Source organism: Microcoleus sp. PH2017_09_SFU_O_A (assembly GCF_020738625.1).
Taxonomy (GTDB): Bacteria; Cyanobacteriota; Cyanobacteriia; order Cyanobacteriales; family Microcoleaceae; genus Microcoleus.
This window is the reverse complement of record NZ_JAEQCF010000057.1, coordinates 1-57,671: the sequence shown is the minus strand read 5'-3', so window position 1 is coordinate 57,671 and position 57,671 is coordinate 1. Positions and strand designations below refer to the sequence as shown.

Here is a 57,671-nt window from a genome sequence, read left to right as displayed (position 1 = left end):
CTAGAAACAGCGATAGATTTGATTCCAGCCGATTAGACAAAAAAATTATGAGAACCAACCGCACCCGCAGTCAGGAGCGTATTTTACACTTGCTCAAGCACTTGAATCGATCGCTCTCAGCGCAAGATATCTACCTAGAACTGCGTAACAGCGACCACAGCATGGGCTTAGCAACAGTTTACCGCTCCCTCGACGGTTTAAAGCGGGAGGGCTTCGTGCAAGTCAGAACGCTTGCTAGTGGCGAATCTCTCTACGGTGCCGCCCACCAAGACCAACATCACCTTACTTGTCTCGAATGCGGTGCGTCTATTACGATCGACGAATGCCCCGTACACCACCTAGAAAGCCAATTACAACAATCTCATTCTTTCAAAATTTATTATCATACTTTGGAATTTTTTGGATTGTGCGATCGATGTACTCTCGCTCAAGAATCTTAGGGAAGAAGGAAGAAGGAAGAAGGAAGAAGGAAGAAGGAAGAAGATACTTACTCGGCGATTGAAATCGCTGCTATAAAGACGAAACCCGCCTCCGCGGGTTGAATTAATTCTTAGTCCGCGGAGGCGGACATCGTTTGTGTAGAAGCGATTTCAATCGCCGTCTCTTTCTTTCTATTTTTTCACCTCATTACTATTACCTTCCCCAACAATCGATCGCAATCCTTCCATCGTAGCCGGGATACTGCGCGGATCCATAAACATCACCTTGCTGCTATCGCTGCTGCCAATTTTTAATCCCATATCCAGATAGTTTTGAGCTAACAAAAACTGTAAAGCTTCGCGGGACTTGGGGTCATTTTGTAGAGTTTTACCGATAATTTGTAAAGCCTCAGAAGTAGCTTGAGCTTTCAAAACCTGACTTTGGCGTTCTGCTTGCGCTCTCAGCACGATCGCCTTTTGTTGAGCTTCCGCCTCCAAAATAGTCGCTTTTTGCCGCGCTTCCGCATCCAAAACCTGCGCTTCGGCTTTACCTTTGGCGCTGTTAACTGCTGACTCGCGTTCGCCCTCGGATGTCAGAATTGCCGCTCGTTTTCGGCGATCGGCTGCCATCTGCAATTCCATCGATTCCTGTACAGTTTTAGAAGGGATAATATCGCGCAATTCCACCCGCGTTACTTTCACTCCCCAAGGATCGGTCACAATATCTAAATCTCTGAGCAAGATTTCATTAATTTGAGAACGGGCTGTAAACGTTTGTTCGAGGTCGAGTTGACCCATTTCGGCGCGAATTTGAGTCAGCACCATATTCACCATTGCTGACTGAAGATTTTCGACTTTGTAACAGGCTTTTTCCAAGTCCACAATCCGCCAGTAAACTACAGCATCCACGGTGAAAGAAACATTATCGCGCGTGATACAAGCTTGCGGGGGAATGTCTAAGACTTTTTCCCTAATTGTTTGTTCGTAAACGACGCGATCGAGAAACGGTGTGACAAAATTCAAACCAGGTTCGAGTTTCTTGCCGCTGTATTTTCCTAAAGTTTCCACCAGCGCTTCATTTCCCTGATTGATAATCTTGACGGAACCTGCGATCGCTGAGCCGCCCAGTGCTAAAAATACGAGTAAAAACAATTGTTCCACGGTCGCCTCCTATAAATCTTGACTGTTAAATATTGACTGTTGGTTATTTGTTATTGGTTATTTGTTATTGGTTATTTGTTAGTGCCAATTCCCAATGCCCAATGCCCAATTCCCAATTCCCAATTCCCAATGCCCAATGCCCAATGCCCAATGCCCAATGCCCTATGCCCTATGCCCAACTACCAATTTCTAATTCCCAATTCCACATCTTTTTTAAGAATGCAGCAAATGTTCTGGTAAAACTATCAGAGTAGTGCCTTTCCTGCCGACGACTATCACGTTTTGGTTGGGGGGGATAGCGGTAGAAGTGTCTTCGCAGCGAGCTTGCCAAGAATTCCCCTCATAAATCACTCGCCCCGATTCTCCTGGGAGAATTTCTGTTAAAGTTTTAGCTTCGTCAGAATCTGCGATCGCCCATGCCTTGCCTTTTGGTATCAATCGCCGGGACAGCAGCACAAAAACTGTCGAAAATACCATCCACAGGAATATTTGTAAATTAACGTAAGGTAAAACTAGAGAGCATCCAGCGACGGCGAAGGCACTCAGTCCCAGGATAAAAGCAACAAAAGCAGTGGGGAGAAATAGCTCTGCCAAACAGAGCAAAGCCCCAACTAGCAACCAAAGGAGCGTGGGAGTCCAGAACATAAAAAGAATTGGTGATACTATGAAATATCTTAGATTTGAAATTTGAGATTTAAGAATTGCCAACGACTGACTCTGCAAGGCTTTATGACTTGCTAGCCCGATCGCGATTGTTCACATCGCGGTACCAGGTTGAGGCTTCCATTGTACTCAAAGTCAGATTTTAGTAACTTAAATTACAATTTTAGCCGGTGTCCACCGGCAGCAACTACAATTTCTCGTGCCCCAAAGGCAGTTAAGAAATTGATAGGGGCTAAAATCAGTTTATTCTCAAGTTCCTGAATTTGAGCGTGGCAATCATATATCTTCAGAATGTTTTTACACAAACTATTTCGATATGATCAGTAGTTTCTCCGAACCGATTTATTGCCCGAATCTGAGCTGTTCCGATCCCGGCAATAGCTTTGGCAGCCAGAAGTGTGCAGCTTGCGAAACCGATTTAATTTATCGCTATTTGTGGGCGGTGGGCCCCACAGTCGAGGAAGTGCCGGCGGGTAAGATAATCGCCGATCGATATTTTGTCATTGCACCCCAAATCTGGCTCGACAGCCGTCCGTCTATTCCTCCTAGCGTCCCCGAACAACTGCCGGATAGAATTATGCCTTACCTGCATTTGTATCCCCAGCGGCTGCATACGCCCGAAGTATACGGCTTTTGTTCGCTCGGGGAAGCAGCAGAAGCCACAGAGGTGCTGTTGTTGGAAAATGTGCCGGTCAATAATTTCGGTAGCCTGTATCCTTCTATTCTACAAGCTTGGGCTCAGACAAGTGCCACGCGCCAAGTTTACTGGCTGTGGCAAATGCTCCAACTGTGGGCGCCGCTTTCCGAACAAGGAGTCGCTGCGAGTTTGCTGGTACCGGAAAATTTGCGCGTGGAAGGTTGGCGGGTGCGTCTGGTGGAACTGCATCGAGGTAATTTTGTACCGACGCTGAAGGATTTGGGAGATGTGTGGTCTGGTTTGGTGGACTCGGCGCAGCCTGAGGTACAGTCGAAACTCGGAGAGATTTGTCTGTTTATGCGCCGCAGCAGCATGAACTTAGATGCGATCGCCCTGGAACTTAACGATTTACTATTAGAACAAGCTGCTAAATTGCCCCTGCATTTAGAAGTAGTCGGCATCACCGATACCGGGCCGCAGCGCTCCCAAAATGAAGATAGTTGCTATCCGACTGCTGCTGATTTTCAATCGATAAAAAGTGCCGGAAATGACAAACTAATTCCTTACTTGACAATGGTTTGCGACGGGGTTGGAGGCCACGAAGGAGGAGAAGTTGCCAGTCAGTTAGCCGTGCAATCGCTGAAAGCTTTAATCCAAAATTTGCTCGCCGAAATCGCCGAACAAGAAGAGTTGATGGCGCCAGCAATGGTCATCAAACAACTCGAAGAAATAGTGAAAGTTGTGAATAATGTGATTTCCGCTCAAAATAACGAGCAAGGAAAAGAGTTGCGGGAGCGCATGGGAACCACTTTGGTGATGGCCCTCCAGTTGCCTCAAAAAGTGAAAGTTTCTCAGGATGTACCCGCGAATAACAGTCACGAACTTTATTTGGTCAATGTTGGAGACAGCCGCGCCTATTGGATTGGCAACAATTACTGTCAGCGGCTAACTGTGGACGACGATGTAGCGTCTAGGGAAGTGCACCTAGGACACAGTTTATACTGGGAGACTCAATTGCGATCGGATGCCGGAGCCCTCACTCAAGCTTTGGGGACGCGGGACGGCGATTTTCTGCGCCCGACGATTCAACGATTTATTGTCGAAGAGGAAGGCTTGCTGCTGCTGTGTTCCGACGGTTTGAGCGATAACGACTGGGTAGAGCAATCTTGGCAGAATTACGGCCCAGAGGTACTTGAGGGCAAAATGTCCTTGGAAGCCGCTGCTCAGTCTTGGGTTCGCCTCGCCAACGAGAAAAATGGTTACGACAACACCTCTGTAGTGGTGACTTACTGTCGGATGTCACCGGAGAGAGTCGTACTGTTCGATACGGCGTCGGCACCGTCGGCGTCGCCGTCGATATCGCTACCCATGTCACCCTCGGTGTCGCTACCCATGTCACCCTCGGTGTCAGGCTCGGTATCCCTCCAAAAAACGGGGAGGATGCCAGAATCTCAACTTTCTGAATCGTCGAAACAGTTGCTGTACCCCGAAACGGCCTCCGCCTCGGAACCAGTTGAAAAACAGAAGCCGAAGCGTTTGGGGCCGCTGCTGGGACTGTTGGTGCTGATGCTAGTCTTCGCGGGCTTAGGTTTGTGGGTGCGGAGCCTCCAAAACCAGAACCCCGATCCCGAACAACTGCCGCCACCGCCGGAAACTACCGCCCCAACTCCTGCGGATATTCCCTCGCCCGGTGCCGAGAGTCCCTCGCCCGGTGCCGAGAGTCCCTCGCCCGGTGCCGAGAGTCCCTCGCCCTCCCCAGAATCGAGTCCTGCGGAGATTCCCGCGCCGTCGCCAGAATCAACAACTCCTCCGGAAATTCCGGTGCCTTCCCCCTCGCCGGAAATTCCCCCACCTTAAAAGTTGGCTAGTTTGGGAATTTGTTGTGCATAACTACAAGAGTTTTTCTCTTGTTTTTACCTTCGGGCTAAAAGCGCGGAGGCTTTCAACTCCGATTCACTAAATCGACATCTTCGATGGATGATTTTTTGACTCTTGTTAATCGGAACTTCCCCCATAGGGAGAAGTTCCATTTAGCCTGCGAGTAACGCACCTCTGAAATAGAATGGCAATCCAATTAGTAAGGTTTTGATGGATTTGCGATCGCCAGCGTAGAAGATGTTATTGCCTGTAGTGGTGAAGTACACGGGTTCCAGTCCAATGCCCTATGCCCTATGCCCTATGCCCATAAGAGCACCGCACTGTTACTGAGAATATACGTGCATTCGTGTGCAAATCTGTGTCGTGTCTTCCTTCTTCCTGTCGCTATAAAATACAGATACTTTCCGGCGGCACGGCGACTCGAACGCTGTCGCCAATTTTGTGCCGCTGCAAGTCATCTCTGTGCAAGTTTTGTCGGCGAAGGGCGATCGAGCTTTTAGCAGTCAGGCGCACCGTATAGCGCGTGTCAGTGCCAATATAAATCGCCTCTTCAACTACTCCCGGCCAGCTATGCTCAGCATCATAATTAGCCGGATAAATAGTGGCTTTTTCCGGCCGCAACACCAGGGTAACAACTTTCCCAGCGGGCAAATCTTCTGATGTTGCAACTAACACGGGCAACTGCTGATCAACCAACACGATTATTTTACCCTGTTGCTTTTCTACTACTCGCCCGGTCAAAAAATTGCTGTCCCCAATAAAATCAGCCACAAACCGCGTTTTAGGATATTCATAAATCTCAACAGGCGTCCCGACTTGTTGCAGTTTTCCTCCCTCCATCACAGCAATTCTGTCCGACATGGTGAGCGCTTCTTCCTGATCGTGAGTTACATAAATAAACGTAATTCCCAATTGTCGCTGCATTTTTTTTAATTCTAATTGCATCTCTTTACGCAACTTCAAATCCAGGGCCCCTAAGGGTTCATCCAACAGCAAAACAGAAGGCTCTTTAACCAACGCCCTCGCCAACGCTACTCGCTGCTGCTGCCCTCCTGAGAGTTGGCGGGGATAGCGTTTTTCTACATCGGTTAACTGTACTAATGCTAAAGCTGCCACCACGCGATCGTGAATTGTTTGGGGAGGCAAATTCTCCATTTCTAAGCCAAATGCAGCATTTTGTGCTACTGTCATGTGCGGAAATAAAGCATAATTTTGAAATACCGTATTCACGGGGCGGTGAAATGGCGGGCGATGCCGCATCGGTTGGCCGTGAATGTAAATTTCGCCCGCTGTGGGCATTTCAAAACCCGCAATCATTCGCAAAGTTGTAGTTTTGCCGCAGCCGGAAGGGCCGAGCAAAGAAAAGAATTCGCGATCTTTAATTTGCAGGTTGATATTGTCTACAGCCAAGAAATCTTGACTGCTGGCACTTTTAAATACTTTGGAAATGTCTAAAATTTCGACGGCGTGCATTCTTATCTATCGTAGTAGTTATTGTAGGGTGCGTCAGGGCTGAATATTGTGACGAGATACTCAATAATTTTTCCCCTGACGCACCCTACAGTTAGTTAGTTACTCGCTTTCTACTCGTTACCATGCTCTTCCTTGGAACCAGTTAAGTTTGACCTTAAGTTGACACCAATGCTTACTTTCCTGCTCCTGCTTTAACTTCCGTCGAAGCTCGATCGTACAATGCGGTTGCTTTCCCGACATCCTGCAAGAATTTCATCTTACCAAAAATTTCAGCCGGTGGATAAATTTGGGGATTTTTCAAATCTTTCGGGTCAATTAAACCTTTGTCTATTGCTGCTTTATTCGGCGAGCCATAGTGGGTAAAATTAGATATTGTCGCACCTACTTCTGGCTGCAAAATAAAGTTAATAAATTTCTCAGCTAACTCTTTGTGCGGTGCACCTTTGGGAATTGCCATGTTGTCAGAAAAGACAATTGTTCCTTCTTTGGGAATAGCGTAGCGGAGATTTGGATTCTCTTTCATCACCTGAAAAATATCGCCGCTCCATTCCATTGTCAGGTTGACTTCTCCTTGATCGAGCAGAGTTTGACCAGTGTCGGGGACAAAAGCGGCAATGATATTTTTATTTTTAATCAGCAAGTCGCGGGCTTTGTTAATTTCTTCGGGATTAGTTGTATTTGGGTCAAATCCTAAATACATTAAAACCACTGCAAAAGTGTATCGGGCATCATCTTGCCATGCTATTTTTCCCGTATATTTAGGATCGAACATCGCCCCCCAACTGTTAATCTCGTCCTTGGTTGCTTTGATGTTGTAGCCAATTCCCATTGTTCCCCACTGATAGGGCAATGAATATTTATTGCCAGGGTCAAATGTTTGGTTTAGCCATTTTGAATCGAGATTATTTTTGTTAACAATTTTTGCAGGATCTAGCGGTTCAAGTATATTCTCGGCTGCCATGATTCTGACCATGTAATCGGCGGGAAATATGACATCATAACCGGGATTTCCCTGTTTGAGTTTGGCGTAGAGTGCGTCGCTGTTCTCGAAAGTGTCGTATTGAATTTTTACATTGTTCTCTTTCTCGAATTGGGCGATCGCTTCGGGAGCGATATAAGTTGCATAATTGTAAATGCTGAGGACTTGCTGGTTGCTGCCTGTGCGGCTGCATCCGAAAACCACCGTTGCACTCATCACAAACAAAAGTAAGAAAGTCAGCAGGCGTTTCATGGGTTTTGTTAGTTGTAGGCAAAATTAATTATGACATACAAAGCAAGTTTTTTAACTTCTTTTAACTCTTAGCGAGGATACAACCAGCAATAAAGAAGCTAGCAACATCAAAGTTGAGATGGCATTAATTGCTGGCGTCACTGCAAATTTTATCATGCCGTAAACCAATAGCGGCAGCGTCATCGAACCGACACCGGTGGTAAAGAATGTCACGACAAAATCGTCCAGCGACAAAGTAAAAGCCAGCAGTGCTGCGCTGAAAATAGCTGGCAAAATTAGAGGGAGAGTAATCCGCCAAAAAGTCCGCCATTCGTTAGCACCCAAGTCAAAGGCTGCTTGTTCTAATTGAGGATCGAGTTCCGCCAAACGCGCCCTGACGGTAATCGTTACGAATGAAATATTAAAGACAACGTGACCGATAATTACTGTAGGTAAGCCGAGATTGAGGCGGATTCCGGTGAGATTTTCTACGATCCGAAATGCTAGGGTAAAGAAAACTAGCAGCGAAATGCCGATCGTAATTTCGGGCATAATAATCGGCAAAAATAGTAAAGCTTCTACTGCTTTGCGTCCCGGAAAATGAAAGCGTTCAAGCGCTAGCGCGAGCATGGTACCGAAAATAGTCGCTAAAGCTGTCGAAATAGCTGCAATTAGCAAGCTATTGCTAAGTGCTGGCAAAATTCCGGCACTGCTGCTGGTAGCAAGAGTCGCGCCTGCATTGCTAAACAAGCTGCCGTACCAATCGAGGGTAAAACCGCGCCAAACTGCGTTAAATTTGGAGCTGTTAAACGAGTAAATAATTAAGATGAGAATTGGCAAGTAGAGAAAGGCAAATGCTAGTGCAGCTTGTACCCAAAGCCACTTTTTGGCGATCGCCCGAACAAATAAATCTAGTTTTATTTTAGTCATTAGTCAATAGTCATTAGTGCGAGCGTCCTCGCGAACAGCAGTCATTGGTCAATAGTCATTGGTCAATAGTCATTGGTCATTAGCTCATCTTAACCTAAATGTAAGGCGCGCAGTACACACCACTTATTCCGTTTCGTCGGAGACGCGGAAGTAAATTAAAACAGGAACTAATATTATTACCGTCAACAGCATAGAAAGCGCCGAACCAAAAGGCCAATCGCGGGATTTCATAAACTGATTTTGAATCAAATTTCCCACCATAATTGTTTTCGACCCGCCCAATATATCGGGTGTAATGAAAGCGCCGACTGCGGGAACAAACACGAGGATAGAACCCGCAACAATGCCGCGAGTTGTCAGCGGTAAAAATACGCGCCAAAAAGTGCGAATATCATTTGCTCCTAAATCTTGAGCTGCTTCAACTAATGAAAAATTGAAGCGTTCTATGCTAGAATATAAAGGCAGAACCATGAAAGGTAAATAGCCGTAAATCAGACCGATCGCCACAGCGAAAGGCGTAAACAGCAAGTTTAACGGTTCGGTAATTATTTGCAGGTTTTGCAGGGCTATGTTCACTACTCCTTCGCTCCGCAGCAGAATGATCCAGGCGTAGGTTCTCACTAGAAAGTTAGTCCAAAATGGAATAATTATCAGCAAAAGCAAGGCATTTCGCCAGCGGGGAGGACGGGTGGCGATGAAAAATGCTAGGGGATACCCGACTAACAAACAAGCCGCGGTTGTCAAAAAAGCCAAAAAGAGCGATCGACCAATTACCCCTAAAAAAACCCAGCTAAACAAACGCTGGTAGTTGCTGAGAGTAAATACCCAAGTAATCCCGCCGTAGGTACCGCGCTCTAAGAAACTGTACAATAGTACAATTAGCACCGGCAGAACGAAGAAAACGCTCAGCCATGCGCTGGCGGGAAATAATAGCAGCAACAGGTTATACAGTTTTCTATGTTCGCTGTTCGATGTTCGATTGGGAAAGAGCGATTTCATCAGGGTGTTTGGCTACCCGTGCGTATAGGACTAATAATTCCACACATTTTATATCAAATCCGCAGGTCAATCGATTTTAGATTTTAGATTTTAGATTTTAGATTAACCCCACGGATAAATTCGGGGGAAGAGAGGATTTTCGATTTTAGATTTGGGATTGATTCCACGGATAAATCACGTGGCGGGTACCACCTGTGAAATTCTTCGTCAAGCCGCAGCATTTATCTAGGGGTAGAATTCGGGCTTTTGCTTTCGGGTGATGGTAACTGGCGGTTTACGTCAACATTCAAGTTTTCGCGGCGGAATTGGAAGCGGAAAACGACTTTGCGATCGCCCGCTGCATTTTGAGTCGGATTCGCATCTAATTCTCCCCGTCCAGAAACTAATACTTTTTGCTGCAATTCGGCTTTTTTAGGAAAATTAACCTCATTGGAAAACATATAATTAGAAACAGCTAAAGCCCTACGCAAACTCAGTTCCAGATTTTTGGAATCGGAACCTGCGGAACTGGTATGTCCTTCGATGACAACGCGAGAAATTTGTTTTTCAAACTGTTTGTTTGCAAAAAGCACTTGGGTATAGATGGGAATGAAGGCTTGCAAAAACTTTTTACCTTCGGGTTTGAGGACGGAACTGTTATTATCAAACAAAATGCGATCGCGAATGCTGACATCTCCGGTTCCGGGGTCAACAGTAAAAATATCTTTGTCTCCAACTTTTCCCTCTAAAGCATTGACAATAATCTGCGGCAGTCCTTCAAAAGCCTTTTGATATTGCTGCAATTCCTGCCGCAGTTTTTCCACCTGAAGGATTTTCTCATCGAGCATTTTCGCCTTTTCGCTAAGTTGAATTTGCACGGTGATGAACAGGAGGGCGAACAACATCAGCAAGCCGGACATTAAATCGCCGATCGATAGCAGTACGCTGGAGTCTTCCTCTTCTTCTATTTCCGGTGCATTGTCTAAATCTGATATATTTCTCATTTTTTTGGTGAGGTATTAATTTTGATTTTTTACTGTCATATTTGACATATAATTATTGGTGTGGAACTTTTGATATATTCTGCTATTTTACATTACACTCTAGAATAAAACAACAAGAAAATATTATGCTCTACAGTCAGTTTAGTATTGACAAGGTGAAGCGAGATTTTCACCTGACGATTGTTGAGGGAAGCAGATTTTTCCCGGACTCTGTTGAGCCGATCGCCCCTAGTTCTAAGTTATTGGCAATTTTAGAGGATGTACCTTGGGCGATCGCTGTAGATACCGAAAAGGCTCGCTCTGAAGTCATTATAAATCCTGTCCTGCTGGAAGTGCGACGCATTCTCAACCGTCAAATTAGTGTGTTTTCTGGCGAAGAATTCAATGTCGATCCGAGTGTTGGACTTAACGGAGTTTGTGATTTCCTAATTAGCCGTTCTCCCGAACAACTGACGGTGGAAGCGCCAGCAATTGTTGTGGTTGAGGCGAAAAAATCTGACCTGAAATCTGGGCTGGGACAGTGCATTGCAGAAATGCTGGCTGTAGAACAATTTAATCGGGCAAAAGAGCAACTGCTTGGGGCTGTCTACGGTTGCGTTACCAGCGGCACGCAATGGCGGTTTTTGAAGCTGGAGGGACAGATAATAACGATCGACCTAACCGACTATCCGCTGCCCCCTGTCGAGCATATTCTCAGCTTGTTAGTTTGGATGGTGAAAGATGCTTGATTGCAGAATATCAAGCGATTGCAACTATGGAGGGCGGGTTTATTATAGGGGTTATCAAAAAAGTGAGGTATGACTGACAGCTTATATAGCCACTAAGTTAAGAGGGCTGAAGCCCAACAACGTACCTTTAAGCGTATAGGGCTGAAGCCCAACAACGTACCTTTTAGATAAGAGGGCTGAAGCCCAACAACGTACCTTTAAACGTATAGGGCTGAAGCCCAACAACGTACCTTTTAGATAAGAGGGCTGAAGCCCAACAACGTACCTTTTAGATAAGAGGGCTGAAGCCCAACAACGTACCTTTTAGATAAGAGGGCTGAAGCCCAACAACTTACCTTATCTTTTTGAACACCTTTATATCTGCGTGTTTCTCGGTTATCGTAAAACCCACCCTAGGGTTTCTTTGTTCCCAAATTATCAGCAGCAGCCACCAAATAATGAGCAACCTGCATCAAACCGTCGGAACTTTCTTGCAACCCACTGCACACTTTCGCCATCGAAGTATCTGCTTCTTCAAAAAACTTGTGCTGCGATGAAGTAGTTCTTTCCAAATAGCCAACTAATTGATTGTTGCCCAACTCCAGCGCGCGATCGAACTGATTTGTCATGTTTTGATAGGCACTTTCTACCCGCCGCACTTGTTCTTGTTCTGCTTGCAAAGCTGCATTTAATTGATTCACCAAATTTGTATAGGTAGTTTGCAATCTTTCTCCTTCTGTATTGAACTGATTTGCCATTTTTTCATAAACGCTTTCTACCCGCAGCACTTCTTGTCCGGTTATCTTTGCTAATTCCTGCAACTGTGCCAAACGCTGGCTGGAATTAAAGCCTACAGAATTAGCAAACTGACTGACTTCTGCGGCTGTTGTCAAAATTTGGCTCATACTTTGGTCAACTTGCTGCGACATCAATTTGCGTTTTTCTGATTCTTCTTGAAAAACTTTCTGCAAGCCGAGTACAACCTGTGCTAAACCTTTTTGCTGTTTGCCTAATGTTCCTTCTAATAAATTGTTTTGTTGGGTAAAAAATTGCTGGAGAGAGGCTTGATACGTTACTCTGAAGTTGTCTAATTCTTCCTGGACTGTGACGCGGGTGTTTTGCAGCATTGAGTCAACATTCTGCAAGCTACCTACCAGATTTTCTCTGGCTTTATCCATCAATCCCGAAGCTTCGTCGCCTACTACTTTGAGCGTGTCAGACTGAGTTTGAAAAGCGGAGTGGGTGGCATTTAAAATATTTGTCATCCGGGTTTCTACGCCTTGCAGCATTTCTCTTTCTTGTTCGGCTTGAGTGTGGAGAGATTCTTGCAAGTTATCTTGGATTCCTCTAAAGGTGTTGGCGGCTTCTTGGGCGCTTTCTTGAAAGGCTGTTCTTTGCGCTTTCATCCCTTCAATGCTTTCTCCAACTCCCGATCGTATTTCGGTGGCCATTTCTTGCAAAACGCTGTGGGTGTCGGTTTGAAACTGTCCTAAAATTTGCTGCAAGTTGTTGGCAAATTCTTGCAACTGTACTAATGTATCTTGCTGGAAAGTTTGAATTGTTAGGATAGATTGTGCTAAACTAGAAGAGATTCCGCCTAATTCGTTCTTCAGTTCTCTGACAGCTTCGGATGCTTCTTGAGTTAACTGAGCACTTTGATCTAATCGCCCAACTACGGGTTCAATTACTTCGGTGCGGAGGCCGGAAAGTAGGTTGTTTAATATCTGTTCCCCTTGGTCTGATTTAATCTGTTGAAGTGCTGATAATTCTTGGCGGATGTCTTGGAAAACTGGGGTCATTGCTACACCGATTTGCTGTCCGATCGCCTGGGAGTTCACATTGCTTTGCGCCTCGACGATTTGAGCAAATCCGGTTCTCATTGTCTCGATCGCCAATTCGATCGCACTTTCAGCATCGCCACCGCTGGAATTGGCGCGGGAAAACAGTTGTTCGGGGGTTTGTAATTTCGCGATTTTATCTAATTTGGCGCGCAAATTGGATTGATTAGCAACGCGCGCGCGATCGCCCCAAGCCAACACGATCGTAAATACGCTAGAAGAACCCAAACCCATTAGAGAAGTGGAAAACGCTGTTTTCATCCCCTCCAGCAACGTGCTAATCGAGGGTAGCAATTGTTTGGTATCTTCCAGCGAACCCAAGTTAACATCCTGCAATCCGGTTTGAATGCCGTAAAATGTACCTAAAACCCCGAGGGCTACTAAGACGCTGGGCACAAACCGCCACTGACTCCGAGGTGCCGATCGCCCTAAAATGGCCGGATACTGAAATAAGAGAAACCGCCCGGATTTTACCTGAGCCCTGTAAGCCTCGCCGTCTGCGATTGTGTCGCCCGCCAAGTGCTCGCTAAACCAGTCGAGGAGAAGTTTCCAAGAGTCTGTTGCTGTTTCCGGTTGCTGTAGATCGATCGCCCCTGACATACCCTTTTCTAACTTCGAGCTCAAATAGTTGACAGCCTCAAAAGTCGATCGGCTTTTCGCGCCCACATAACGCTGGTACTGCTTCACAGAAGTGTACTCGCCCCAAACAGCCGCGCACAGCAAAATTAGCGCCGCCCAGTGAAAAATGCTATTCTGCCAAATCACCCCAAAAACAGCAGTCAAATAATTAATCAATTGCATATTGACAACCCGTTCTGTTTGTGTATTTTACTCTAATCTTAATTCGCCGAAAAAACCAACCTTAACGTTTTAATATAACAGCTATCGCCTTCAACAGTTGACAGTTGACAGTTGATAGTTGACAGTTTGAGAGCGACCTCTATTTAGAAGGAAGAGGATTGGAGTAATCAATAGTCTGATTTTAATTTCTCCCGATCGGCGAGAGCCTTTCAACCAATTCTTTCTGGTAAAAAAACCTCGTCTAACCTTCTGATAATCGAGTTCATATGGCGCTTATAAAATGAGCTTAGTCAAGCGCGACCAATTCCCGATTACCAGACAGACCTCATCTAAATTAGTGAAGCTATATAGCGGTTCTCAAAAAAGTGAGGTATCCCCAATGCCCAATGCCCTGTTTGGCCAATGCCCTGTTTGGCCAATGCCCTGTTTGGCCAATGCCCATGAGTACCTCATCTTTCTGAGAAAGGTTATATCTCGCTTTATTTTATCAATTATGTCATCATAAATAAAGAATCAAGAGGTACGCAATGTCAGCAGAATCGCCAACCCCAAAAATAGTCGTAGTCGGTGCCGGATGGGCCGGTTTAGGCGCCACCTATCACCTAGCCCAACAAGGATATGACGTAACTTTGTTAGAAGCAGGGCCTCAGCCAGGAGGCTTAGTTGCGGGGTGGAAAACCCCAGGCGGGCGTTCCGTAGAAGCAGGCATTCACGGCTTCTGGTATCCCTACAAAAACATCTTTTCATTAGTCAAGGAATTAGGACTCGATCCCTTCACGCCTTGGACTCGTTCTTGTCAGTATTCCCCCGCCGGATTGGAAGTTGAATCTCCCATTTTTCAGGACGAACCCAGACTTCCCACACCGTTAGGAACATTCTTGTACACGCGATTTAAAAGACTGCCATTAGTCGATCGCCTTTCAGCCTTACCCTTACTCTATGCCGTACTAGATTTCGACAATTCCGACGAAGCTTGGCAGCGGTACGATCGCGTTACAGCCCGCGAATTGTTCAAACAGTTTGGCGTATCTGCAAGGCTGTACCGCGATGCTTTTGAGCCGATGTTATTAGTAGGATTATTTGCACCAGGAGAACAGTGTTCAGCCGCCGCAGCTTTGGGAATGCTGTATTATTTCATTTTAGCACACCAAGCAGATTTTGATGTAGTTTGGTGTCGCGGCACTGTCGGAGAAAAAATCTTTCGTCCCTGGGTAGAACGCCTAGAAAAAATCGGCGCCCAAGTATTGACAAAACGGCGAGTTACTGATGTCATAGTTGACAGCAACAATCAAGCCAAGGGAGTTGTCTGCGGCGACGAAACCTTCGATGCAGATGCAGTTATTTTTGCAGTTGGCGTTACCGGAATGCAAAAAATTATCAGCAGCAGCCCCGCTTTGCAAACCCGCCAAGAGTTTCGGGACGTGATGAACTTGGGCGCTGTTGACGTGTTAGCTGTTCGCCTGTGGTTTGACAGAAAAATTGAGATTCCGCTGCCTTCAAATGCCTGTTTTGGATTTAGTTCGACTACGGGATGGACGTTTTTTGATTTGAATGCTTTGCACGACGAATTCCGCTCCGAACCGGGAACAGTTGTGGAAGCTGATTTTTATCATGCCAATCAATTAATTCCCCTGAAAGATGAGGAAATAGTTGCTCTTGTTCAGCGGGATTTGGCGACTTGTATTCCGGCTTTTCGGGAGGCTAAAGTAATCGACAGCAGCGCGATTCGTTTATCGCGCGCGGTGACGCATTTTGCACCGGGAAGTTATCAGTATTTGTTGCCTGCGGTCACAAGTTATGATAATGTATTTATGAGCGGCGATTGGGTTGTGACCCGTCACGGTTCTTGGTCGCAGGAAAAGGCTTATGTTACTGGTTTGGAGGCGGCAAATTTCGTAGTTTCGCGTTTCGGAATCGGCAACAAAGCGACAATTATTCCGGTGGAGGCTGACGAACCGCACATTCAAATCGGCAGACAGATTAATCAGTTTGCTCGCAGTTTGACTAAAGCTGTTATTCCCGATTTTTGGCTGCCCTAATTAGAAGGAAGAGGGAAGAGGAAATGTATTGCTTTAACTAAGTAGGACTTATGCACGGGTGGCGAGAAACCGGGTTTTTCATCAAAATAGTTGATTGAAACTGTCAATGTGGGTGAAAAAGTAACTAATCGTAGGGTGCGTCAGGGCAAAAAATATTAATTTATACTCAAGACATTCAACCCTGAAGCACCCTACAATCACTGTCAACTGTCAACTGTCAACTGTCAACTGTCAACTGACTATTACCAATAAGGCCGACCCTTCCAAAAAACTCCCACGGTAATTCCTATTAGTGCAGCTTCCGATAAACTTGCTAAAAAAGCAGGTATGGGCAGGAATGACTTTAATACCAAACCCAAGATTACGCACAAAACTAAAACCCACAAATTAGTCCGGTTGAGCAAAAATTGCTGCTGCCAATACTCCAAAAAGTACACTGCTAAAGCTCCCATTCCCACGGCTGTAACAAAAGGTATCAATATTCCGAGGGAGGAGCCGTAGAGAAGTGTCAGAATGTTGCGGATTACCCGCGATTGCGTGAAACCCCAGGCTAAAAATAGTTCCAGTCCAATCACGATGGAGTTGACGAGGGCGGCAATTTGCAGCATTTCTCGCCAGGGGAAAAGTTTTAAGCGGCGCAGAAAATTGCTCATAATCGGCAAATTTGGTAGGTTGCTTTGATTTTATAACAGTTTTGCGCTGGCGATCGACATTTGATGCCAGTTTGTAAAGTAAAATGAACATAGAGGGCAGTCTCTTGACAAATTCACCCAGAGCATCTGCCTGCTAGTTGTTGGAACCGTGAAAGGAAAAAAGTTATGGTGGAGAACACTGTCGATTGTGCTGTAGCTTGCGTCAACGGCTGCGTTTTGGGCGACAAGTGTCCGAAGCGGGAATACGCAGAAGCAACTTCAAGCTTTATTGAAAATACTTCTCTCGACAAAATGCTAGAAATGGCAGAGGAAGCGGTGAGAAGGAAACGGACGGAACCTCCCAAATGGATAATCCCTGATTTTCCTGAATAGAATTACCCATTTGAGAAACAGCATCGCCCTTTCAAATGGGCGATGCTTTTTGTTTTTGGGAGTATCTCATTAAATGCCGGATTTATACGTTGATTTTTTACAGTCTTAGACGGATTTTTTCGCTCACAAACCTGCTTTTTTTATGGCTTCTGGGGCGCCCCAAGGGCAATGATTAGCGGTCTACTATTTTGGAACCGGAGGTCGCCATTTCTCGCACTTTTTGTCGAATTGGAAGCTCGATCGCAAATTCGGTTCCTTGGCCTGGTGTCGAACAACAGCGCAAACTGCCACCGTGCTTTTCTGTGACAATGTGCCAGCTAATTGACAGGCCGATTCCCGTACCTTTTCCCACAGGCTTTGTTGTAAAAAATGGGTCAAAAATACGATCGCACAAATCCTCACTGATTCCCGGCCCGCTGTCAGCAATTTTAATAATTGCCGTGTTCGGGTTGTGGACTTTCGTACAAATCCGAATCTGGTAGGGATTTATTTTAATTTCTTCCATAGTTTTTTCAGCGCATGATTCTTCTATCGCATCGATGGCATTAGCTAAAATATTCATAAATACCTGATTGATCTCCCCGCCGCAGCACTCTACATTTTTCAAATCGGTATCGTACTCCTTAATCACCTGAATCGCGGGACGGTTCGCCTTAAATTTCAGCCGATTTTGCAAAATCATCAGCGTGCTGTCAATACCTTGATGAATATCAATCAGCTCCATTTCTCGCCCTTCTTGTCGCGAAAAATACCGTAGAGACAGAATTATATCCCGAATGCGATCGCCACCTAGCCGCATCGAGTCTAGCATTTTCAGCAAATCATCCTTGATGAATTCAATCTCTACCGCTTCTGCTGTTGATGTTATTTCCGCTGCGGGTTCGGGATAGTGCTGCTGGTAAAGATTGAGTACCTTGAGCAAATCTTCAGTATAATCGCGAACGTAATTGAGATTGCCGCAGATAAAATTTACCGGATTGTTAATTTCGTGAGCAATTCCCGCCACCATTTGCCCCAAAGCAGACATTTTTTCGCTCTGAATTAACAACGACTGGGCGTGCTGGAGCTTGTGCAGGGACTGCTGTAAATTCTCCTGTGTTTGCTGTCTCTGGTTCACCTCTTCCTGTAGCCGCTCGTTGGTTTGACAAAGTTCCACAGTGCGCGACTCTACCCGTTTTTCCAACTCGGCAGCCAGTTGTTCCAGGTTAATTTGAGCTTGTTTGCGATCGACAATTTCACGCTGCATCTGGGCATTTTGCTCCTGAAGTTTTTGAGTCAGCTTGCGGATGCTCAAATGCGCTTTAGCCCGAGCTAAGACTTCTTGATTTTGAATCGGCTTAGTAACGTAATCAACAGCTCCCAAATTAAATCCTTTTACCTTATCTTCCGTCTCATCCAGCGCTGTCATGAAAATCACCGGAATCTCCTTTGTCAAATCGCCAGCCTTCAAAAGCCGGCAAGTTTCAAACCCATCAATTCCCGGCATTAATACGTCCAGCAATATCAAATCTGGCAGCGAGTATTCAGCTTTTTTGATAGCGCTCTCTCCCGTCCTTGCCACCAACACTTTAAACCCCGATTCCGTCAAAAAATCAAACAGCACTGCCAAATTATTTTGGTTATCATCGACGATCAAGATAACGCTCTCTTGCCAAGGTAAGATGCTCATGTTTTCAATGCTTCCTATATTGTTCTACGAATTCTAAAATCTTTGCTTCTTCAAAATTTTTAGCTAATTGATTCAGATGGCTGGCAAAAGAGACATATTTTGCATTAATTTTGGCCAATTTTTCTGCTTGTTTTTGAATTCCTCCTAAGTCACCCATCATTGCTAATTCAAAAAGTACAGCTATTTCCTCTGCCGGAGGAGGGATAATTTTTTCATCTGGAATTTTAGATTGGTTGTCGGAATCTTCAGATTCATAATTTTCGTCTTCCAAATTCTCATAAATCCATTCTAACTCTAAATGAACTTGCAAGCAATTTAAAAGTTCCTCAGCCCGGATCGGCTTGGGGAGAAAAGCATTGCATCCTGCTGCTAAACTTCCCTGCTTTTCCACTGCCATAATACTAGCAGAAGTGCCGATCGTGACCACATTTTTAAAGAGCGGCAACTTGCGAATTTGCCGCATCGCTTCAAATCCGTCCATCACCGGCATTACCAAATCAATCAAGATACAATCCGGTTGAAATTCCAGGGCTTTATTCAAACAATCTTGACCGTCTGTAGCCTCAATTATTTCAAAACCCAACGGTTCGAGCAGGTGAATTAAAACCGAGCGATTTTCCCACTGATCGTCAACCACCAGAAGTTTTTTGTTAGTACCATTGAAACCTTTGATAAATTTTTGGGAATACTTTTTATTTATTTCTGGGCTGTCAACTGCTAGCAAATCTAACTCAAACCAGAAAATGCTACCTCTGCCTAAAGTGCTTTCTACTTGTAATTCGCTGCCCATAATCTCGACTAATTCCCGGCTGATTGCTAATCCCAATCCGGTTCCTTCGGTATGGCGGCGGGTATTGCCCACCTGTTCAAAAGGTGTAAATATCTTTGGCAATTCATCAGCAGCGATCCCAATTCCTGTATCTTCAACCTGAAACCGAATCCTCAGGTTCGTAGTAAGGACTTCAGTCCGGGTTCCATCAAGGTTCGTAGTGAGGACTTCAGTCCTATTTTCATCGCTTACACAATCCACTACTGAAACCTTAAATGTTACCCCACCCCTTTCAGTAAACTTAACAGCATTACCAATTAAATTAATCAATATTTGGCGCAACTTCTTTTCATCTGCCGAGATTGCACTGGGGAGATACGAAAGATATTCGCAATTAAAAGCTATGTTTTTTTGACTTGCCCGAATGCTACAAATAGCATTAATGCCTTGAATGAAATCGGGAAAATCAAAGTCTGTGGCCACGAGTTCCATTCTCCTTGCCTCGATTTTAGAAAGGTCTAAAATATCCTCTATCAAAGCGAGCAAGTGTTCGCCACAGCGGTGAATAACGCCAATTCCATTCTGTTGTTGCGAGGTCAAATGTTTGTCGCGCTTAAAGATTTGGGTGTAACCTAAAATGCCGTTGAGGGGTGTTCGCAATTCGTGGCTCATGTTAGCTAAAAATTCGCTTTTGGCGTGGCTGGCATCTCGGGCGGCGGCTTCGGCTTTTTGGCGTTCTTTAATTTCTTGGGAAAGTAGCGAGTTTTTTTGGTGTAATTCTTGGGTGCGTTCTTTTACTTTTGCTTCTAGGGTAAAGTTGTATTCTGCGAGTTGTTTGTTGGCAGTTTCTAAGTTTGTGTAAAGACGGGCATTTTCGAGGGCGATCGCAGCTTGGGACGAAAGCAGCTTCAATACTTCCAAGCGATCGCCTGTAAAAGCGCCGGTTGTCAAATTGTTTTCCAAATACAGGATCGCGGTTAATTTGCCTTGATAGACGATCGCCGCGCATAACACCGATTTTGGCTGGCGATCGACGATGTAGGGGTCATTGTGGAAAATAGCGTCGCTGCTGGCGTCATTCAACACGACATCTTGCTGAGTGCGATCGACAAAATTGATTAGCGATCGCGGATACGCACAATCCAAGCCCGCGCCCGAGAGCACCCGCACATCGCCGCCAACCTCTCCCGCAGCTTCAATGACAAATTCACCATTTTTGGGTGCAATCAAAAACCCAGTTTGGGCCCCCGCATTTTCCAACAAAATCCGCATCAATTTGTCCAGCAAAGCATCGAGGACAATTTCGCCGGAGATAGCCAGAGATGCTTTCATGACGGTAGCGAAATCCAAAGCTTTGTGAGTACCGGTAACGGTTGCAGAAGTTACAGTCACAGTCGGGCGATCGCTAATTGTGAGACTATCACTTTCCGGCATCCGTACAATCAACTGCGGATAGCGTTCCTCCAAATCTGCAACTTTAGCATTCGCACCCCAACGGATGTAACCGTAGTAAGCATCCGTCATGTAAACCTTAGCCACCTTCTGGCGCCCCACAAACAGGTAAAACTCAGCAGCTAATTCATTCGCCAAAGCCTCTTCCTGAATGTATCCCTGTTCGCGGGAATGTTGGATTGCGCGATCGTAATAATCTATTGCTTTATCTTTGTCCCCCAACACCCGCGCTTTCTCAGCCTCAACTAACTCATATTTATGCTGATAATTCATTGGTGCGTGGTGCGCCCATTTTCGCATTTTTTCTTGATTCGCTACTACCTGCATCAAGTGTTTTGCTTGTTCTGCGCTGTCAGCAGTTGGATATACAGCGAGGAGTGCCAGCGAATAATAAAAATTGTGCGTACCAATCATCATGAAGCCAATTGCTGCTTGTGCATATTCGGCTGCCAAAGATGCGTCAGCAACTGCTTTGTCGGGCTGTTTAAATAAGTAATTTAACAGCAATTTAGCGAGATAAACATTAAAAAGAGACATATAATTGTTAGCCTGTTGCAGCCGAGGCAAAATTTCTGCTTCATTAAACTTTTCACCTATTAATTGAGATTTGTTTGCGGATATTCCTCGCAAGTTTAAAATGATTTGCCCCCAGATACCCAGCAATTCCATCGAAAGTTCTTGCTTGAGATTTTGTACTAAAGTGAAGTATTGCACTTGTTTGTGTTCGACATTTTCTAGTTGTTCTCCAATCAAAAAAGGGCAAGAACAACTGTTTAAAGCAGCATAACTACTAAATTCTAAGTCTCCAGTTTCCAGACCGCTTTGAACGCTCTCGATCAAGGGGGCAATCGTCTCTTTAGCGTGTTCTTTCCAGTGGCGCACAAAAGTGTTAAACAGGTGGTAAACTTTGCATTTAAATTGTTTAGCATTGAATTGCTCTAACAGCTTCAAAGCTAGGTGTCCAGAATGATATCCAGCGTCGATCTCTCCTAAGGCACCAGCCAGCAGCAAGCCATACCAAATATAGGCGATCGCCCCAAGTGCTGAATGACCCCGTTTAATCGAAAAATCGACCATTGTAAAGATAACCTGCGGCAATAGTTCTGGTTTTGCCACAAAAACAGGAGAAACAACAGCCGAAAGTATCCGCATTGCCGCCAACTGATAGCTATCAGTCATTACCGGAACATTTTCTAGTTCATCAAGCTGAGGTAACTTAATTGCAGTCAAACCCTGTGGGGGAATTTCCGACAAGGTAAATCCCAAGATTTCCAAAGCTTTTAAACCAGTATCGATGGCTTCAACCATCTGGTTTTGAGACAAATAAGACTGGATTTGCAGTTCGTAAACCTTAACTTTGTCGAGCAGGTTTGTCGCTTGTTGTAACACGATGTCTGCTAATTCTTGCGATCGCCCAAAGTTAGTATTCAGATATTCCGCCTCCGCTGCTTCAACGTGAAGATTCAGCGTCAAATCATAATCAGTCTGCCAACTCGATCCTATACTTACGGGGGACTGAGGGGAATTAATCAGCGCCAAACCGACATTCAAATATCTGATAGTGGCTTCGTAAGCATTGGATGCCTTAGCTTTTTTTCCGGCAATCAGATTCAGTTTTGCCAGTTCATTTTTTGCGGCTTTGTCTGCAATAAATTCAACACCAAAATTCAATTGATTGACAATATCAAAGACATTTTCTTCAATCTCAGAGGGGGGAGTATTGTTGAGCAGCAGTTGACCGATTTTGACGTGCGTTGCTTGTTTTTCGCCATCGGGAATCAAAGAATAAGCTGCTTGCTGCACTTTGTCGTGCAAAAACTTGTAGTCAACCTTCACATCTTGCAGCCCAGCCAGCCCCGTTTCTAAACCTTCAAAAACCAGCGGAATTTTGTAATCGTTGCTCAGTGGCAAAACTAGACCAGCCTGAAGAGCATCCCAGAGGTTTAATGCTGTTTCTTTCTGAGATTTTTCGCTGACAATTGAGAGAACTTCTAACTTAAACTGGTTGCCAATACAGGCAGCTAATTTTAATGCTGACTGCGCCGAGACAGGCAACTTCCGAATATTTCGAGCGATTAACTCTACGACATTGCAGTCAGTAATCCCAATAGCTTGGATGTGTCCGAGATCCCACTGCCACGTACTGGATGGAAAATCGTAAACTAACAGATTTTCTTGATAAAGAGTTCTGAGTAACTGAGTTAGAAAGAAGGGATTGCCTTGGGTTTTGTTGAAAAGTAGCTCTGCTAAAAGTTTTATATTTTCGGATATATTGCTTTTTAAAGTTTCTGAGATTAATTGTTCTACATGACTAAATTCTAAGGGAGCGAGAACAATATTGCTGACTATTTCGGGAGTTATTACCGCAGTCTTTTGAATATTTTCGATTGTGGCAATCAGCGGATGAGTGGCGCTGACTTCGTTGTCTCGATAAGCTCCAATTATTAGCAAATATTTGCTATCTGAGTCTGTCACCAGCAGTTCAATTAATTTCAGCGATGCCGAATCTGCCCACTGCAAATCGTCGAGAAAAACTACTAGCGGGTGTTCTTTTGCAGTAAACACGCTAATGAATTGTTTAAACACCCGATTAAATCGGTTTTGCGATTCTGTCGGCCCCAATTCCGGGACTTCTGGCTGTTTCCCGATAATTAGTTCGACTTCGGGAATCACGTCTGTGACAACTTGCCCGCTGGTTCCCAAAGCCGCTAGCAATTTTTGTTTCCAAGTCTGGATAGATGCTGTGCTTTCTGTTAGCAACTGCCGAATTAATGACTGGAATGCTTGAATCACGGAAGCGTAGGGAATATTGCGTTTGAATTGGTCAAATTTGCCACCAATAAAATATCCGCGCTGTCGGACAATTGGTTTTTGAACTTCATTGACTAAGCAGGATTTGCCGATGCCGGAGTAACCGGAAACGAGGATTAATTCGACTCCCCCTGTTTTGCTTGTTAAGGAGGATGAAGAACTTTCAATAAGCCCTCCCTTAACAAGGGGGGGTTGGGGGGGTTCTCCGGTGCTTTGGGAAAGCTCCGAAAGCCCCCCCTTAGCAAGGGGGGGTTGGGGGGGTTCTACACCGCTAATTCGCTCAAAAGCACTGAGTAAAGCGGCGACTTCGGCTTCTCTACCGTATAGTTTTTGGGGGATGAGGAGTTGACCGGCCCGATCGGCATTTCCGGCAGTAAAATCAGATATATTGCCACCAGCTTGCAGTTGCGCCAGACAAGTTTCGAGATCAAACCTCAGCCCGTCGGCACTTTGATACCTATCTTCCGCCGTCTTCTCCAACAACTTCATCACGATCGCAGAGATTGCTTCGGGAATTTCCGGCTTCAAACTGTGGGGCGCGGGTGCGATTCTAGCGATGTGACAGTGAACTAATTCTAAAGGGTCGATCGCACTAAACGGCAATTCACCAGTCAGCATCTCGTAAAAAGTGACACCTAACGAGTAAAAATCGCTGCGATAGTCGATCGCCCGATTCATTCTACCAGTTTGTTCCGGCGAAATATAAGCTAACGTACCTTCGAGCAAATTGGGATAGCTGGGACTTGCGTTTTCTCTAACCAAGCGCGAGGAGATGCTGAAGTCAGTAATTTTGACCTGATAGGTTTCGGGATGGATAATGATATTGTGCGGTTTAATATCTTTGTGAATTATTTGATTTTGATGAATTTCACCCAAACTTTGAGCTAGCTGCACGGCTATTTCGAGAAAATGTTTTAATTTAATTTTTTGAGTAGTTAGAAGTTTTGACAAAGCCAAGCCACCAAAGTCTTCTAATGTGAGTGCTACACTATTTTGATGCGTTTCTAGGCGGTATGAATTAACAATAGTTTCTATATTTCTTAGATTTTTTCGGATTTTATATTCGTGTCTCAAGCGAGTAATCTCTTCGAGAGTTGGATACTCGCTTTTCAGGGTTTTGACTATGACGGGTAGGTTTTCTTGTTCCCAGATTCCCCGATAGATCGCAGTATTGATACCAGAATAAATTTGTTCCGTGATTTGATAGCCTGTTAGTAAAATCATAGTTTAATCAATTTGAATTTAAAGGGTTGACTGCAAATTTACCCGAGTTGTGCTGTGGGCGGAAGTCGATCGCCCGTGTTAGAGGGGTGATGGCACAGGTTGGGTGAAACAGATTCCGAGGCATAATCAACATTAGTGCAAAGATCGCAGCTTTGGCATTGGCTATTTGGCTTAATCTTTAAGTCGATCGCACTTACGTATTCTTACTGATTAATACGTATTCTTACTGATTAAATTGTGTTTAATATAACATTTGCCGCGCCAAGGGTTTTAACAGCCTTCTTATCTTCTTCTCTCTTTCCTCTGTCAAGTCAACTGTCAACTGTCAACTGTCAACTGTCAACTGTCAACTAATCATTGCGAGTCAAACCCTGAAGGCTAACTTGCAAAACCGACAAACCCAAAATCAGCAAAAACAAAACTAGGGCGATCGTACAAGCATAACCAATTTCCAAATCCTTAAAAGCCCGTTCGTAAAGATAATAAACAACAGTCTTAGAACTATTGCGAGGGCCGCCCTGAGTCATAATATAAACTTCTTCAAAAACCTTAGTAGCAGAAATCGCCGAAATCACCGCCACCAAAACCAAATAAGGCTTCATCAGCGGCACAGTAATATCCCAGTGTTTCCGCAAACCTTCCGAACCATCAATCGCAGCGGCTTCATAAAGTTCTGCCGGAATAGATTGCAGCCCAGCTAAATAAATCACCATGTAATAACCTAAGCCTTTCCAGACAGTAACTGCCATCACGCTAAAAATTGCCACCTTCGGATTGGCCAGCCAAGAAACCGGAGGTAAACCCAACAATTCTCCGAACTGATTCAGCAATCCCGTCTCAGCAAACAGCCACTTCCAAGCAATCCCCGCGACAACCATCGAAATCACCGCCGGCGTGTAATATGCTGCGCGGAACCAGTTCATCCCCCGCAGCTTTTGATTGCACAAAATTGCCATTCCCAACGGTATAACAACCAATACAGGCACAACACAGATGAGATACAGCAGCGTATTGGTCAAAGTTTGCCAAAAAGTGCGATCGCGCCACAACCGCTCAAAATTCTTCAAACCCACCCACTGCGGCATTTGAGTTAAATCATATTCGTAACTCGTAAAACTCAAATAAAAAGCTTGTAAAGCAGGCCACAAAACAGTCAAAGTCAAAACAAACAAAGCCGGAAACAAAAACAAATAAGGCGTTGAATAGCGGCGGAAAAAATTCAAAGGCATAATAATTGGTAATTAGTCTTGGTTAATAATAAGACGGCGGTTGAAACCGCGTCTATACAAACGATGTCAGCCGGACGCCGACTGAAGAAAACAACATAATTCCATTCGCCGTCCGATCTTTTTCTTCAACCCGCGGAGGCGGGTTTTCCGTCTTCGATTCGCCGTCTTCGATTCGCCGTCTTCGATTCGCCGTCTTCGATTCGCCGTCTTCGATTCGCCGTCTTCGATTCGCCGTCTTCGATTCGCATTGCACCCTACAAACAATACCTATTTAAGCCCAGAAAACAAACCCTCCCAATCTCTCGGAGAACCAGGATTTTCCCCCTCTTTTACCTCAAAAGTCACCTTACAAGCCTGCGGTTGTTCCAAAGCTTGCACGCACAATTCCGCAATATCTTCCCGACTAACTTTACCCCGAATATTATCTCCTTGCTCGAAGATCAAAGCTTTGCCGCCCGGTTCCTCAGTCAAAGCACAAGGTCTGACAACAGTATAAGGTATGCCGCTCGATCGCACGCAATCCTCTCCTTTCAACTTCCAAGTCAAAATTCCCCCCAACATATCATTCATTCTGACAGCCGGCGGTTCATCTTCCAAGATAAGTCCTGGGCGGCCCGGGCGAGTAACTCCCGCCGAACTCACCATCACAAATCGCGGCAAAGTCTGGCCGCCATCAGCTTTAATAGATTCTAATTCCAGTTGAAAAACACCCGGTGTAAATTTCGGATTCAGCGCGCCGTCATATTCAAACTTGCTCAGCATTAACTGAAAAGAATAAATGCTGCTGGGATCGAATTTCGCGCCATCTTTCACAGTCTTCGCGCGGAATACTGGAATTAACTTATCGAAGGGAACTACGATCGTAATCCAGGTATTGTACACAGTATCGAACGAATAGCAATAGCCGATACCATCCCATTTAGCCTCGCTACGCACGATCAACTTGTAGCGCTTACCATCCCCTTTGACCCGGAGCAGGAGGCCGCTGAATCCTGCGAGATTGACCGGAGGATCGAAGTTGCGGGTGCGGACAGAAGCAAAGCCACCTGAGTTGGCAGTGGAAACATTGCCCGTGAATATAGCTGTACTGTCTGTAAGTACGATCGAACTTTCGCTAGTCCCGCCCATCACAACATCATCGAGAGCGCCCCAAGTTTCCTTTAAATCTTGGGTAGGTTTTGTGAAATCAAAAATGACTTTTTCGCCTGATTTAATGAGCTGACTGCGAACAGCTTGCACTAAATTATTCAGGCCTTTGTATTCGACAATTTCGGGAACATCCACAACTTCCGGCATATAAAACTTGATGCCTTGATAGTATTTTTCCCTGGTTGGCGTGTCTCCTTCTACAGGTTGAACTTTGGTACCCGTGCAGCAGATAACTGCATCTACGCCCTCAGTGACGCGCGGTGTTAGCGTCTCAGCGATAGTGATATCTCCCTCGACTAATTCGACATTTTTGCCAAGAATTTCGGTTGCTCTTTTGGTATCTCTGACGAGACAGCGGACTTGATATCCCCGCTGTTGCAGCCGCTTGACAACTCGCTTCCCGACGCCACCTGTCGCACCGGCTACCAGTACGAGTTTGGGTTTATCTTTTTTATTGTTGCTGCTGCTTCCGAACAGTTGTTGCAGCCAGCTAATGCTGCCAATGAAGGGAATCACGCCGAAATAAGCCAAGGTTTTGACAAATCTGCCGGCATCCCATTGGGCGGTATTTTTTTCAGTCACAGTCGCTTCCTCAGAGTTGGCTCAAATCTACTTATAGCAGTTGACAGTTGACAGTTGACAGTTGACAGTTATGGTATCCGAATCTAACCGTTTATAAAGCAAGGATTTTAGACTCTATTGATGAGTTCTTGAATGTCCTAACCAATGTGGCGGTTGCTATAGCTGCTTTTGTATTTTAATCTAATTTTCGATTTGTGCATTTTGTCGATAAGCGCACTTTTTTTCACTTCACCGAATAGCAGGGGTTGGAAGTCCCAGCATGAAGGCAGATTATTATAAGAACGGAGTTTAAATCTCCGTTCTTATCGCTTCGCTGTCAACTGTCAACTGTCAACTGTCAACTGTCAACTGTTTAAAATCGGTTTGAGATGAGTTTGGCTCAAGGGAATCTCAATAATCAACTCGGTTCCCTCTCCGGGGGCTGAAATACAGCTCAATTTGCCGCCGTGTTGTTCCACCACAATTTCGCTGCCAATCGCCAAACCTATCCCCGCACCTTTCCCTACCGGTTTTGTGGTAAAAAACGGCTCAAATATTTTCTGTCTAACTGTTTCTTCCATACCCCAAGCATTGTCCTTAATCCGAACTGCTACGGCTGTTTCTCCCGGACAAACTTCAGTCACGATCCGAATTTGTCCGCTCTTGGCTGTCTCTGCTTCGTGCCAAGAGTGCGGCGATAAATTTTTGTTGACAAAGGCATCTTCTAAAGCATCAAGTGCATTTGTCAGCACATTCATAAATACTTGGTTGATTTGAACTGGGTAACACTCAACCAACGGTAGAGAGCCATATTCTTTGTTGAGATGAATTGCAGGGCGATGGTACTGCGTACCTGCTACGCTAACGGGCTTCGGTTTGAATCGGTTGCTCAAAATCAGCAAAGCACTGTCCAATCCGTCGTGAATGTCAACTTCTTTAATCTCTGCTTCGTCAATTCTAGAGAAATTTCGCAGCGACTGAACTATCTCGCGGATGCGGTTAGCTCCTACTTTCATTGAACCCAGCAACCTCGGCAAGTCTTCAACTATAAACTCTAATTCTGCTCCTTCTATTTCTGCTTGAATTTCTGGCGAAGGCGACGGATAGTGCTGCTCGTAAAGCTGCAATAAATCGATCATTTTTTGACTGTATTCGTCGGCATAGTTAAGATTTCCGTATATGAAGTTAATCGGGTTAGTCACTTCATAGGCTACCGCCGCCACCAACTGTCCCAAACTTGACATTCTTTCGCTTTGCACCAATTGAGTTTGCGTTCGCTGAAGCTCGTACATCGCTGTTTTTAAATGCTCGCTTTTTTCGCGTTCTCTGGCGATTGAGGCTTCTAGTGCTCTATTTAATTTTTCGAGTTTTTTGGTTTGGCGCAGCACTATATTGATTATTGCTTTTTTTAGTTCCAATGCAGCGTCTATTTCGCATTGCTTCCACGGCAAAGATTTGCACCTCACATTTTCTTTCCACAGCTCGAAGGATTTCCTAGGAGACAGTCTGTGGCTGCCATCTTCATCTATTAGAACTGCTTTGTTGGGGTTCCCTGCCCAATTTACGGTCTTAATTACTTCCGGGCGAAACCACAAGACGTATATTTTCTGACTCGGCGATATTGCTATTGCCAAACACCCGCTAGCCGTGTTTTTAAATTCCTCAGCTTCTGGATAGCATTTAGTCAGCGAGTCTGTATAAAAAATTTCTTTTTTTAGGCTGTTTTGCACCCACTGAGTTAAGGATTTAAGCGCTTCTCCGTGAGGTGTTTCCCCGACTCGATAGCAATTTTCTCCAAATACTATTGATGCTCCCTGGGCGTTGACTGCTTCCAGCAAATTATGCTGGCATTTAACTAACACTTCTGACAAGTTTTCGGAGGTAGATATGTCTTCAAAAATCTGGGCTTGAATAGATTTTAAGTGTAGTTTGTAGTCGTAGTCTTCGTTGGCTTCTTTTGATTGCAATTCTAAGGACATTACTTGCCCGATAAACTCGCAAGCGGCTCGCACTTCATGGTTGAGGTATTTTGGTGTATAGTTATGGCCAACAATCAATCCCCACAGTTGTTGATCTTTGATTAAAGAGATTGATAAAGTAGCGGCAACGCCCATATTTTGCAGGTATTCTATGTGAATGGGAGACACGCTTCTCAACACGCTGAGACTGAGGTCTAGGGACTGCTTCGTAACAGAATTTTTTTCGGGAATGATGCGAACTGGTTGATAATTAATATCTGGTATTAACCTCAACCAATTTAACAAATACAGTTTTTTGGCTTGTTTGGGAATATCTGATTTGGGGTAGTTTAAGCCCAGGAATGGACTCAGGTTTTCTAGTTTGTCTTCAGCCATTATAGCACCGTTACCTTCTGCGTCAAATTGATAGGTCATAACTCTATCAAATCCCGAAATCTTCCGGATTTCTCCCACAGTCTGCTGACATAATTCTTTGAGATTTTTGGCGCTTTGAATTTGGCTGACTGTGGATCTGACTGAATGATAAAAGCTAAAAACGGAAAGATTTTCTGTGGTGGTTGCTAATTCTAGCTCAATTATCAAAATTCCTTGTTGTCGGTGGAGGATGCAGTCAAATTCTAAAAACTTGTCTGCTTTGTTGACAGAGAGTTTAATGGGATTGACGGTTTTTAAGTTTTCGTTCTGCAAACAGGAATTGAGTTTTTCTAACTGAACTCTATCGAAGAATAAGCTCAAATCTTGACCGATCGCACTTTTGGCATCGACTCCCAATAAATCTTGCGTATTTTCACTGACTTGCAGTATTTCTAGTTGAGGTTCTCGTACAACCACGAGAATCCCGTGAGGCTGAATGTGCCCCGATATGTGAATGGGTTCTGTGTCGCAGTTTGTCAAGTCAACTTCTGCGAGTGCTGGGATTGTGCTTTGTCGATCCATTGTCTCTATTTTCCGCTGTAAAATTTCGAGAGGGTTCTATCGATTTTAGATTTGATCTCAAATTTGCTTTTCAATAATCTCATATTGTTCGATCGCATAATGGCCTGATCCCTTGACCGACACTAACAAGGCATTATCCGAAAATCAGCGAATCGAAAATGATGGAGTCGAAAATTAGCCTACCGTTGTGTTGCTGCTAGACTGGCGCGAGCATTCTGGTTTTTTTTACGAACTGAGCTATTCTATTCGAGCGATCCCCGATATTAATTATCGCAGCAATTGTTCCCATTCTTCAAGTCGTTTTAATGTTTTTCCACAATTTTAATATTTGTGGTAATATTTTACCATCATAAAAAAGGGGAGATAAATGTGTCTTCAGACCGGCCGACTAACGAAAAGATTAAGTTAAGGTAAGGGTGACAAGACTTGAAAGTAAAGTCGCGTTAAGCTTTTGAAGTATATCCAACAGGCCCGACAATTATACTGATGCTCGACTTCAATACAGTTACTGAGTTTTCTCATACCCACTGCATAGCTATCTGTGCCTTTTTAGTTCCGGCAAACTTGCTGACTACTTTGCAGACAGGGATTTTGACAGGACTAAACCGACCTCGAATGCAAGTTTGGGCGTCTGTGGCTGTGGCCAGCCTTTGGGCTACAGCAATGATCTTTCACGTTTTTACCTGGTTCGCGATCGGAGTAGTAATGCCTCCGACATACATCTTGTTAGCTATGGCGATCGCTTGTCTGGCTATCAATATCTGGGCAGTGGGACATCCTGCGAGCATGATGCAATTAATTAGAGTTGCGGTATCAGCTTTTAGGGAAGTTTTAGAAGAAGGAAGAAGGAAGAAGTCAAGCGTGAAGTCGGAAGTTCGGTAACGGATTTTCTAACGGGTGTAACGAATAAAATTTTAGCGATCTAGGAAATAAGGAAGCAGAAAGAAATTGGCATCTGGCCGTCTGAAAGATGTCTGGGAGAATATTAGTTTTTACTAATCTGTTCCCTCGTTCCACCTATTAGTTCTGAGTCGTGATTTTATAACCCTTATTCCGGTTCGCGATCGCGACAGTCTTCATCTTCCGGGCCGCGGGGATGGATCGTGCAGTTGAGGAGGTGCCCGCCATCGCTTCTGCCATAATAGTAGCGACATCCCGTGCAAATTGCCGGAGGTTCGATCGCACTTTGGTAAACCGGATAATCCATAGCCAGCAGTGAGAAGTCGCGCTGCGTCTGAACAGTCCCGATAATAGCGCCTGAAAGTTCCACAGCTTGGCGGATGTTTTCGATCCTGGTGTAAGGTGGCAGGTAAATGTCAATATAAAGGCGTATGCCATCGCCTTCGTACTCCTGGCGGGTAATATTGCCTCCGAGCAAACCGACGCGCGACGTAATGGCGGAGGAAAATTCCCCAGCCAAGGTGCAGTAACCGCAGAAAAGGTGAATGTGTTCGTCGGTTACTGCTCTCACACTCAGGCGAGTAGGAATCAGCACTCTCAGGTAAGCGTCGAGCTCGTCAAAAATCGGTTCGGCGAGGGACAGCATCTGGTTTGCGTCTTCGTGGTTGAGCCCAAAACCCTTAGAAACCTTGGAGACGAGGGCTGCTAAAATATCAAAAACTTGGGTTAACAGCGATTGCAGCCTGCTATCAATGGCGATCGGACATTCTCTGAGCAGTTTTAAATAATCTTCCAAACGATGGGCTACGCGCTGAATGCTGCTAAATCCCAACATAGCTGCTCCCCCTTTAACTGAGTGCGAGGCTCGGATGAGCTGGTGTATCCTTTGGGGAGTTTGCACGGTGTTTTGCAGGCCCTGCAAGCCTTGTTCCATGATTTGAAGGTGTTCTGTGGCTTCTTCTAGAAAGTAGCCGATGATGCGCTGTAGTTGTTCTGGTAGCATAATTTTATTCTCCGAAAGGCACCCTAATTGCAGAAAGCAGAAAGCAGAAACTAAAAATGCTGAGATTTTTTACTTTTGAGTCAATATTTAACCCAGAGGTGATATAAAACCGGCGTTGCACGGGACACAATACCGCAGTGCGAGCGAAAAGCGCTAGACTCGGAAAGTTAGGATGCCGATGCAAGTGGAAACCAGATTATTTGTCCTTGATATCTATCCTGCCTCACAATAACGGCGGTGGCAAATATCGAACCAAAGAGGCTTCTGATTGCCCACATTTTTTAACGTGCTAATTTTCTCAACAAGCAAATTCCGCAACTCCGATTCTATCGTTGTTGATGGTTGGTTATTATCAATAGCTCTTAACTAATGACAACAAATTGACGATCGAATACCAAGAATTTCTGCATGTGGTACCCGCCACGTGATTTATCCGTGGAATCAATCCCAAATCGAAAATCTAAAATCCTCTATTCCCCCGAATTTATCCGTGGGGTTAATCTAAAATCTAAAATCTAAAATCTAAAATCTAAAATCTAAAATCTAAAATCTAAAATCTAAAATCTAAAATCTAAAATCTAAAATCTAAAATCGATTGACTCTCGGTGCGTAAGTTCTAGGAATATGTCATTTAACAGTGTAACGGTGATTTTTTGAGAAGTTTAACTTTTAATTTAATAGATATCTTCAATAACGATTATTGTAGGGTAGGCATGGAGCCTGCCCGAGAGTTTCTGTTTTGGAGAAGTCTATGACAATCGCTTGCGAGTTTGAACAAGCGATCGCCCTTTTTGGCACGAGATATATAGTTTGACTGCGTAAGTCCCGATCGCATTAGGATCGCGAATTAAATAATTAAATAATTTACACAAGTTTGTGGGATGGGTTCTGGGCCCATCCCACAACAACCATAAAAATGGTACCTTTTTTCCTATTTAGCGACTGTTGCACCGACTTTGGCTGCGATCGCAGCTAAAGCCTTGCCGTTGCCTTGTAGAAGCGTGTTATTTTTCTGCACCATGCTGCCACTCAGTTCTGGGGGAGCGGGCAGTTTAACGCCTAATTTTTCAGCGATCGCGCGGACAATTTGTCTATTACCCAACAATAATTTGTGGTTTTCTGTCGCTAAGTCACCGCTCCCTGGGCCTGCTACGCTGGGTACAGTTGCGCCTACTTTGGTAGCGATACTGGTAAAAATAGCTCTGTTTTGCAAGATTAGCTGTTGGTTAACTTGCAAAGGATTGCTACCCGATGGTGCTGCGTCCTTGCTAGCTGCTGCGCCTACTTTAGCAGCAATATTCTTAGCTGTTTGACCATTTTTCACTAGCAAATCCCGATTTTGCTGTATGAGTGTTTGTTCGTTGGCTTGGGTAATAATTGTATTGTTAATAGTAGGTGGTTGAACTAATTGACCAGAGCTTCCCAATAATCCAGATGCCAATAAAGTAGCAGTGAAACCAACAATTAATTTAGACATTTTTTCTTTCCTCGATATGTTTTTTTTGACAAGCAGTTTTTTTACTGCGTCATCTACCAAAAGAAACATATCAAGACTTTTTTGAGCAGTTTGTCACGAATGTTACATTTTGTAACAAACTTATGCAAAAAGTGCAACGTCTAATTGCAATTTTTACAATTACAGACAGAAAGTAGGTTTTTATAGCAGTTGACAGTTGATAGTTGACAGTTGACAGTTGACAGTTGACAGTTGACAGTTGACGGTTGACGGTTGACGGTTGATCGGCGAAGATATTTGCTATCTTTTTTGCTTTTAACTTATTCACTAGGATTTTTGGGTTCCGAAAGTGGCGGCGGCTACACCGAAGAGGAGTACCGCAGCACCTGCGAGTACGGCTGGCGCAGGCATTTCGCCGAACACCAAATAACCCAAACAACTCGCCCCAACGGGTTCAAACAAGATGGCAAGAGTTACCAGAGTTGGGGAAATTTGCGCTACAGCCCAGTTTAAAATGGTGTGACCTACTAATTGAGGCAAGGCGGCGGTTAATAAAATGTAAAAATATACGATGTTTGGATAACCGGTATAACTGGTACCGAAGGCGAGGGGTAGAGGTAGCAGGACGATCGCAGCAACAGTATAGGCGATCGCGATATAACCGCCAATTCCCAATCCCCGCCGTTGAGCTTCCCGGCCTAGCAACAGATACAAACTGACAGCCCAGGAACCTGTCAGAGCAAGGAAATCGCCGAATAATTGAGTGTTGCCGCCCTTGGCTGCGCCTGTGCTTCCGAGGGCGATCGCCATTCCGCCAGCAAGGGCTATAGTAATGCCTGCGATCGACATTTTGCTGAGTTTTTCGCCAAACCAGAAGCGGGATAACAGCGCTACCCAGACGGGATTTGTGGTGACGAGGGCTGTGGAAGCTGCGATCGAAGTATAAGACAGTGAGGTAATCCAGAGAGCAAAGTGCAGGGCGAGACACAAACCAGCCGCCGCAGCATAGCGCCGAGCTCCGGGTTGTAGGGTTTTCCACTGAATTTTCGGCCAAGCTGGAAGCAGAATTAAGGCGGATAAAGTCAAGCGAGAAGCGGCGAGTACGAGGCTGAAACCGAGGCCGCCCGCGCCTGCTTTCAGGTTGGCTAGCCGGATTAAGATTGAGGCGGTTGAGACTGCTAATACGCCGATCGTTAAGATAAGGGCGATCGACCAATTCGACGGTTTTTGCGGAATATTCATTTAAATTTCCATGAGATTATTTATTTTGAGAGCGCCCCAAGCAGTCTATGGTGTCGTTGCGGGCGATCGTATTTTGACAAAAATAATCTTTATTAACTCAAAATCATGAATTTAATCAACTAGATTGATTAAATTTATAAATATACTTTAAAAATATAGCCCTTCTCAGATAGGTGAGGTACGTTGTTGGGCTTCAGCCCTCTTGGTTTAAGCGGTTATATAAGCTGTCAATAAATGCTATAGCTGATTTTATCATCTTAAATACAACATTTTATCCGCAAAGTATTAGACATATTATAAAAATATCTAGAAACTGGCAAGATGCCAGTTCCACAGAAAAAGATATTTTTGTAAAAGATATTTTTGTAAAAGATATTTTTGTGGAATGGGCATCTTGCCCGTTCCAAAATTTGATTATAAAAACTTTTCCAAGATATATATTTGATAGTTTCAAACTAGATAAATCAGAATTAGCGCGAGTAATTAGTAAAAATTTATCTGAAATTTTTTATCAGAGAGCGCACAAACTATTTGAGATCGGAAAACTTGTAGCCCTTACATTATACATATTGTCCAGGAATTGTAACATAATTTTACAAATATGACTTTTATGACTTTTATGAACTCAAAGTCATGACTTTTATGAATTGACTTAAAAAAATACTTGTTTTAGCATCTTAAGTACGAAAAATGAAACTGGTAAGAACTTCTCATTCATTTTTAACATAGCTCAAACCAAAAATAAATCAGGAGAATCAACTATGGCTAGCCCATTCAAAGTAACAGAATTCGATTCAGGTAGATATATTACAAATGTCACCGCAGGAAAATTTAACGGCGACTCAACAACAGATTTAGCAACCATGGATTTGCTATCGACTCAAATTGGCATTTTGCCAGGAGACGGTACAGGTAAATTCAGCATTGGTAGCTACACCTCTACGGGAGAATTCCCCCTACGACTTTAGCAGCGCAGATTTCAATGGTGACGGCAAAACAGACTTATTAGCCACTACTTACACTACTGGCAAAATTGGAATTTTGTGGGGAGACGGTAAAGGCAGCTTTACTTCTTACACCAACTTTGAAGTGGGAGTACCATTTAATGTCATCTATCCGATCGACTTCAACGGTGACGGCAAAGTCGATTTAGCCCCCGTAGACTATACGAATAACAAAATTTTCGTCCTCTTGGGAGACGGTACGGGTAAGTTTAGCAAAGCCCAGGCTATTGATATCACAACAGATATCTCTTCCATCGCTTGGGCAGACGTAAACGGAGACGGCAAAATAGACTTAACCACTGTCAGTCAATACTCAACAAATATTTCCGTAAAATTGGGAGATGGTACTGGAAAATTTGGCAAATCTACCAATTTTAATCTAGGGAAATATCCCACCACAATTACAGCGGGAGATATCAACGGAGACGGCAAAACCGACATCGTATCAGCCAACTACTATTCCGACGACATTTCCATACTGTTTGGAGACGGGAAAGGCAATTTTGGCACAGCAACCAGCTTTTTCGGAGGAATCGGCCCTTCGTCAATTCAAGTATTAGACTTTAATGCTGATAGCAAAAATGATTTAGTAGTCGGAGATTTGCTCTCAAACTTTATTTTGTGGGGAGACAACACTGGCAAATTCAACACTTATACCGACATTCCTTGGACGGGATTTAATCCTGTATATGCCGACTTTAATGGAGATAAAAAACCTGACATTGCCGGCAACTATCTTGGCAATGTAAGAATTTTAATCAACGATACCAGTCCCCTTACCGACACATCAAAACCAGCACCTACGCCCACTCCCGCCCCGACTCCAACACCGCCACCACCGCCAACACCTGGAACATCTGCTGGTTTTACAATCACTCCGATATCGGGATTAAAAACTACAGAAGCAGGGGGAACGGCAACATTTACCGTCAAACTCAATAGCAAGCCAACTGCTACTGTAGCCCTAGGTTTAAGTAGTTCCGATAAAACAGAAGGAACAGTCTCTCCAGCTTCTCTGAATTTCAATCCTACCAATTGGGAGACTCCGCAAACTGTAACGGTAACAGGAGTTGACGACAAGGTAAATGACGGCGATAAAATTTACACAATCATTACCCAACCCGCTGTTAGTGCTGACAAAAAATACGACAAACTAAATCCGTCTGATATCACCCTCACTAATACCGCCAGCATTACTCCAACTCCAACTACAATTCCTCCAACTCCAACTACAATTCCTCCAACTCCAACTACAATTCCTCCAACTCCAACTCCACCAAAACCAATTCCAATTCCAATTACTACTCCAACACCTGGTGGAATCACCGTCAGCCCAACAACCGGATTAAAAACCACAGAATCAGGCGACAGTGACTCATTTACGGTCAAACTCAATAGCCAACCCACCGCTAATGTCAGCATCGGCTTAAGTAGTTCCAATACAGTAGAAGGAACTATTTCCCCAGCCTCTCTCACCTTCACTCCTACCGATTGGAATCAAGCCCAAAAAGTCATAGTAAAAGGTGTTGATGACAAGATAGTAGATGACGATAAAAAATACACAATTGTCACCGCCCCTGCTGTCAGCACCGATCCAAAATACAACAACCTCAATGCAGAGGATGTCAGCGTCACCAACGCCGAAACTAACCGCCCACCCGTGTTAAACAAAAGCAAGGAAACTACTCCCTGGTACTACGACAGCCCGATAGTTAAAAAATCATCCAAATTTGAGTTTACGGTTCCCGAAAAGGCATTTATAGACCCAGATTCTGGTGACAAGTTAACTTACTCAGCCACTTTAGAAAACGGTCAACCTTTACCGAGTTGGATTACTTTTAATCCTACTACCCGTACTTTCAGTGGCGACATTACTAAAGGGAGGTCTCTGGATATTAAGTTGACCGCAACCGACACTTCCGGTGCGAGTGCGAGCGATTTTATCAAGTTAGTAGTCACTAAAAATGGTGTGGTTGTTGATGGTTATATTGCGGGTGCGACTATCTTCTTTGATGCCAACAAAAATGGAGTCAAAGATGCTAGCGAACCATTTTCGACGACTGATGCTAAAGGGGAATACGAACTCGATATCCCGGACAGTTTTGATACGAACAAAAATGGCAATTTTGACCCTGAAGAAGGTAATTTAGTTGCTTTTGGGGGGACGGATGTTTCGACGGGCTTGCCACTGACAACTCCTGTTTCAGCACCGATAGATTCCACTGTTGTCACGCTATTAACTACTTTAGTTACTGATTTGACGGCTGGGGGAATGTCGCAGACTGAAGCTGAGTCAAAGGTTAAATCTACTCTGTCTATTCCTGCGGGAGTTGATTTACTGGACTTAGATCCGATCGCATCTACGGCCAAAAATGAGCCTGGTGGTGTCGAAACTCTAGTCGCGATGACAAAAGTCCAAAACGTCGTCACCCAAACCACGAGCTTAATAGACGGTGCATCTGGGGCGGATAATGGTGCAATTACCAAAGCTGTTGTTGCAGCAATTAACAGTAAAATTAAATCCGGCGGTTCCCTGGATTTGACGGATGCAGCACAGGTAGAAGGCATTATCCAGCAATCTATTGCTAACGTCAAACAAGTTGATAGCAATCTCGACGCTGAAAAACTTTCCAAAATTTCCTCGCAAGCAGCGAAGGTAATGGTTGAGGCTAATCAGCAGATAGATCAGGTGAAATCTAACTCTTCACCTGAGTCTATTGCCTCGGAAATTGCCAAAGTTCAAAAGGTGGCTTTAGGTGAAAGTGCGATCAAACTGGAAGCAGTCGGTGTTGCGATTCTCACAGGCGATGTTAACCCTTCCACAACTTCTACTACACTTCTCGGTTTTGAGGGCAAAAATCTGGTAGGTACTGATGATAACGATACTTTACTAGGTGCTAGCGGTAACGATTTCATCAGTGGCAGAAAAGGCAGTGATTCCCTCGATGGTGGTGCCGGCGATGACAGCATTTACGGTGGCAAGGGACTCGATACGCTGACAGGTAACAGTGGCGATGATATCCTATTTGGAGGCCGTGGTGCTGACAGTTTGGATGGCGGTGCAGGCAATGACAGCTTGTATGGCGGCAAGGGAGATGATACTTTGCTTGGTGGTTTGGGAGATGATTTCCTGAGTGGTGAAAAGGGCAATGATTTTCTAATCGGCGGAGAAGGTAGCGATCGCTTTTTGTTAAATCTAGATAGTGGTATCGATACGATCGCGAATTTTGACACTGATAGCGATAAGATTATCCTTGGCAATGGCTTGAGCTTCGGACAGTTAGACATTACCCAGACTGCTAGTGGAAATGCGATCAAAATTGCTGCGACAGGCTCAGTGTTGGCAAATGTCAGTGGAGTCACCGGGCTGCTGCGAGCAAATGATTTTGTGGTGATTTAAAAGAGTGTTGACAGTTGACAGTTGACAGTTGACAGTTGATAGTTAACAACAACCGCAAGCATCTCATTTTTGTAAAAAGCATTTTTTCTTTGATTGAGTGCGAGCGTCCCCGCTCGCATATTGTACAATACGCGAGCGGGGACTATAAAAACTGAGATGCTCCCACAGCAACCTCTACCTGGAAGGAAGAGGATTGGAGTAATGAATCGTCTTCTGTTAATTTCTCCCTAAAACGAAGAGGCTTTCAACCAATTATTTCTGGTAATCAGCCGAGGGTAGGGGCTGGGGGCGAGATCCTCGGGCCCCACCTTTTTAATAAAAAAATGTGTAACAATCAATAAATCTCGCAGTTAACACTGAAAACTCCCAATTTAAAACTATCTATGGCTCCTACAGTTTTGATTACAGGCGCTTCTCAAGGAAGTGGCAAGGCAACGGCACTGTTATTTGCCCGTCAGGGTTACGATGTGGTGATGGTGGCTCGGGAGCCGGAAAGATTGGCAGCAGCAGCGGCTCAGGTGCAGCGTGAAGGCACTTCGGCTGTCGCGATTGCGGGGGATGTTGGTGACATTCAACAAGTGCGGGCGATCGTCCAAAAAGCCCTGGATACCTGCGGAAACATTGATGTTTTGGTGAATAATGCTGGAATTTGTCTCGCAGGGGCGATCGAGCAAACCACCTCCGAAGATTGGCAGCAATTAATGAATACCAATTTTTGGGGCTGCGTTAACACAATTCAAGAACTTTTGCCACATTTTCTCGATCGCAAAACGGGTACAATCGTCAATGTTGGTTCCATTGGTGGCAAAATGCCCTTACCTCAAATGACTGCATATTGTGCCAGTAAGTATGCAGTAACGGGTTTGACAGAAACTTTGCGATTGGAATTGGCGCCCCAAGGAATTCATGTTTGCGCCGTACATCCGGGTTTGATCAACAGCGATTTTTTGGAAAGAGCTCAATTTCGCGATCGAGACGAGCCCGCAGTCGAATTGCGCCGCCAACAAATGAGTGAAATGCTGAAATCTGACTGGGCAAATCAGCCGGAAGATATTGCTAAAGCTATCTGGGATGCAGTGAAGAATCAGCGTGCAGAAGTCACAGTCGGCCCTGCTTTCTTGGCATCGGAAGCCTATCGCTTATTCCCCGGTTTGATGCAGTGGGCAATGGAAAAGGGCAAGTTATAATTAGTCAGTAGTCATTATTAGTATGGCAGGGTAAATTTATTGTCGTCAGACAAATTAGGTACGTAGTTGCGCTTCAGCGCTCTTTGCTTATATATATAAAGAGCGAAAAATTAGGTACGTAGTTGCGCTTCAGCGCTCTTTCCGAATATATATAAAAAACGAAAAATTAGGTACGTAGTTGCGCTTCAGGTACGTAGTTGCGCTTCAGCGCTCTTTCCGAATATATATAAAAAACGAAAAATTAGGTACGTAGTTGCGCTTCAGCGCTCTTTCCGAATATATATAAAGAGCGCTGAAGCGCAACAACGTACCTTGATCCAATCTTTGTCGAGCAAACAAACTCAACCTCAAATATTGTACCAAGAATTCTTCTATAATTGGTATTATTAGTAGACGAGCAATTGCATTCATTTCCAGCGAGCAGAAAATCATCTGCGGTTTATGTATCAAAGTCAGATTTATTTAATTCAAGTCTAATAAGGTGCATATAGCATTTATCAGAAAGATGAGGTATGACTGTAAATGGAGTTTTTGATGCGACCTCGCTTACTATATCATAAATACTAAGAGGGCCCAAGCCCAACAACGTACCTCATCTTTCTAATAAGGTGCGTATTTCGCACCCTACACCTACAGATTAAAGCAGAGAACTAGCATTAATCAAACGCCCGTTTAAATCTGCCGGAGTCACATTCAACACAGTCCCCAACAAAGCATTAGTAAAACCGAATCTAATATTAGTAGCTTCCACACGCCCATTACGATCGGGATCGAGACTTTGCTGCGAGATGCCGCCCTTGGCTAACAAACTCGTTCCCCCCGAGATACTTCCTGGATCGAGTAACAGTAGTCTCGGATCGTTTAAACTATAACTCACTTGTTCAAAAGTGATATTGCTGCTGGTGAATGCCGTACTAATTCCGATTGAATCGCTAGACTTATCAAAATCGATAATTACGGCGTCAGGAACTTCATTTCCAACTAATCTAAGTCCAGCTTGATCGACTCTCAAAACAAAGACATCGTTGCCCGCACCTCCTTTGTAAACATCCACATCTCTGTCGCCAATTAAAGTATCGTTGCCGTCACCACCGACTAACAAATCAACACCTTGCCCCCCGCGCAGCAAATCATTTCCCACGCCGCCATCAACGAAATCACTATTTTTATCTCCCGTCAAGAAATCGTTTCCAGCTTCTCCCAAAACATCGTCATCAGCTTTGCCGCCGTAAATAGAATCATCGCCGGCACCGCCAAACAGACTGTCTTTACCATCGTTGCCGAAAATCCTTTCTGCATCTGACGCGCCCCTGACAGTATCATTGCCGCCCAGCATCCAAACTCCCCCAGGAAAACTGGCAAGTTGTCCCGGTGCAAGTGTAATATTTTCAGCAGTATTGTCTCCTACCAAGCGAGGGATGCCAGAATTATCGGGGGTGAGTACCATAGTTGTAAATTTTGTGCGATGTGATAATGGATATCTTGTAATATTCTACAGCTTGGCACAACCCGATCGCGCGATCGCACATTAAAATAAAAGTTAAAACTAGAGCCAATGCCAATTATCTTAGTTAAAGACTTAAGCAAAGTTTATCCCGTAGCGATTAAGGAACCGGGACTGAAAGGAACCATGCAGCACTTTTTTAAGCGCACTTACCGCAATATCAAAGCAGTTGAGGGCGTTTCTTTCAGTATCGAACCTGGTGAAGTGGTGGGGTTTCTCGGCGCTAACGGTGCGGGCAAAACTACGACGCTGAAAATGTTGACTGGTTTGATTTACCCGTCTGATGGTACTGTCACTGTGTGCGATCGTACTCCTTTCCGCCGCGAAGCAGCTTTTCTGCAAAGAATCACCTTAGTTATGGGGCAGAAACAGCAGTTAATTTGGGATTTACCCGTACTCGACTCTCTGCGAATCAATGCCGCAGTCTACGGCATTCCCGATCGAGATTACCGACAGCGAATTGGAGAATTGACAGAAATGCTGTCACTAGAAGGCAAATTAAATCAGGCGGTACGCAAGCTGTCTTTAGGCGAGCGAATGAAAGCGGAATTGATGGCCGCGCTGCTACACCAACCGGAGGTATTATTTTTAGATGAACCGACTTTAGGTTTGGATATCAACGCACAGTTTAGTGTCAGGCAATTTCTGCGAGAATATAACGAGCGCTATCAAGCAACTGTGCTTTTGACAAGTCACTATATGGCTGACATTACGGCTTTATGCAAGCGTGTTTTGTTAATCCATGAAGGGCAATTAGTTTATGATGGCAGTTTGGACGGATTGCTCGACAGGTTTGCACCTTACCGAGAAGTCCAGGTAAAATTAGCCGAACCGCTAGCAAAAGATAGCGCTTTTGCTTACGGCGAGGTAGAATCTATTGAAGGTAATTCAGTCCGGTTTTTGGTCAAAAGGGAGGAGCTGACGGCGAGCGTGTCGAAGATTTTAGCCCAGTTGGAAGTGATAGATTTGACTGTCACAGATCCGCCAATTGAAGAGGTAATCGGTCGAGTTTTTCGCACGGGAAAAGTGTAGAGTTCCCCCAGATTACCTAAAAAGCAAGGTGTTTTATTCTCAAGATAAAGATAGGTACGTTGTTGGGCTTCAGCCCTCTTTCTATATACGCCGAAAGAGGGCTAAAGCCCAACAACGTACCTTTACCTATAATTTTTTTAGTGAGATTGATATGAAAAGAATCATCAGAATTGCTAAAACTTTGCTACTGACTTACTACGCTTATATGCTCGAATACCGGGCAGAATTGTTTTTGTGGGCCCTGTCGGGAGCTTTGCCGTTTATCTTGATGGGCGTGTGGATGCAAGCATCAGAAAGTGGTCAGTTTGGGCTAAAGGCGATCGACTTTGCCCGTTACTTTTTGGCAGCTTTCATTGTCCGACAAACTAATGTTGTTTGGGTGATTTGGGAGTTTGAAAAAGAAGTAGTCCAAGGCAAGTTATCTAATAGATTGTTGCAGCCTCTAGATCCAGTATGGCATCACTTCGCATCTCATGTTTCCGAAAGGTTTGCGAGGCTACCTTTTGTATTCGGATTAGTGCTGCTGTTTTTTGCACTTTACCCACAGTCTTTTTGGGTGCCGAGTTTGGGCAGGTTTTTGCTGTTTTCCTTGGTTGTCGTCTTGGCTTTTTGCTTGCGGTTCCTGATCCAGTATACCTTTGCGCTGTTTGCTTTTTGGATAGAGCGCGCAAGTGCGATCGAGCAATTTTGGTTCTTGATTTACCTGTTTTTATCGGGAATTATCGCACCGTTAGAAGTGTTTCCCCCAGCAGTGCGCGCAGTGGTTTTGTGGACTCCGTTTCCTTATTTGATTCATTTTCCTGCTTCAATTTTGATCGGATTGCCCGTTGATGTTGGCCGTGGTTTGTTGGTGATGCTGGGTTGGGGTGTGGTGTTTTTTGTGTGGAATCGCTGGCTGTGGCGGCAGGGTTTAAAACAGTATTCCGGTATGGGAGCTTAAACAGTTGACAGTTGACAGTTGACAGTTGACAGTGAAGAATTGACAGTTGACAGTTGGCAATTGACAGTTGAGAGGGGACTATTGACAGTTGACACTTGACAGTTCATAGTGGATATTTAGCGAACAATCTCGGGCACTATCAACTATCAACTATCAACTGTCAACTATCAACTATCAACTGTCAATGACTGATAACTCACCACTCAAAAATAAATCTTTTGCGTTTGCCGTCCGAACGGTAAACCTATATAAATACTTGTTTTTCAATAAAAAAGAATATGTATTGTCAAAACAACTACTACGATCTGGAACAGCTATCGGTGCATTAGTTAGAGAAGCAGAACAAGCAGAAAGCAAAGCCGATTTTATTCATAAACTAGCGATAGCCCTCAAAGAAGCCCACGAAACTGAATACTGGATATTGCTACTTCGAGAAACCGATTATCTCACCCCAAAAGAAAGCGAATCAATCTTAAACGACCTAAAAGAACTCCTAAAACTACTAACCAGCATCATCAAAACAACCAAACAAAAACTCAATGACAGTTGACAGTGAGCAGAGGGACTGTTGACAGTGAACAGATGGACAGTGGATATTTACCGAACAATCTCCTGCCCTGTGAATTATCAATTATCAACTGTCAATTATCAACTGTCAATTATCAACTGTCACCACACCTCATGCAAAAATGCAATCGCCACCATACGACAATTGCATAAAAGTTAACTTTTTGTATCCATACATACAAAAGTTTACAAAAAATTCTTATATTAATAAAACCAACGACGGATAAACGAGATAAAAGAGATTCTAATGACAGCCAAAAAAAATCTGATTGTAATTGGCAATGGTATGGTAGGTCACAAGTTCCTAGAGTTAATGGTGAGCTCGGATGCTGCCAAAAACTGGAATTTAATTACTTTTTGTGAAGAGCAGCGCGTTGCTTACGATCGCGTAAACCTCAGCGGATTTTTCTCTGGGAAAACGGCGGGAGATTTATCTCTAGTTGCACCGGGATTTTATCAAGAAAATGGTATTCAAATTCACATCGGCGACAAAGCAGTCGCCATCAATCGCGAACAAAAAACTGTCTCTTCAGCCAACGGTTTAGAAGTTCCCTACGACAAACTTGTACTCGCTACGGGTTCCTATCCATTTGTACCGCCTATCAAAGGCAAAGACGCGGCTGGTACTTTTGTTTACCGGACAATTGACGATTTGGAGGCGATGTCAGATTATGCTAAAAATTGCAAAATAGGTGTAGTAATTGGCGGCGGTTTGTTAGGCTTGGAGTGCGCTAATGCTCTCCAAAATATGGGTTTAAAAACTCATGTGGTTGAGTTTGCGTCGCGGCTGATGCCCGTGCAAGTTGATGAGGTTGGTGGTGCGATTCTCCGTAACAAAATTGAGGAGTTGGGGGTTTCGGTTCACACTAGCAAATCTACCACCGAAATTGTCAGCGAAGATGGCAAAGTTACTAAAATGCTGTTTGCTGATGGTTCGGAATTGGCAACGGATATGATTGTGTTTTCTGCTGGTATTCGCCCCCGAGATGAAATTGCCCGAGGTTGCGAGATTGCAGTGGGAGAACGCGGCGGTATTATAATTAATGATAGCTGCCAAACTTCGGATTCTGATATTTATGCGATCGGCGAATGTGCACTTTATCAAAATCGCATCTACGGTTTAGTTGCCCCTGGTTATACAATGGCTGGCGTAGCAGCAGATATTTTGAGCAGCGCTGCGGATGACGGGCAAGATGCCCGTCCCACTAGCACTTTCACTGGTGCGGATATGTCCACAAAACTGAAACTTTTGGGTGTGGATGTGGCGAGTTTTGGTGATGCTTTTGCGAATTCTGCCGGTGCTAAAGAGATTGTTGTTGCTGACAATTTCCAAGGCACTTACAAGAAATTAGTTTTAAATCAAGATGGTAGCCGAATTTTAGGCGGTATTCTCGTCGGAGATGCTTCTGCTTACGGCACTTTGCTGCAATTCATGCAAAATGATATTGCTTTGCCGCCACATCCAGAAGATTTGTTGATGCCACCGCGCGAAGGCGGAGCACCTGCTGGTTTTGGTGTGGAGAGTCTGCCGGATTCTGCTCAAATTTGTTCTTGCAATAATGTCAGTAAAGGGCAGATTTGTGAGGCGATTCGCGATCGCAATTTAACTGATGTCGGCAGTGTCAAGAAATGCACTCAAGCTGGTACGGGCTGCGGCGGTTGCGTGCCTTTGGTGACGGACATCTTTAAGTCGGAGATGAAGAAAGCCGGGTTTGCGGTCAAAAATCATCTCTGCGAACATTTTGAGTATTCCCGTCAAGAATTGTACCATTTGGTGCGCTCTCAAGAGCTGAAAAGCTTTGATGAGACGATCGCCAAACACGGCAAAGGGCACGGCTGCGAAATTTGCAAGCCTGCTGTGGCTTCGATGCTGGCTTCTACTTGGAACGACCATATTCTAGAGAAGTCTCACGTCGGTTTGCAAGATACCAACGATTACTATTTGGCAAACATTCAGCGCGACGGTACTTATTCGGTGATACCGCGCATCCCGGGTGGAGAAATTACGCCGGAGAGGTTGATTGCTTTGGGAGAAGTTGCCAGGGATTTTGGGCTTTATACTAAGATTACTGGCGGACAGCGGATCGATTTGCTTGGTGCTCGGGTGGATCAGTTGCCGCATATTTGGCACCGCTTGATTGATGCGGGATTTGAGTCTGGACACGCTTACGGTAAGGCTTTGCGGACTGTCAAATCTTGTGTTGGTAGCACTTGGTGCCGCTTTGGGGTGCAGGATTCGACGAGTTTGGCGATCGAGGTTGAGTTGCGCTATCGCGGTTTGCGATCGCCCCACAAGCTCAAGTCTGCTGTCTCTGGCTGCACTCGCGAATGCGCGGAAGCTCAAAGCAAGGATTTTGGGATTATTGCTACTGAGAATGGTTGGAATTTGTACGTGTGCGGTAACGGCGGGATTAAGCCGCAGCACGCGGTTTTGCTGGCGGCGGATATCGATAAGGAAACTTTGATTAAGTATATCGATCGCTTTTTGGTCTTGTACATTCGCACGGCGGATCGTTTGGAACGTACCGCTACTTGGTTGAACAAGCTTGAGGGCGGTATTGAATACTTGAAGCAGGTGGTAATTGAGGATTCTCTGGGCATTTGTGCTGAGTTAGAGGCGCAGATGGAGCATTTGGTGAATACTTATCAATGCGAGTGGAAAACGACGATTGAAGACCCGCAAAAGGTGCAGCGATTCCAGCATTTTGTGAATTCCGATTTGCCAGATCCGAGTATTGTTCGTGTCGAGGAACGGGGACAAAATCGCCCTGCTTACGAGGATGAAAAGGCTCTAGCTGGAGTTTCGGAATAATTCCAAGCGTGTCAACTTGAACTTAAACCTATTGTCAGCTTGATTGTTTTAGGCAAAGCCCCGGATCCCCCCTAACCCCCCTTAAAAAGGGGGGGACAGGAGTATTATCAAAATTCTCCTAACCCCATTAAAAAAAGGGAGGAACAGGAGTATTATCTTGCGTCCCCCTTAAAAAGGGGGATGCGAGGGGGATCGATGCTCCCAGACAAACGAGAGCGCTCGTAGGTTTTAGCCAATTGTTGATAGGATGAAAGCCGTAGACTGGGAATGAGATTAGTCGTATTAAATTAACAGGAAAAAAATGGTTCAATCATTACAGGTTTCCGATACAGTAACAACTTGGGTAGATGTGTGCTCCCTGGATGCGATCGCCCCAAATACAGGAGTTTGTGCTTTGGTGGCTGGGGAACAAGTGGCTGTTTTCCGAGTGGGAAACGGGGATGAACTGTATGCTTTGAGCAATTACGACCCGTTTAGCAAGGCTTTTGTGTTGTCCCGAGGACTTGTGGGCGATCGCAGCGGCACTCTAAAAGTTGCTTCTCCGATTTACAAGCAGAATTTTAGCTTGGCTACTGGCCAGTGTTTGGACGATGAAACGGTAACAATTCCGACTTTTCGGGTTCGGGTTGCAGGCGATCGCGTCCAAGTAGCAGCTAGCTAGATTCAACGCCCCAATTGTTCGAGATCCATCCGCCAACACCCAACATTCCGATTGGGTGGTGGCGGATTTTGCATTGGGGCGCGATCGAGCCACTGGTTTTGCTATAAAATAGAGTCGATCGGCTGCATACTACAATCTGGATCGGACAGCGGTAGAAATCGCATCTACAGTCAAACTTTCGTCCGCCTGCACGGTGTAAAGAAGATAGCGTAATTTCAACCACTCGGTTTTCAATCCGCTATACAAGCGGGTTTTGTATCTATAGAAGCCGTTTCAACCGCGAGCGTCTTATTTCAGATTTTCAATCCAAACAAACTTTAGGGGGTAGGATATCACTATGTTATTAAAAAAACTTGTTGTCGAAAATAATCCCCAGACAGTGGCAGAGTTAATCGACGCACAACTCAAAACAGGTCAACTGACTGGGGCCGAACTCCAAACACAAGTTTTCGGCCAGCACTGGCGAGATGAATCTTTGCACGAATTCCTCCGAGAAATTGCAGCCAAGCTCGACAAAGAAACAGCGAGCGAAGTTATAGAATATTTGATAACTCAAAATGGTCAACAAGAAAAATTTATTAATTTATTTTTAGCAGCAGAATGCCTATCAAGAGTTAAAAATGGCATCAATGAAACAACAGAAAAAAAACTGTTAAACGCTTTAAAAAAGTTATCGCAATACGGTACGGTTTTTCTGATTCTTTATCAAAGCGCTGAAGAATTGCAGGAAACTTATCAAATTCGCTATCGATCGATCGCCGCGATCGCCCAAACTTGGAAAAACGACCCGCAAACCCTGCCTTGGCTCAAAATACTAGCACACTCCAGCGACAGCGGCGAAGTCCGCGCCACAGCAGTCAAAGCCATAGCCTGCGGTTGGCCTGACGAACCAGAAATTTACCTGATGCTCAAAAACCTCGCTAAATCCGATCGAAGCTGGGCAGTGCGATCGGCTGCAATCGAAGAAATGGCTTCTGGTTGGCCCTCTAACAGCGATACCTTGCCGCTGCTGGCGGTTCTGGCTCAGTCCGATCGCAGTCCCGCAGTCCGCACCTGCGCCCTGGAACAGTTGGCCTCTCGTTGGCCCGATCGCACAGATACCTTGCTGCTGCTGAGAACGGCCGCCGAATCCGACGAAAATTTGGGAGTGCGAGTCGTAGCGTGGCAAGAAATAGCCAGAGGTTGGCACAGCGTTTTAGGCACGGTGTCCCAGCTTCAAAACCTTGCCCAGACAGGAAGTTCTACCCTGCGAACAGTAGCGGTGCGGGAATTGGCAGCGGGTTGGCCCGCCGATGACGAGGTTTGCTTGCTGCTGAAAACCCTAGCCACCTCCGACAGCAACGAAGAAGTGCGAACAGCGGCGATCGAAGAATTGGCCTCGCGCTGGCCGGGCGAACCAGATATTTACCCGCTGCTGAAAAGTCTCGCCCAGTCCGACGCGAGTTCCACCGTCCGGCAGGCAGCAGTCCAAGGAATTGCCTCTGGCTGGCCATCTAACCCCGAAACTCTGGCTTTTTTGCAAAATATAGCTACGAGCGATCTCGACGCCGAACTGCGCGAAATAGCCTTGCAACAAATTGCCTCCTGTTGGCCCGACAGCCCAGAGACACTGCCCCTGCTGCAAAAAATTGCGAACTCAGATGATTATTGGACTGTGCGGCAAGTGGTAGTAGTAGCCGCAGCCACCTTACCGTCAGCCAGTCTCGAAGTCTTTGAATGGTTGAAAATTCTGGCTGAATCAGACAGACACATCAACGTCCGAGAAACTGCGGTGGAACAGATAGCAAGAGGCTGGGGACACCGGGGCGAGACGCTGCCTTTTCTCAAACAACTGGCGGAGTCGGAGCCCAATTCTCACTTGCTGAGCGTGCTGGTGCGAGAAATAGCGCGGGGATGGCCGCAAGAGCCGGAAACCTTGTCTTGGTTGAAAATTCAGCTTGATGCTGGGGATGAGGAGGTGCGTGAGGTGGCGGTGCAGGAACTTGCTCGCAATTGGCCCGATGGTGCTGAAACTTTGCGGATGTTGGAGGCTAAAGCAGAGGGCGATGAGAGTTCGGCTGTTAGGAAAATTGCTTTGCAAAAGTTAGCCCGGGGGCGGACAAATGAGTCTCAAACTTTTGAGTGGCTGAAAATTAGGGCCGAGCAGGATGATGATTCGCAGGTGCGGGCGATCGCTCTGGTAGAGTTAATTCGGGGATGGAAGGACGAACCGGGAATGTTTGAGTTTTTGCGCCACAGAGCTCTTACCGATGCCTACGATAGAACAGGTTCTTTTGCTTACAATCCCCGGTTTACAGCACTCGAAGCAATTATCGAACATTATCCCGAAAATGAGGAAACTTTGCGATTGGTGCGATCGCTCGCAGTTTCCGACGTAGACGAGCAAGTGCGGGCTTTAGCGGGCCGCCAACTGGCGAGTCAAGATTGGTAATTGGTTGGCTGGTGGAGGAATAGTGCGATCGGGCTATTTATAACGGTGCTCAGAAAGATGAGGTATGTTGTTGGGCTTGGGCCCTTCTTAGTTTAGTGGTTATATGAGCTGTCAGTTATACCTCATCTTTTTGAGAAAGGCTATATATTGATTTTGCCGCACGATTGATGTTGATTCTTGTACCGAATTGATGTTGATTTTTCCACGCGAGCGGCGAGCGATGGGTATTTTTCCACGCGAGCGATGGGTATTTTTCCACGCGAGCGATGGGTATTTTTCCACGCGAGCGATGGGTATTTTTCCACGCGAGCGGGGACGCTCGCACTGTGCAATTTCCGGCGATTTTTGCCAATTTTGATCCGCGAGCGATGGGTATTTTTCCACGCGAGCGGGGACGCTCGCACTGTGGGATTTCCAGCGATTTTTGCCAATTTTGATCCGCGAGCGATGGGTATTTTTCCACGCGAGCGGGGACGCTCGCACTGTAGGATTTCCAGCGATTTTTGCCAATTTTGATCCGCGAGCGATGGGTATTTTTCCACGCGAGCGGGGACGCTCGCACTGTAGGATTTCCGGCGATTTTTGCCAATTTTTCCACGCCGTCCCTGGCACTCAATCCAATTTGCAATTAAATGAGGTAAATCAATGTCATTGAAACAAGATTTTATTCAATTACCACTCCCCAAGAATATCCATTTTATAACATTCGTTACCTGGGAAAGACTAGAACTAACTCCACCGGCTCGACAAGTTGTTCTAGATTCTACCTTGCACTTTCACAACCAAAGATATCAACTATTCGCTGCCGTTATTATGCCAGATCACGTACATCTTTTGCTTCAGCCTTTTCCGAAGTCTGATTCTCAAGACTGGTCAATTGGAAGCTTGCTTCATAGTCTTAAAGGTTTCAGTTCAACCGAGATTCCTAAAGTAATGAAGCATATCGGTAAAGTTTGGCAAGATGGGCGACACGCGGAAATTATTAACAGCCACCAACATTTTATCAATACCTGGGAATATATTAAACAAAATCCTGTCAAAGCTAACTTATCAGATACACCTGAAAAATATCCTTTTTTCTGGGAAAACAGCTAATCTGACGACAAAAAGTGCTGTCCCCGCTCGCGGCCCGGGGTGAAACACGCGATCGCAAAAAAACAGTGCGAGCGTCCCCGCTCGCGGGCTTTCGAGAAACTCGCGGGCTTTTGTGTACGCAGAAACAGTGCGAGCGTCCCCGCTCGCGTGTACAATACGCGAGCTCCGGAAAGCACTCTAAATGCAAAACTGAGATGCTCCCTATTCATTCCCACAAAAGGGCGATCGCAAATCGCACCGCTTCCCCCATCATCGAACAGCGAATACTCGCCGACGCCGTTTTCTCCCACCTCAACAACTGTTCCCGAAAACCCGCGTCTTGCTTGGCCCGCTCCACGATCGCCTGACTGATTACTTTCTTCTGAATCTGCTCTGTCGGAACACCTTCCTGCTTCAAATAATCCAACAACCGCTGTACGCTTTCAGAGAATTTATCCGGCGTCTGAGACATCAAAATAAACGAAATTTGGCGCACCATTCGCTCGTAGATTTCCTGTCTTCTGAGCAACACCTCTTTTGGGAGCGGCCTTGGTGGCTGCGGTGTTGCTGACTCCTCCTGCGAACCGTTATCCGCAACAGCCAATCCCAGCAAAATCAAAATTTCAGCGCCCTTAGCTAAAACCTTTTCCAACATATCTGGATAAAGCGCCAATATGCGATCGCCCAAAATCTTACCATTCACCAAACGGTTCGCGCTCAGCCGCAGTAAATTTTGCTCTCGGGCAGACTCAAAAAATTGAATGTTCAACTGAAGTTCGCAACTCTCTAACTCCACCCGACGCACCGTAAACACCAAAGCCTCCCAATTAGGAAACTCACCAAAACACACCTCCACAATCGAACTTTCCTCGTGATACTGCTGTCCCAATTCCCCAGACTCAAAATCGCGATCGACCGGAAAGCGATTTGCCACAACTTTCGCAGTATAATCAAAGTCAGTAAAAACATAACGACAGTTAACTTTAGACAGCTCGACATCTTGAACCTGCCAATTTTGAATGCAGCACCCCGTAAGCTGCGCCCCCTCCAAATCCGTCCGAATTAAATGGCACTCAATCAAACAAGCTTCTCTTAAATCCGCTTCAGCCAACATCGAATCCACCAAATAAGCGCCGCTTAAATCAGCTTTCCGCAAATCAGCACTGCGTAAATTAGCCTCGCTCAAATCCGCCCGCAGCAAATACACTTCTTGCAAGTTAGCTCGCAGCAAAAGCGCCTGCTTAAAACTCGCTTTCAATAAATAAGCACCCGCCAGATTCGCTCGACTCAAATCAGCCCGATCCAGCACCGCCTCAGTCAAATCCGCCCCCGCCAGCACAGCTCGGTGCAAGTCAGCGCCCGTCAGATTTGCCGATCGCAAAATCGCACCATTCAAGTCAGCTTCAATCAAATTTGCACCGCTCAAAATTGCCGATCGCAAATTCGCTTCCACCAAATGCGCTTCCCGCAAATTAGCACCCGTCAAATTCGCACCAACAAGACTCGCGCGGTTGAGATTCGCCTCCATCAATTCCGCCCCCATCAACTGCGCGCCGTCGAGTTTAGCTTTTTCTAAATTAATTTGGTCAGATTTAACTCCTTGAAGATTAGCACCGCCCAAATCCGCCTCGCACAGCGCCGCCCAATTAAGATCTGCTGCTTCCAAACAACCAAGACGCAAATCTGCTTTCGCAAGATTTGCTCCGCTCAAATTTGCCCCAGTCAGATTCGCCCCAGCCATCCCCGCACTGCGGAGATCCGCGCGGCGCAAACAAGCCCCAATTAACTTAGCATTGCTCAAAAAACACCAGCTCAAATTAGCACCCGTCAAGTTAGCACCAGTTAAGTCTATTTCTCGAAGGTTGACACCGCTTAAACTAGCACCGCTGAGGTCAATATGAGCAAAGTTACGCTCTCCCTCTTGGTAGCGCTGTAAAAATTCCTGTATTTGCATTCGCAGGGGAAGGGGAAGGTAAAAAACAATTTATAGTCGGGTAAAATAACAGTTATCTCGTTTGTAGTGAGGACTTCAGTCCTCGGATTTTATGCGGACTGAAGTCCTCACTACAGGGAGCCTCTGAGTTTTGCATTTGTAGTGCGAGCGTCCCCGCTCGCGTGCTTTATAAAGCACGCGAGCGGGGACAGCACTGAAAGAAAAAATGCTTTTTGCAAAAATGAGATGCTCCCTCACTACAAACCTATTTGATTGCGAGCTATCTACCGGACATCAGAGGATTCAGAAATGGCATTGACTCTATAATCTTAGAGAAATCTCTGCAATTCCTGTTGCAAATACTTTGCCCATTTAGTTGCTAGAGGAACTTCTGTAAAAGGAACCTGCACCGCCGCAGTATCTTTTAACAGAAATTCTATGGCGATCGCTTTTCCAGAATTCGGCGGCGATTCTAAATCTACCACAGCACCGTTAACTAACAACCGCAGCGACTGCACATTTTTCAACGAAAAACTTTGCAAATTCACAGGGCCGCTGCGAGTAGGTTTCCCCCAAGTCAAACAGTCTTCTTGCTGACCGAGTACAGCATAAATATCGTATTTTGCCTTAGCGAATTGTTCCGCCCAGACGCGATACGCTTCTAACTTTTGATACTCGTTCCATCCAGCCCAAGCCAGAGCAATAAAAAGTGCCAGCAGCGGCAGCCACATTAAACCTCTTTCCATGCAATATCCTTTTCATTCAGTTGACAGTTGACAGTTGACAGTTGACAGATGAGGGCGACCTCTACCTAAAAGGAAGAGGATTGGAGTAATGAATAGTTTTCTTTTAATTTATCCGGATCGGGGAGAGGCTTTAAACCAATTATTTCTGGTAAAAAATACTCCCGGTTTTGTTTGCCATCTCCTCTCATGATACAATTGATTGAACTCCTCAAACTTGCTCGGCAATTTAAACTAGAAATTATACCAATTTGCGATCGCACGGGCAGCCCCCACCACCACATACCAAAGGCCCGCCCGCGAGTTATCCAGCAGCCGCCACCCGTAAAACTGGCGATCGCACTGAAAATTGGGTTATTGTGGTGAACAAGCCTTCCCTAAACGGACGATCGGCCATGAAAAAGTTTTTCCTTTTGTGCTTATTTTTAATCGGGCTCGGCTGGGCGATTTCAAATTTCCCAGGACTGGCTACTCAAGGCACTTACGACTCGATTGTGCTGGATTTCCGCGAAGATATCGGTGCTGCCCAGATTGCCAAAGAAGTAAATGCGATCGCCCAACAGTACCAAATATCACCCCAACTCAACAGCGAATTCTCAACATCAGATAATGTGTATGTTGTCAAGGGCGATCGCACTTTGCTAAACGCCCTGAGAAAATCAAATTTGGCTAAAGATACCGAATACATTGAACCGAACTACGTATACAGCGCTTTCGAGATTCCCAACGACCCCATGTATACCAAGCAGTGGAATCTTCGCAGCATCAACGTAGAATCTGCCTGGAACGAAACCAAAGGCAGCGGTACAACAGTAGCGATAATTGACACCGGCATTACCCCCGTTGCCGACTTAAAAGAAACCAAATTTGTACCGGGCTACGACTTTGTAAACGATCGCGCCGAAGCCTACGATGACCACGGCCACGGTACTCACGTCGCAGGTACTGTCGCCCAATCAACTAACAACAACTACGGCGTCGCAGGCATCGCCTACGAAGCAGCTTTAATGCCGCTCAAAGTATTAGGCGGCAGCGGTGGCGGTACAGTTTCCGACATTGCCGAAGCAATTAAATTTGCAGCAGACAATGGCGCAGATGTCATCAACATGAGTTTAGGTGGCGGTGGCGAAAGTCAGTTAATGGAAGAGGCGATCGACTACGCCCACTCTAAAGGCGTTGTCATCATCGCAGCCGCAGGCAACTCCGGCGAAAGTTCCGCTTCCTATCCCGCCCGCTATCCCCACGTCATCGGCGTTTCTGCCCTCGGCCCCAACGAAGAAAAAGCCGATTATTCCAATTTCGGCGCCGGGGTTGACATTTCTGCCCCCGGTGGTTCTGAACTGGGCAAAATTCTCCAAAGTACGATCGACCCAGAAACAGGAAACGAAGTCTTTGAAGCCTACCAAGGCACCAGCATGGCTTCTCCCCACGTCGCCGGCGTAGCAGCCCTAATCAAAGCCTCCGGCATCACAGAACCAGACCAAATTCGCAGCATACTCTTGCAATCCTCGCGAAATGTCACAGAAGACCCCTTAAACCATTTTGGTTCGGGACATCTAGACGCAGGCGCAGCAGTTCAGCTAGCCCAGCGTGGACAAATCAACTTCCGCGACTTCTTCCGCTGGCTGCGCGACAACGGCTATCTCAGCCCCCGCTTCTGGATTGACGGCGGTGCAGTCGCCCTGTTGCCGAAAATTGCCATGGTGCTCGGTTCTTACCTGCTGGCTTTCATTTTGCGGAATTATTTCCCCTTCCAGTGGACTTGGGGCTTTTCCGGCGGCTTGATTGCTGGAAGTTCTGGCTTCTGTTTCCTCCGCAACTTGTTCGTATTTGACTTGCCGCAGTGGCCGATGAGAATCATGGGTAGTTCTATCCCCGAACTCGGCGGTGCAATTAACGGCAGCAGTATGCTGAATCCCTTATTTGCTAGCGTTTTAATTCCCGGGATTTTGATTGTTTTGCTGTTGGGACACAGAGAGTGGAAGTGGATCGCGATCGCAACTTCGATCGGCTTTGCTAGCTGTTTAGCAGTGAATGCTGTTCTCTCTCCCGCAGTTTGGGGATTGGGAACTGGTTTAGTAGCACAAACATTCTTGATTGTCAATGCTTTGTTGTGTTTTGGATTGGCACGTTTGGCTATTAAAACAGAGGCGCAGTCAGCATGAGTATTACAGTCAAAGGCGAAATTGAACGCAAAGGATTAGGCCCGGGCACTTGGGCTTTAATCGGCGAAGATGGGGAAACCTACGAACTTAAGGATGCTCCTTCTGAGTTGAAAAAAGCTGGTCTTAAAGTCAGCGTCAAAGGTGAAATCCGCAAGGATGTAATGACTTTTGCGATGATCGGCCCGGTGCTTGAGGTGCAGTCTTTCGATCTGTTGTAGGTCGATCGACTCGATCCAGCTTTCGATCAAAAAAAACCCCGGCCAAAATTGGCTGGGGTTTATTAATCAGGGTGCATCTACATAATTTAATCTCCGCTCCGACAGCACCACATTCAGGAAAATTTAGAAAATTTATTTCAGCAACTCGGTTTCTTCTCACATCTTGCACCATTCTCAAGAACGGGCAAGATGCCCGTTCCACAAAAGATGAATTTTCTTGTGGAACAGGCATCTTGCCTGTTCATAAAAAGGTAATTGAGAATGGTGCAAGATCTCAGTTTCTTTCAACATTTGTCGTAACCCAAGAGCAAAACTCCTAGAAACCGGGTTTCTGAGCTTATACTTCAGCCCTCAAACAGTCGCTACCTCTGGTTATATCTAATTTTTGCCAAAAAAAACCCGGCCAAAATTGGTCGGGAGTTAATTAATCAGGGTGCATCTACCAACTAAGCTTCCTCAGAATTCCAGCGCAATCCGGAAACTTACCTCAAATTTTTTCAGCATCAGCCTTAACACAAAAAAAACCCGGCCAAAATTGGCGCGGGAGTTAATTAATCAGGGTGCATCTACTAATTTAGTCTCCGGCGCGACAGTACCTCGTTCCGGACAGTTTGGGAAATTAGTCAGAGTTGATGGCTTGATATCGTTTCCGGTTGTATCGGAATTATTTAACCGCAGAGAGCGCAGAGGACACAGAGAGAGAAGATGGAGATGAATACAGGGCTATGCAATCGGATTTGATCTGAGGTGCGATCGACAAAAAAAACTCCCGGGCCAAAATTGGTTGGGAGTTAATTAATCAGGGTGCATCTACTAATTTAGTCTCCGGTAGCACCGTACCTCTTTCGGGATAGTTT

Annotated in this window: 39 protein-coding genes and 1 CRISPR repeat array; of the genes, 19 read left to right on the top strand and 20 right to left on the bottom strand. The window is 45.3% G+C overall.

Translation table 11 applies throughout. The features are described from left to right. Window positions 1-47 precede the first annotated feature (47 nt). Window positions 48-440 (top strand): Fur family transcriptional regulator, encoded by a 393-nt coding sequence (locus JGK16_RS21145; protein WP_293143880.1) that lies wholly within the window; start codon window positions 48-50, stop codon window positions 438-440. A 171-nt stretch (window positions 441-611) separates the two neighbouring features. Here the strand turns inward: JGK16_RS21145 and JGK16_RS21140 are convergent, their stop codons facing one another. Both JGK16_RS21140 and JGK16_RS21135 read right to left on the bottom strand, forming a co-directional pair. Then, window positions 612-1,580, bottom strand: coding sequence for an SPFH domain-containing protein (locus JGK16_RS21140; RefSeq protein ID WP_293178273.1), 969 nt, complete (start codon window positions 1,578-1,580; stop codon window positions 612-614). Window positions 1,581-1,793: 213 nt separating this feature from the next. After that, on the bottom strand, window positions 1,794-2,225 hold the full coding sequence (locus tag JGK16_RS21135; RefSeq protein ID WP_293178279.1) for an NfeD family protein: 432 nt from the start codon (window positions 2,223-2,225) through the stop codon (window positions 1,794-1,796). A gap of 334 nt (window positions 2,226-2,559) precedes the next feature. Between JGK16_RS21135 and JGK16_RS21130 the strand changes: the two genes are divergently transcribed. Next, window positions 2,560-4,737: a protein phosphatase 2C domain-containing protein gene (locus JGK16_RS21130; RefSeq protein WP_293178282.1), complete on the top strand. Its 2,178-nt coding sequence runs from the start codon at window positions 2,560-2,562 to the stop codon at window positions 4,735-4,737. A 405-nt stretch (window positions 4,738-5,142) separates the two neighbouring features. On the opposite strand, the gene JGK16_RS21125 is transcribed toward JGK16_RS21130, so the two are convergent. From JGK16_RS21125 to JGK16_RS21105, 5 genes are all read right to left on the bottom strand, one after another. Then, complete coding sequence (locus JGK16_RS21125; RefSeq protein WP_293178285.1) at window positions 5,143-6,231, bottom strand: ABC transporter ATP-binding protein; 1,089 nt, start codon at window positions 6,229-6,231, stop codon at window positions 5,143-5,145. Window positions 6,232-6,403: 172 nt separating this feature from the next. Further along, complete coding sequence (locus JGK16_RS21120; RefSeq protein WP_293178288.1) at window positions 6,404-7,462, bottom strand: spermidine/putrescine ABC transporter substrate-binding protein; 1,059 nt, start codon at window positions 7,460-7,462, stop codon at window positions 6,404-6,406. A gap of 51 nt (window positions 7,463-7,513) precedes the next feature. Then, on the bottom strand, window positions 7,514-8,371 hold the full coding sequence (locus tag JGK16_RS21115; protein ID WP_293178291.1) for an ABC transporter permease: 858 nt from the start codon (window positions 8,369-8,371) through the stop codon (window positions 7,514-7,516). A gap of 123 nt (window positions 8,372-8,494) precedes the next feature. Further along, a complete protein-coding gene (locus JGK16_RS21110; protein WP_293178294.1) occupies window positions 8,495-9,370 on the bottom strand; it encodes an ABC transporter permease in 876 nt (291 codons plus the stop codon). A 221-nt stretch (window positions 9,371-9,591) separates the two neighbouring features. After that, window positions 9,592-10,353, bottom strand: a complete 762-nt coding sequence (locus JGK16_RS21105) for an OmpA family protein (RefSeq protein WP_293178297.1) — start codon at window positions 10,351-10,353, stop codon at window positions 9,592-9,594. A 125-nt stretch (window positions 10,354-10,478) separates the two neighbouring features. Here JGK16_RS21105 and JGK16_RS21100 point away from each other — a divergent pair, with 125 nt between their 5' ends. Next, the gene (locus tag JGK16_RS21100; protein WP_293178300.1) at window positions 10,479-11,081 is read left to right on the top strand and encodes a hypothetical protein; all 603 of its coding nucleotides are present in this window, start codon (window positions 10,479-10,481) and stop codon (window positions 11,079-11,081) included. A gap of 392 nt (window positions 11,082-11,473) precedes the next feature. Here the strand turns inward: JGK16_RS21100 and JGK16_RS21095 are convergent, their stop codons facing one another. Next, the gene (locus tag JGK16_RS21095) at window positions 11,474-13,699 is read right to left on the bottom strand and encodes a hypothetical protein (RefSeq protein ID WP_293192352.1); all 2,226 of its coding nucleotides are present in this window, start codon (window positions 13,697-13,699) and stop codon (window positions 11,474-11,476) included. Window positions 13,700-14,226: 527 nt separating this feature from the next. On the opposite strand from JGK16_RS21095, the gene JGK16_RS21090 reads away from it, so the two are divergent. After that, the gene (locus JGK16_RS21090) at window positions 14,227-15,738 is read left to right on the top strand and encodes an FAD-dependent oxidoreductase (protein ID WP_293192354.1); all 1,512 of its coding nucleotides are present in this window, start codon (window positions 14,227-14,229) and stop codon (window positions 15,736-15,738) included. Between the two features lie 242 nt (window positions 15,739-15,980). Here the strand turns inward: JGK16_RS21090 and JGK16_RS21085 are convergent, their stop codons facing one another. Beyond that, window positions 15,981-16,391 carry a peptide chain release factor 1 gene (locus JGK16_RS21085; protein ID WP_293178309.1) on the bottom strand — a complete coding sequence of 137 codons (411 nt, stop codon included), beginning with the start codon at window positions 16,389-16,391 and terminating at the stop codon, window positions 15,981-15,983. A gap of 165 nt (window positions 16,392-16,556) precedes the next feature. On the opposite strand from JGK16_RS21085, the gene JGK16_RS21080 reads away from it, so the two are divergent. Continuing rightward, window positions 16,557-16,763: a hypothetical protein gene (locus JGK16_RS21080; RefSeq protein ID WP_293192357.1), complete on the top strand. Its 207-nt coding sequence runs from the start codon at window positions 16,557-16,559 to the stop codon at window positions 16,761-16,763. Between the two features lie 172 nt (window positions 16,764-16,935). On the opposite strand, the gene JGK16_RS21075 is transcribed toward JGK16_RS21080, so the two are convergent. From JGK16_RS21075 to JGK16_RS21055, 5 genes are all read right to left on the bottom strand, one after another. Next, a complete protein-coding gene (locus JGK16_RS21075) occupies window positions 16,936-18,432 on the bottom strand; it encodes a response regulator (RefSeq protein ID WP_293192360.1) in 1,497 nt (498 codons plus the stop codon). A 4-nt stretch (window positions 18,433-18,436) separates the two neighbouring features. After that, a complete protein-coding gene (locus JGK16_RS21070; protein WP_293203390.1) occupies window positions 18,437-24,688 on the bottom strand; it encodes a hybrid sensor histidine kinase/response regulator in 6,252 nt (2,083 codons plus the stop codon). 350 nt (window positions 24,689-25,038) lie between these two features. Then, entirely contained in the window at window positions 25,039-25,917 is an 879-nt protein-coding gene (locus tag JGK16_RS21065; protein ID WP_293178318.1) for a sugar ABC transporter permease, read from the bottom strand. Window positions 25,918-26,184: 267 nt separating this feature from the next. Further along, window positions 26,185-27,648, bottom strand: a complete 1,464-nt coding sequence (locus tag JGK16_RS21060; RefSeq protein WP_293178321.1) for a CIA30 family protein — start codon at window positions 27,646-27,648, stop codon at window positions 26,185-26,187. A gap of 344 nt (window positions 27,649-27,992) precedes the next feature. Next, window positions 27,993-30,542: an ATP-binding protein gene (locus JGK16_RS21055; protein WP_293178324.1), complete on the bottom strand. Its 2,550-nt coding sequence runs from the start codon at window positions 30,540-30,542 to the stop codon at window positions 27,993-27,995. A 486-nt stretch (window positions 30,543-31,028) separates the two neighbouring features. Between JGK16_RS21055 and JGK16_RS21050 the strand changes: the two genes are divergently transcribed. Beyond that, the gene (locus JGK16_RS21050) at window positions 31,029-31,424 is read left to right on the top strand and encodes a hypothetical protein (RefSeq protein WP_293178327.1); all 396 of its coding nucleotides are present in this window, start codon (window positions 31,029-31,031) and stop codon (window positions 31,422-31,424) included. 166 nt (window positions 31,425-31,590) lie between these two features. On the opposite strand, the gene JGK16_RS21045 is transcribed toward JGK16_RS21050, so the two are convergent. The 3 genes from JGK16_RS21045 to JGK16_RS21035 all read right to left on the bottom strand — a co-directional run bounded on the left by JGK16_RS21045 (window position 31,591) and on the right by JGK16_RS21035 (window position 35,143). After that, a complete protein-coding gene (locus JGK16_RS21045; RefSeq protein WP_293178330.1) occupies window positions 31,591-32,445 on the bottom strand; it encodes an Hpt domain-containing protein in 855 nt (284 codons plus the stop codon). 931 nt (window positions 32,446-33,376) lie between these two features. Continuing rightward, on the bottom strand, window positions 33,377-33,922 hold the full coding sequence (locus JGK16_RS21040; RefSeq protein ID WP_293178333.1) for a hypothetical protein: 546 nt from the start codon (window positions 33,920-33,922) through the stop codon (window positions 33,377-33,379). A 306-nt stretch (window positions 33,923-34,228) separates the two neighbouring features. After that, window positions 34,229-35,143 (bottom strand): DMT family transporter, encoded by a 915-nt coding sequence (locus JGK16_RS21035; protein WP_293178336.1) that lies wholly within the window; start codon window positions 35,141-35,143, stop codon window positions 34,229-34,231. Window positions 35,144-35,904: 761 nt separating this feature from the next. Between JGK16_RS21035 and JGK16_RS21030 the strand changes: the two genes are divergently transcribed. The 3 genes from JGK16_RS21030 to JGK16_RS21020 all read left to right on the top strand — a co-directional run bounded on the left by JGK16_RS21030 (window position 35,905) and on the right by JGK16_RS21020 (window position 40,734). After that, entirely contained in the window at window positions 35,905-36,111 is a 207-nt protein-coding gene (locus JGK16_RS21030) for a hypothetical protein (RefSeq protein WP_293192364.1), read from the top strand. Beyond that, window positions 36,068-39,547, top strand: a complete 3,480-nt coding sequence (locus JGK16_RS21025) for an FG-GAP-like repeat-containing protein (RefSeq protein WP_293192366.1) — start codon at window positions 36,068-36,070, stop codon at window positions 39,545-39,547. The genes JGK16_RS21030 and JGK16_RS21025 overlap by 44 nt, the downstream gene beginning before the upstream one ends. Window positions 39,548-39,930: 383 nt before the next feature. Further along, window positions 39,931-40,734, top strand: a complete 804-nt coding sequence (locus JGK16_RS21020) for an SDR family oxidoreductase (protein ID WP_293143801.1) — start codon at window positions 39,931-39,933, stop codon at window positions 40,732-40,734. 637 nt (window positions 40,735-41,371) lie between these two features. Here JGK16_RS21020 and JGK16_RS21015 read toward each other — a convergent pair. Further along, window positions 41,372-42,181, bottom strand: coding sequence for a calcium-binding protein (locus JGK16_RS21015; RefSeq protein ID WP_293193734.1), 810 nt, complete (start codon window positions 42,179-42,181; stop codon window positions 41,372-41,374). Between the two features lie 108 nt (window positions 42,182-42,289). Between JGK16_RS21015 and JGK16_RS21010 the strand changes: the two genes are divergently transcribed. The 7 genes from JGK16_RS21010 (at window position 42,290) to JGK16_RS20980 (ending at window position 51,776) form a co-directional block, all read left to right on the top strand. Next, on the top strand, window positions 42,290-43,270 hold the full coding sequence (locus JGK16_RS21010; RefSeq protein ID WP_293186584.1) for an ATP-binding cassette domain-containing protein: 981 nt from the start codon (window positions 42,290-42,292) through the stop codon (window positions 43,268-43,270). 151 nt (window positions 43,271-43,421) lie between these two features. Continuing rightward, entirely contained in the window at window positions 43,422-44,210 is a 789-nt protein-coding gene (locus JGK16_RS21005; RefSeq protein ID WP_293186585.1) for an ABC-2 family transporter protein, read from the top strand. A gap of 184 nt (window positions 44,211-44,394) precedes the next feature. After that, on the top strand, window positions 44,395-44,760 hold the full coding sequence (locus tag JGK16_RS21000; RefSeq protein ID WP_293186586.1) for a four helix bundle protein: 366 nt from the start codon (window positions 44,395-44,397) through the stop codon (window positions 44,758-44,760). A gap of 264 nt (window positions 44,761-45,024) precedes the next feature. Then, window positions 45,025-47,589 (top strand): nitrite reductase large subunit NirB, encoded by a 2,565-nt coding sequence (nirB, locus tag JGK16_RS20995; protein WP_293193736.1) that lies wholly within the window; start codon window positions 45,025-45,027, stop codon window positions 47,587-47,589. A 301-nt stretch (window positions 47,590-47,890) separates the two neighbouring features. Beyond that, entirely contained in the window at window positions 47,891-48,250 is a 360-nt protein-coding gene (gene nirD, locus JGK16_RS20990) for a nitrite reductase small subunit NirD (RefSeq protein WP_293143783.1), read from the top strand. Between the two features lie 337 nt (window positions 48,251-48,587). Beyond that, on the top strand, window positions 48,588-50,681 hold the full coding sequence (locus tag JGK16_RS20985; protein WP_293193738.1) for a HEAT repeat domain-containing protein: 2,094 nt from the start codon (window positions 48,588-48,590) through the stop codon (window positions 50,679-50,681). A gap of 213 nt (window positions 50,682-50,894) precedes the next feature. Beyond that, window positions 50,895-51,230: a CRISPR direct-repeat array (repeat unit 30 nt; unit sequence GCGAGCGATGGGTATTTTTCCACGCGAGCG). 96 nt (window positions 51,231-51,326) lie between these two features. Further along, window positions 51,327-51,776 (top strand): transposase, encoded by a 450-nt coding sequence (locus JGK16_RS20980; RefSeq protein WP_293186592.1) that lies wholly within the window; start codon window positions 51,327-51,329, stop codon window positions 51,774-51,776. A 205-nt stretch (window positions 51,777-51,981) separates the two neighbouring features. Here JGK16_RS20980 and JGK16_RS20975 read toward each other — a convergent pair whose 3' ends face one another. Both JGK16_RS20975 and JGK16_RS20970 read right to left on the bottom strand, forming a co-directional pair. Next, on the bottom strand, window positions 51,982-53,709 hold the full coding sequence (locus tag JGK16_RS20975; RefSeq protein WP_293186594.1) for a pentapeptide repeat-containing protein: 1,728 nt from the start codon (window positions 53,707-53,709) through the stop codon (window positions 51,982-51,984). A gap of 308 nt (window positions 53,710-54,017) precedes the next feature. Continuing rightward, on the bottom strand, window positions 54,018-54,434 hold the full coding sequence (locus tag JGK16_RS20970) for a hypothetical protein (RefSeq protein WP_293186595.1): 417 nt from the start codon (window positions 54,432-54,434) through the stop codon (window positions 54,018-54,020). 186 nt (window positions 54,435-54,620) lie between these two features. Between JGK16_RS20970 and JGK16_RS20965 the strand changes: the two genes are divergently transcribed. From JGK16_RS20965 to JGK16_RS20955, 3 genes are read left to right on the top strand one after another with little or no spacing between them, the layout of a single operon-like run. Then, on the top strand, window positions 54,621-54,797 hold the full coding sequence (locus tag JGK16_RS20965; RefSeq protein ID WP_293186597.1) for a hypothetical protein: 177 nt from the start codon (window positions 54,621-54,623) through the stop codon (window positions 54,795-54,797). A 29-nt stretch (window positions 54,798-54,826) separates the two neighbouring features. Then, complete coding sequence (locus tag JGK16_RS20960; protein WP_293186599.1) at window positions 54,827-56,596, top strand: S8 family peptidase; 1,770 nt, start codon at window positions 54,827-54,829, stop codon at window positions 56,594-56,596. Continuing rightward, the gene (locus tag JGK16_RS20955; RefSeq protein WP_293186601.1) at window positions 56,593-56,814 is read left to right on the top strand and encodes a hypothetical protein; all 222 of its coding nucleotides are present in this window, start codon (window positions 56,593-56,595) and stop codon (window positions 56,812-56,814) included. Before JGK16_RS20960 ends, JGK16_RS20955 begins: the two co-directional genes overlap by 4 nt. Window positions 56,815-57,671 lie beyond the last annotated feature (857 nt).

Bases quoted from the DNA above. Each gene is read 5' to 3' on its own strand.
- JGK16_RS21145 (WP_293143880.1), top strand. From the start codon at position 48: ATGAGAACCAACCGCACCCGCAGTCAGGAGCGTATTTTACACTTGCTC.
- JGK16_RS21135 (WP_293178279.1), bottom strand. From the start codon at position 2,225: ATGTTCTGGACTCCCACGCTCCTTTGGTTGCTAGTTGGGGCTTTGCTC.
- JGK16_RS21130 (WP_293178282.1), top strand. From the start codon at position 2,560: ATGATCAGTAGTTTCTCCGAACCGATTTATTGCCCGAATCTGAGCTGT.
- JGK16_RS21125 (WP_293178285.1), bottom strand. From the start codon at position 6,231: ATGCACGCCGTCGAAATTTTAGACATTTCCAAAGTATTTAAAAGTGCC.
- JGK16_RS21120 (WP_293178288.1), bottom strand. From the start codon at position 7,462: ATGAAACGCCTGCTGACTTTCTTACTTTTGTTTGTGATGAGTGCAACG.
- JGK16_RS21115 (WP_293178291.1), bottom strand. From the start codon at position 8,371: ATGACTAAAATAAAACTAGATTTATTTGTTCGGGCGATCGCCAAAAAG.
- JGK16_RS21110 (WP_293178294.1), bottom strand. From the start codon at position 9,370: ATGAAATCGCTCTTTCCCAATCGAACATCGAACAGCGAACATAGAAAA.
- JGK16_RS21105 (WP_293178297.1), bottom strand. From the start codon at position 10,353: ATGAGAAATATATCAGATTTAGACAATGCACCGGAAATAGAAGAAGAG.
- JGK16_RS21100 (WP_293178300.1), top strand. From the start codon at position 10,479: ATGCTCTACAGTCAGTTTAGTATTGACAAGGTGAAGCGAGATTTTCAC.
- JGK16_RS21095 (WP_293192352.1), bottom strand. From the start codon at position 13,699: ATGCAATTGATTAATTATTTGACTGCTGTTTTTGGGGTGATTTGGCAG.
- JGK16_RS21090 (WP_293192354.1), top strand. From the start codon at position 14,227: ATGTCAGCAGAATCGCCAACCCCAAAAATAGTCGTAGTCGGTGCCGGA.
- JGK16_RS21085 (WP_293178309.1), bottom strand. From the start codon at position 16,391: ATGAGCAATTTTCTGCGCCGCTTAAAACTTTTCCCCTGGCGAGAAATG.
- JGK16_RS21080 (WP_293192357.1), top strand. From the start codon at position 16,557: ATGGTGGAGAACACTGTCGATTGTGCTGTAGCTTGCGTCAACGGCTGC.
- JGK16_RS21075 (WP_293192360.1), bottom strand. From the start codon at position 18,432: ATGAGCATCTTACCTTGGCAAGAGAGCGTTATCTTGATCGTCGATGAT.
- JGK16_RS21070 (WP_293203390.1), bottom strand. From the start codon at position 24,688: ATGATTTTACTAACAGGCTATCAAATCACGGAACAAATTTATTCTGGT.
- JGK16_RS21065 (WP_293178318.1), bottom strand. From the start codon at position 25,917: ATGCCTTTGAATTTTTTCCGCCGCTATTCAACGCCTTATTTGTTTTTG.
- JGK16_RS21055 (WP_293178324.1), bottom strand. From the start codon at position 30,542: ATGGATCGACAAAGCACAATCCCAGCACTCGCAGAAGTTGACTTGACA.
- JGK16_RS21050 (WP_293178327.1), top strand. From the start codon at position 31,029: ATGCTCGACTTCAATACAGTTACTGAGTTTTCTCATACCCACTGCATA.
- JGK16_RS21045 (WP_293178330.1), bottom strand. From the start codon at position 32,445: ATGCTACCAGAACAACTACAGCGCATCATCGGCTACTTTCTAGAAGAA.
- JGK16_RS21040 (WP_293178333.1), bottom strand. From the start codon at position 33,922: ATGTCTAAATTAATTGTTGGTTTCACTGCTACTTTATTGGCATCTGGA.
- JGK16_RS21035 (WP_293178336.1), bottom strand. From the start codon at position 35,143: ATGAATATTCCGCAAAAACCGTCGAATTGGTCGATCGCCCTTATCTTA.
- JGK16_RS21030 (WP_293192364.1), top strand. From the start codon at position 35,905: ATGGCTAGCCCATTCAAAGTAACAGAATTCGATTCAGGTAGATATATT.
- JGK16_RS21020 (WP_293143801.1), top strand. From the start codon at position 39,931: ATGGCTCCTACAGTTTTGATTACAGGCGCTTCTCAAGGAAGTGGCAAG.
- JGK16_RS21015 (WP_293193734.1), bottom strand. From the start codon at position 42,181: ATGGTACTCACCCCCGATAATTCTGGCATCCCTCGCTTGGTAGGAGAC.
- JGK16_RS21010 (WP_293186584.1), top strand. From the start codon at position 42,290: ATGCCAATTATCTTAGTTAAAGACTTAAGCAAAGTTTATCCCGTAGCG.
- JGK16_RS21005 (WP_293186585.1), top strand. From the start codon at position 43,422: ATGAAAAGAATCATCAGAATTGCTAAAACTTTGCTACTGACTTACTAC.
- JGK16_RS21000 (WP_293186586.1), top strand. From the start codon at position 44,395: ATGACTGATAACTCACCACTCAAAAATAAATCTTTTGCGTTTGCCGTC.
- nirB (WP_293193736.1), top strand. From the start codon at position 45,025: ATGACAGCCAAAAAAAATCTGATTGTAATTGGCAATGGTATGGTAGGT.
- nirD (WP_293143783.1), top strand. From the start codon at position 47,891: ATGGTTCAATCATTACAGGTTTCCGATACAGTAACAACTTGGGTAGAT.
- JGK16_RS20985 (WP_293193738.1), top strand. From the start codon at position 48,588: ATGTTATTAAAAAAACTTGTTGTCGAAAATAATCCCCAGACAGTGGCA.
- JGK16_RS20980 (WP_293186592.1), top strand. From the start codon at position 51,327: ATGTCATTGAAACAAGATTTTATTCAATTACCACTCCCCAAGAATATC.
- JGK16_RS20975 (WP_293186594.1), bottom strand. From the start codon at position 53,709: ATGCAAATACAGGAATTTTTACAGCGCTACCAAGAGGGAGAGCGTAAC.
- JGK16_RS20970 (WP_293186595.1), bottom strand. From the start codon at position 54,434: ATGGAAAGAGGTTTAATGTGGCTGCCGCTGCTGGCACTTTTTATTGCT.
- JGK16_RS20965 (WP_293186597.1), top strand. From the start codon at position 54,621: ATGATACAATTGATTGAACTCCTCAAACTTGCTCGGCAATTTAAACTA.
- JGK16_RS20960 (WP_293186599.1), top strand. From the start codon at position 54,827: ATGAAAAAGTTTTTCCTTTTGTGCTTATTTTTAATCGGGCTCGGCTGG.
- JGK16_RS20955 (WP_293186601.1), top strand. From the start codon at position 56,593: ATGAGTATTACAGTCAAAGGCGAAATTGAACGCAAAGGATTAGGCCCG.